The organism is Salmonella sp. 32082101201600294FB01SM01 (genome assembly GCF_017572865.1).
GTDB classification, from domain to species: Bacteria; Pseudomonadota; Gammaproteobacteria; order Enterobacterales; family Enterobacteriaceae; genus Salmonella; species Salmonella enterica.
In genome coordinates this window covers 1-57,671 of record NZ_JAGESB010000007.1, presented here as the reverse complement: position 1 = coordinate 57,671, position 57,671 = coordinate 1, and the positions used below count along the sequence as shown (strand labels likewise).

Here is a 57,671-nt window from a genome sequence, read left to right as displayed (position 1 = left end):
TTTCTGGAACCTGTTACCGGCTCCTTTGCCGTGTACGCCCACCGGTATATGAGTCCTTTTTTTGGCTATCTTACCGCCTGGTCATACTGGTTTATGTGGATGGCGGTCGGGATCTCGGAAATTACCGCCATTGGGGTCTACGTCCAGTTCTGGTTTCCGGAGATGGCGCAGTGGATACCGGCGCTGATTGCCGTCGGACTGGTCGCGTTGGCGAATCTGGCTGCGGTGCGCCTGTATGGTGAAATCGAGTTCTGGTTTGCGATGATCAAAGTCACCACGATTATTGTGATGATCATCATCGGCCTGGGGGTGATTTTCTTCGGTTTTGGTAACGGCGGCCAGGCGATTGGCTTTGGTAATCTGACCGAGCATGGCGGCTTTTTTGCCGGCGGCTGGAAAGGCTTTCTGACCGCATTATGTATCGTGGTGGCCTCTTATCAGGGGGTTGAGTTGATCGGTATTACCGCCGGTGAAGCGAAGAATCCGCAGGTGACGTTGCGTAGCGCGGTGGGTAAAGTGCTGTGGCGTATCCTGATTTTTTATGTTGGCGCGATTTTCGTGATCGTCACCATTTTCCCGTGGAATGAGATTGGCAGCAACGGCAGTCCCTTTGTGCTCACCTTCGCGAAAATCGGCATCACCGCCGCGGCAGGCATTATCAACTTTGTCGTGCTGACGGCGGCGCTCTCTGGCTGTAACAGCGGAATGTATAGCTGTGGGCGTATGCTTTACGCGCTGGCGAAAAACCGTCAACTGCCGGCGGCAGTCGCGAAAGTCTCTCGCCACGGCGTGCCGGTCGCGGGCGTGGCGCTCTCTATTTTGATTTTGCTGGTAGGTTCTTGCCTGAACTACATCATCCCCAATCCGCAGCGCGTCTTTGTTTACGTTTATAGCGCCAGCGTACTGCCGGGGATGGTGCCGTGGTTTGTCATTCTGATTAGCCAACTGCGCTTTCGTCGGGCGCATAAAGAAGCGATTGCGGATCATCCTTTTCGTTCCATTATGTTCCCGTGGGCGAACTATTTGACGATGGCGTTTCTGGTTTGCGTTTTAATCGGCATGTACTTTAATGAAGATACGCGCATGTCGCTGTTTGTCGGCGTCATCTTCCTGCTGGCCGTCACGCTGGTCTACAAAGTTTTCGGTCTGAATCGTCACGGAACCGCCCACAAGGTGGGGGAATAAGCGCCAAAATGCGCAAAGCATAACCAAACGCGCATTTTATTTAAAAAGGCACTGGACAGCGGGGTGTGAAGTCCGTATTATCCACCCCCGCAACGGCGCTAAGCGCCCGTAGCTCAGCTGGATAGAGCGCTGCCCTCCGGAGGCAGAGGTCTCAGGTTCGAATCCTGTCGGGCGTACCATTTATTTAGGTGCTTGAGCTGCGGTGGTTTAATACCGCGTAAAAAGTTTCAGTGGTGGCTATAGCTCAGTTGGTAGAGCCCTGGATTGTGATTCCAGTTGTCGTGGGTTCGAATCCCATTAGCCACCCCATTAATATAGAGTTGTGAAACGCGAAGGTGGCGGAATTGGTAGACGCGCTAGCTTCAGGTGTTAGTGTCCTTACGGACGTGGGGGTTCAAGTCCCCCCCCTCGCACCACGACTCAATGAATTGAACTAAAAATTCAAAAAAGCAGTATATCGGCGAGTAGCGCAGCTTGGTAGCGCAACTGGTTTGGGACCAGTGGGTCGGAGGTTCGAATCCTCTCTCGCCGACCAATTTTGAACCCCGCTTCGGCGGGGTTTTTTGTTTTCTGTTCATTTTCAACTACTTATCCCGCACGTGTTGCCATTATGGTTTATTGGCGATATCCCAGACTTTATTTGTCGCTATTCGGTGACGAATAATCTATTGATTTATAATCACTTTATAAAAAACATCCTGTTCTGTCTCCGCCAGGCGACACGCTAAAACCTCGCCAGCGGCGGGGGGATGACAATCGCGTGAATTCTCTACGTTTTTTTAACGCCTGCGCCTGTTTTTTAGCGGTGCAAAGATGGCACGTTATGTGCAATAATGTACGGGTAGATGCTCATTCCATCTCTTATGTTCGCCTTCTGGCCTCATAAACTCAGGAATGATGCAGAGCCGTTTACGGTGCTTATCGTCCACTGACAGATGTCGCTTACGCCTCATCAAACACCCTGGACACAACGTTGAGTGAAGCACCCCTTTATGTTGTCATACAGACCTGTTTTGACGCCTGCCCCTTAACCGGGCAGGCGTTTTTTTATGCATCCCGAATGATTTTGTGTAGGCGGTAGGCCCGGTAAGCGAAGCGCCACCGGGCAAGGGGGGATTACTGCGGGGGATTGTTCTGTAATGTCAGCATCAGGCCGTCGCGCCGCATGGCGGCGGCCTCTTCCGGTTGATGCAGTCGATCAAGCGCATCGGCAAGCCAGGCATAATCATACGCGTCCGGGCGTTGTTTCAGCGCGGCGCGGAAAGCCAGAGTCGCCTCCTGCCATTCACCGTGTTTCATTAGCGACTGACCGAGTGTGCTCCATAACAGCGGGCGATCGCCTACTGTCTTAATTTGCTGGCGCAGCACTTTCTCCAGTTGTTCCGGATTATTGGTTCTGAGGCGAGGAATGGGCAGCACCAGTCGATCGTCATACTGGCGTTTTAGACCGTCGATGATAATCTGCTGCGCCATATCATGATCGTCACATTCGATCAGATGCTCGGCCATCGCGACCTGCAGCGCCACCTGATGGCGGGTTTTACGGCTTTGGTTTTTCCACCAGGTGCGTAATCCTTCGCTGCCCTGCTCGGCGCGCGCCTGATCCATGAGTCCTATCCACGCCTGTTGTTCGAGCATGGCGCGATGCGCTTCATCGCCAACGTGCGCTTTCGCCATGGATGGGATGATATCCAGTAAAGAACTCCATGCGCTGGTGCGAATATAGGCCTGCTCCGCCAGACGCAGAACTTCCGGGTGACGCGGCGTGACCTCCAGCAGTTTGTCCACGCCGTGACGCGCCGCGTGATTTTCATTGCGCGCCAGCTGTAAGCGCACGCGTGTGATCTCGACCGGGATGGTGTCGTTCCCCGCCAGCTCTGCCGCACGTTCAAGGTGCTGATTAGCGCGTGCTTCATCGCCGCGCTGCTGCGCCGCTTCTGCCGCCAGCAGATAATTTACCACCGGTTGTTCAGCATGGTCGGCATTTTTTGACATCAGCTTTTCAACCTGCTGATAGTCGCCCTCCGCCAGCTTCAGCAGCGCCTGTTCGGTCTGCTTGCGGGCGCGACGGCGTTTACGGCCGGCAAACCAACCGCGGGTGTGCGCGCCGGTACGAAACAGACGGCGTAGCAACCACTCAATGGCGAATAGCACCACCATAGCGACGATGAGAATGATCGCCAGTCCGGTGACGCTGGTTTCAATGTTGTAGTTATCGGTCTGGATTAACACATAGCCCTGGTGACCGGCTATCATCGGGCCGACCACGATACCCGCGAGCAACAACACAAAGAGCAATAATACTTTTAGCATCATTATTCTCCTTGCGGCGCGGTTGCCGGAGCGTCTGTCTGCGTGGCAGGCGCTGCCGTAGAGACTGTCGGTTGCGCCAGTAGATTACGCACGCGGGTTTGCATCAGTTTTTCAAGAATCGCCTGGCTTTCCAGGGTTTCCGGCAGATCCATCGTGATATTTTGCTGGCTTAATTTATCGACCTCCTCCAGGAAGGCTTTTGTCGCGGCGTCGTCAGTATCGTAATAAGCGCGAACCCAGGTCGAAACGTTATCCAGCGCCTGACGGTATGTTTCTTCCTGATGGCGTGGCACGGCCTGCGCGGCGACTAACAGGCGGGAGCGAATATTTTCGCGTAAATAGACGTCCTGGTTGGGCGCCAACAGCGGTACGGCGGTATCATCGCGGCGACGAATGGTAATAAAGCTGTCCATAAAGTTCTGCCAGCTTTTTTGCAGGTTAACGCGCCATTCGCTTAGCGAGCTGGACAGCTCGCTGCTGTCTGAATCCATCGGCGAACCATCGGTATCGTTATCCGCCAGACGCAGGTTATCGATTTGGTTAGAGAGCTGATTGAGTTTGAGAATAATGCCGTCGTAGTCGATCTGCGCAACGGATGACAGGCTGGCGATATCGTCAGTAATCGCGCGTCGTGCGGTAATGAGGCTGGGGTCATTCATGTCCGCCAGACTGGCGTCAGCGCTTTTGAGCAACGCAGCGGCGGTAGTGACGTCCTGATCGCTCCACAGCTTGCGTCCGGCGAGTTTCACCAGGAAATCAGCCTGCGCCAGCAGCCAGGTTTTAGCATCGCTGCCGGAAATAGTGGCGACTTTTTGTTGTACTTCATCAAGCTGTTTCGCCAGCGCCGCCTGTTGGCGATTCGCGTCATCTAACTGCGCCGCTTGTTTTTTGATAATCCCTTCCAGCTCCGCTTTTTGGCTCTCCTGCGCCTTTTGCAAGGCGGTCAGTTGCGTCGCCAGCGCATCGCTGGTTTCCGTTTGCGCGGTTGCTTGCTGTTTCCCCCAGCCATAAAGCCCAATACCTGCCGCCAGGGCAATCGCGATCGCCACCGCGCTTAATACCAGCGCGGCGCCGTTCTTACTTTTTTTCTCGGTATTAACTGGCTGTGGCGTGGTTTCCACGCTCTCCCTGGTCTCATCAACCACGGCGGAGGATTTTTCTTGTTCCGTCATTATGGCATCCCATTATGAGAGTTATTGTAATGCGCGCAACAGCGCATCGTTGTCGGCGTTATCAGCGACCTTAATATCTTGCCAGCCCAGTTCCCGGGCGAGGTGCGCCAGACGCTCACTGACGACCAATAGCCGACAGCGTAGTAACCAGTGCTCACGATACCACTGGGGAGTCAGCGACCAGAGCCGTTGCAACATCTCGCCGCTGGTAACAACAAGCGTTGTTACGCCGCGAGTATGCCAGCGCATCGCTTCTTCCGCGCCATCGTAATGTTTCGCACATCGTTGATAACATTCACAAAAACTGACTTCGGCTCCGCGAGCTGTCAGGGTTTCGCCCAGCAGTTCGCGGCCGCCATTGCCACGCAAAATCAGCGCGCGTTTGCCCGCAATATTTTGTAATTCAGGTAATTGTAGCAAGGCTTCGCTGATTTCCCGATCCAATGGATAACGAATATCGAACCCGCTAACGGTATGAAGGGCGAGCGCCGTGGTGCGGCCAATCGCGAAATAGCGCGGCGACGCAGGCCAGTTTCGGCCATCCCGCTGGAGCTGGGCGTGAGCAAAGGCGACGGCGTGCTGTGAAAGGGCAAAAACCAGATCGTTTTCCGTCAGCGTCGTCAGGCGGTCGGCCAGGGTGGGTAGCTCCCGACCGGCGACAAATTCAATCAGTGGAAAACTCCAGGCCACCTGCCCCAGTGCGCGCAGACGGCTCACTAACGCTTCCCCTGCGGGAGAGGGGCGGGTGATCAGAATACTCATGCGGGCGTCTCGCCGTTATAAACTTCCGTCAGAATCGCGCGTGCGCCGTTTTCCAGCAGTTCCTCTGCAAGCGAGATGCCCATTTGCTCCGCCTGCTCGGGAGAACCACGACGTTCGCCGCGCACCATCACCGAACCGTCCGGCGCGCCAACCAGCGCGCGTAGCCAAATTTCACCGTTGATGATTTCTGCATAGCTGCCAATCGGCACCTGACAACCGCCTTCCAGGCGGGTGTTCATAGCGCGTTCCGCCGTTACGCGCAGCGCGGTTTGCGAGTGATTCAACGGTGCGAGCAGCGCCTGCGTTCGCGCGTCGTCAAGACGACACTCAATCCCGACGGCGCCCTGGCCTACGGCAGGAAGTGAAACGTCGGGCGGCAAGGCTGTGCGAATGCGCGACTCCAGACCTAAGCGTTTCAGACCGGCCACGGCCAGGATAATGGCGTCATAGTCGCCGTTGTCCAGCTTGCCGAGACGTGTGCCGACGTTGCCGCGCAACGAACGGATAATGAGGTCCGGACGGCGTTCCGCCAGTTGACACTGACGACGCAAACTGGACGTCCCGACGATACTACCCGCGGGCAGATCGTCCAGACTGTGATATTTATTCGAGACAAACGCGTCGCGCGGATCTTCGCGCTCGCAAATGGTCACCAGACCGAGACCGTCCGGGAAGGCCACCGGAACGTCTTTCATAGAGTGCACGGCGATATCAGCGCGCTTTTCCAGCAGCGCGATTTCAAGCTCTTTAACAAACAGTCCCTTACCGCCCACTTTCGCCAGGGGAGTATCGAGAATCACGTCGCCGCGTGTGACCATCGGCACCAGTTCTACCGTCAGTCCCGGATGGGTTGCCATCAATGCGTCTTTGACATAATGTGCCTGCCAAAGCGCAAGGGGACTTTGGCGTGTGGCAATTCTTAAAACATTGTCTAACATGCTTGTTACCGTCATTATCAATCATTGACCATCCTAACATCCTTATAGAGAGTATGTTAGTTTTCCGGTCACCGTGAGTGAGAGGATAAGGCGCAGTGTCGTCAATGACAGTGAATAATGACGAGAAACCGCCAGCCCGTATTTAAGAATTTACACGCAGCGAACGGTGCTACACTTGTATGTAGCGCATCTTTCTTTACGGTCAATGAGCAAGGTGTTAAATTGATCACGTTTTAGACCATTTTTTCGTCGGTATTAGATAAAAATATGCAGGCGAGAAAGGGTAACGGTTATTTTTGACATACGGTTTATCCCGAATGGCGACGGTCAAGTACTGACCTGCACCATGACGGGTAGCAACATCAGGCGATACGTCTTGTACCTCTATATTGAGACTCTGAAACAGAGACTGGATGCCATAAATCAACTGCGTGTGGATCGCGCGCTTGCTGCCATGGGACCCGCTTTTCAGCAGGTTTACAGTCTTCTGCCGACATTATTGCACTATCACCATCCACTGATGCCGGGTTACCTTGATGGTAACGTTCCCAGCGGTATTTGCTTCTACACGCCTGATGAAACCCAACGCCACTATCTGAACGAACTTGAGCTGTACCGCGGTATGACGCCGCAGGACCCGCCGAAGGGCGAGCTGCCGATTACCGGCGTTTACACCATGGGCAGCACCTCCTCGGTCGGGCAGAGCTGCTCGTCCGACCTGGATATCTGGGTGTGCCATCAGTCCTGGCTCGACGGTGAAGAGCGTCAGTTGCTGCAACGTAAGTGTAGCCTGCTGGAAAGCTGGGCCGCCTCGCTTGGCGTTGAGGTGAGCTTCTTCCTGATCGACGAGAACCGTTTCCGCCATAACGAAAGCGGCAGTCTGGGCGGGGAAGACTGTGGTTCTACGCAGCATATCCTGTTGCTTGATGAGTTTTATCGTACCGCTGTGCGCCTGGCCGGGAAGCGTATCCTGTGGAGTATGGTACCGTGCGACGAAGAAGAGCATTACGACGACTATGTCATGACGCTCTACGCGCAGGGCGTATTAACGCCAAATGAATGGCTGGATCTGGGGGGCCTAAGCTCGCTCTCCGCCGAAGAGTACTTTGGCGCCAGCCTGTGGCAGCTATACAAGAGCATTGACTCGCCGTACAAAGCGGTGCTGAAAACGCTGCTGCTGGAAGCCTACTCATGGGAATATCCCAACCCACGTCTGCTGGCGAAAGATATTAAACAACGTCTGCATGACGGTGAAATCGTATCGTTTGGACTCGATCCCTACTGCATGATGCTGGAACGGGTCACTGAATACCTGACGGCGATTGAAGATCCGACGCGGCTGGATTTAGTACGCCGCTGCTTTTACCTGAAAGTGTGCGAGAAATTAAGTCGCGAGCGTGCCTGCGTAGGCTGGCGTCGGGAAGTATTAAGCCAGTTAGTCAGCGAGTGGGGATGGGACGACGCGCGTCTGACCATGCTCGATAATCGCGCAAACTGGAAAATCGATCAGGTGCGCGAAGCTCACAACGAATTGCTCGACGCCATGATGCAAAGCTATCGTAATCTGATTCGCTTTGCGCGGCGCAACAACCTCAGCGTGAGTGCCAGCCCGCAGGATATCGGCGTACTGACGCGTAAGCTGTACGCGGCGTTTGAAGCGTTGCCGGGTAAAGTCACGCTGGTGAACCCGCAGATATCGCCGGATCTGTCCGAGCCGAATTTAACCTTTATCCATGTGCCGCCGGGACGCGCCAACCGTTCAGGCTGGTATCTCTACAACCGTGCGCCGAACATGGATTCCATCATCAGTCATCAGCCGCTGGAATATAACCGTTATCTTAATAAGCTGGTCGCGTGGGCGTGGTTCAACGGCCTGCTGACGTCGCGAACGCATCTGTTTATTAAGGGCAACGGTATTGTCGACCTGCCTAAGTTACAGGAGATGGTCGCCGATGTTTCGCACCATTTCCCGCTGCGCTTGCCTGCTCCGACGCCGAAAGCGCTCTACAGCCCCTGTGAAATTCGCCATCTGGCGATTATCGTTAACCTCGAATATGACCCGACGGCGGCGTTTCGCAATAAAGTGGTCCATTTTGACTTCCGTAAGCTGGACGTTTTCAGCTTTGGCGAAGAGCAAAACTGTCTGATAGGCAGTATCGACTTGTTATATCGCAACTCGTGGAACGAAGTGCGTACTCTGCACTTTAACGGCGAGCAGGCGATGATCGAAGCGCTGAAAACGATTCTGGGGAAAATGCACCAGGATGCCGCGCCGCCGGATAGCGTCGAAGTGTTCTGCTACAGTCAACATCTTCGCGGTCTGATTCGCACCCGCGTGCAGCAACTGGTTTCCGAATGTATCGAGCTACGTCTTTCCAGCACCCGTCAGGAGACCGGTCGCTTCAAGGCGCTGCGTGTCTCCGGGCAAACCTGGGGCCTGTTCTTTGAGCGTCTGAACGTGTCGGTACAGAAGCTGGAAAACGCCATCGAGTTTTACGGCGCGATTTCGCATAACAAGCTGCACGGGCTGTCGGTACAGGTGGAAACCAACCAGGTGAAATTGCCGTCAGTGGTGGATGGCTTCGCCAGCGAAGGGATTATCCAGTTCTTCTTTGAAGAAACGGGTGATGAGAAAGGCTTTAATATTTATATTCTGGATGAAAGTAACCGGGCGGAAGTGTATCACCACTGCGAAGGTAGCAAGGAAGAACTGGTGCGCGACGTCAGCCGCTTCTATTCGTCATCGCACGATCGCTTCACGTATGGCTCCAGTTTTATCAACTTTAACCTGCCGCAGTTCTACCAGATAGTGAAAACTGATGGCCGCGAGCAGGTGATCCCATTCCGTACGCAGCCTATCAACACCGTGCCGCCAGCAAACCAGGATCATGACGCGCCGCTATTGCAGCAGTATTTTTCGTAAGTGCTGCGCCGGGCAACGCTGCCCGGCCGGCGTTCACCGCTTCACATTAACTTCACCCAACTTCGTTACCGTGACCTCCGCATTTGGTTTACAGGAGGAGGTTTGAGGTGGCAGATGCGTTCATTTTGTTAGGGATAGTCATGGCGATGGTCAGCCTCGGCTTCATTCTTATAAATAAGTTATTCTGTTTTATATCTGCTGGGTGCCTGCTCTCGTTATGCGCCAGCATGGCCAGTTTTCAACTCTGGGATGCGTCTTACTGGGGGCGATGGGGAAAAGTATGTCCCGGCCTGGATGTGATCATCTCCTGCGACAATTACCATTTTCTCTATGACTTGGGATGGGAATTGTACGGTATCGCCTTTTTGTTCTTTACCGCGTTAATGCTCACATGTGCGGCCATTATTCTTATCAATATGATTATGGCTTTAGAGCGATACTGTGCCGGATGGCGGCGCTAACGCGCCTTATCCAGCCTACATTCGAAGAATGCTCATTGAGCGGAACAAGGTTTAGACAATATTTTTTCTTATACAATTTATGTAGTAATATTCAGACCGTTCAAACGCTATCGCGTCCTTCATTGTTTTCGTAAATATGTTTTGAAAAACCATATTAGAAACAAAAGCTCTTTAATGGTTTCTTATGGATGTTTTTATAAAAGGATATTATATGTCAATAAACAACCCTATTCTTATTTACGTGAATAAGAAACGACAAATAAAATTAGCTCTGTTTTATTCAGTGTTAGCTATAGCTCTTATGATGAGCCTCTTTCTAAATTATAGTATTATGCTAAAGATGATGTGTGTTTTTTTCATAATCCTCATGATAGCAGGCGCAAGTGCTTACTGGTACTCCGCCTTTTCAGGAAAGCCACAGTTAACGTTGAACCAGGAGGGAGTAACATTACACACAACCAGGCTACCAATAGTTTACTGGCATGAAATCGACTATGTTGGTGAGCGTGTTAGCGATAATACGCCTGTGCTGGCCGTTTTTGTCAAAGATGTTGAGCTTTATTGTCAGCGAATTACTAATGAGAAAATGCGTAATAATTTTCTGTCATTATTGAATAAGCATGAAAGTAATCGCGTGATGAATATCTCTCTAAACGATCTCGATTATGATTCAGATGAGTTACAGGATATTTTTAAAATGGCTGTTGCCAGAAACCTGGAACAATAGGGTAGAGATATATGTTTTTTGTTATTACTCACCATATTGATGTGCTGCCTCTGGCAACCCTACCCACACATGAAACATGCCCTTATTGTAATAATCAGGATGTATGGTTGATTATTCGCCAAAAAAGGACCCGTACATGTGGTCTGTCTCAAGCGAGAAAAAGAGATAAGTTTGGTTTAGCGATATGCAAGCATTGCAGCAATGAAATCAAGGAAAAACGTTGGTCACCAGCGTTACGTCAACTTTTTACCGAGCAGAAGCCACTGTTTAACCTAACCTTTTGGCAACGCTATGGTTTTTGGGTTGGTTGAGTGTATGGCCCGCGCTGTTTCTGGCAACCTGGCTGTATTTCACATTCCGGGGTTGGTAATACGACCGCATATCTCGTTAAATATACGCAGGAAAGCGCTATTCTTCTGGCTCTCCTGCGGAATTGAAAACTTAACGAAAACTCACCTTTTCACCTGCCTGCTGTGTCGCCGCCTGCTCCAGCAGATCCCAGAAGGTTTCGCCGCTGCGATCGCAAATCCACTCGTCGCCTTTCAGATCAAAATGATAGCCGCCCTGTTTGGTCGCCAGCCATACCTGATGCAGCGGTTCCTGACGGTTAATAATGATTTTACTGCCGTTCTCAAAGCTGAGGGTCAGCACGCCGCCGTTGATTTCGCAGTCGATATCGCTGTCGCCGTCCCAGCTATCGAGGCGTTCTTCAATGGTGAGCCACAGGGCGTCAGCCAGGCGATGAAATTCACTGTCGTTCATTGTTTTATCCCGCTATTGAGTGATAGCGCCAGTATAAGGGGAAGCGTCAGCTTCTGGAACCGATACGAATTACCGTTGTGAGCGGTAAAGAATAAAACCCAGCGGTAGATAAATGACGATAAATAGCGCACTGGTGATAAGTATAACGGACGCGTTAACCGGGAAATGGTTCAGAGCCGACAGCATTGTCACCATCAGCGCGACGCAGCCGCCGCAGAGGAGAAAATGCAGCAGGATTAAGGGGGCGCGCGGCTTTGCTTTGATATCCAAAAGAGCGCTCAGCAGACCGAGTACCGCGCTTATCGTCAGGACTCCGGCAGCTTCAACACCGTTTATCGTGCCGTGCATAATGCTTTCAATAATGACGTAAATGCATGAACCGATCCCCACGCCCCGAAGGGCGTTTTTCAAATGTTTATCCAAGCGCGCAAAACGGCTTAGCGGCGTGATTTTTGGCATTCCTGTGCCTGCGTTATGATGATGATGTCTTTATTGTTGGTGTACCTGACGTTCCTATTCAGAGTATGCGTCTTATCCGGGCAGGGGGATGCTGTTCGGTAAAGCTGGCTGCCAATCCACGTATAAACGTAGCGGTTGTCATACGCAAAACGCTCGGTGACTTTTAGCGGCCCATTGATGCTAAAGATCTGAATACCCTGACCTTGTTGGCTATCACGCATAAAATAGCCGTGCTCTTTTCCGGCGTTAATTTTCCGGTTCAGGAAGGGGGTTGCGCTATCCAGTTCCAGCGTTTCCAACTGGTCTTCGCCAAAAGGTGAGAGCCTCGCAATGTATAGCCGGTTCTTATATTGCGCGATGCGATCGTTAACCAGATGAAACTGACTCGGGTCAACGTTGGGAATGGTTTGCCAACGACCCCACTCGCCGTCAGGTGACAGAACCTTGCGCCAGCGAACCGCTGTTTTGCCGATGTCAAAGGTACCATCGGTTTTAACATAGGCTGTTTTTACGGAAGGATCGCGCGGGATACCCGTGGCGATAAAAGAGCCATCCTCCATGAGAGCGCCATCTAACTGGGCTATGCGGTAATCCACCCAATAGCCGTATCCTGAGTACGTTGTTTGCCATTTCACGCGTAGAGCTTTGGGATTGGGCGTGGGATAGCGCCACAGTTGAGCGCCATCAAACGCGTAAACATAGCGATCGTCGCGCGCGTACCATTTTTTGTAATGTGGGCTGTCGCCCAGATGCGCTTCTGTCTCGCCCGGAACGTGATAGTCCATCAGAATAAGCGGGCCAGCCGACTCGAATACCTGCAATCCGTCTTCTTCCTTAAAGTCGGATCGCGTTTTAGTGAGTAAATAACCGTGATGCCGCCCGGCATTAAAACGCTTGTCTATCACCAGATTTGGGTTATCCAGCGTGACGACATCCAGTTGGTTTTCGCCGAATTCCGTTTTCCTGATGACATAAAGCCGATCCTGATACTGCGCCACCGCATTACTGAGCGGATGAAACTGTTCCGGGTCAAGGCCGGGGATTTCGGCAAATTTGCATCCCGGTCCTTTACGCCACAGCACGCGTTTTTCCTGCAGGTTGAACGCATCACAGTGTTTTTCAATTTGCATGTCCCAATCCAGGTTGTTCTGGTTGAGAACGTAACGGTGCAAGCCGTTTTTATCGCGCCAGGTCAATAGAGAACCGGGCATCCAGCGCACCACGGAAAAGGTATCCGGATCGGCATCCAATAGTTCGCCATTGAGCATTATTTTTGTACGCGTGCGGGCCAGCGTATCCCAGGGACCAAAGGGGACAGCGACACACGGATTAAATGTGGCGGAAAATTTACCGCGCTGATCCCAGGGCTTTTGCGCCAGAACGGTGAAACTGCCCGGGTCGCTCAGGCGATGCCCTTCGACATAAAGAAAGCGATCGTCGCGCAGCGTCAAGCCCATCAGGTCTGGTTTCCACTGGCTGCTGAATTCAACTTTGCGCAATGACTGTAAATTAACGCGGTTTTCGCCGCCGTTGTCATCCGTTCGTTTGCCTTCGTAATAGAGACTATTTTTATCAACACCGATTTTGCCAAAGGCGCGAAATGAGGCGACATCTACCGATGGCGTCCCCGGCGGATTACGCATGATTTTTCCACCGTACAGAATAACGCGTCCGTCGCTGTAGTAGGAAAAGTGCGGGAAGATAGCCTGTGCACCGGTATGAACGTGATCGGTCGTCAGGTCGGTGAGCGGTGGTTCCCTGTCCCACTCATCCTGAGTTGCTGGGTTAATCAATGAATTGGGTAACCGACGCAGGCGTTTGAAATTCACCTCCGGCAACGAAAGATTGTTCTCCTCTTCTGGCTGGAGATAAACCACGCCGCTGCCTTGCCGTTGATAAACATTGTGCGGAGATTCACTTAGCCGGCATCCCCAGGCGGGAGGCAGCAGAAGTGAAAGCGAAAAAAGGCAAAACAAATTACGATATTGCATAAGGTCATCCGGACGTGGTACGTAAACCTAAAGTGATTAGCAAAGCATGTTTCCTGATGTAAATGCGCAATAATCATGGCAACGCGCCGCTTTTCAGATTTTATAAAGAGCCCCTAAACGCTTGCTTTTACGCCTTCTCCTGCGATGATAGAAAATAGAAAGCATGAACTTACAGGCAATCCATAATGAAAAACGTGTTTAAGACACTCGCTGTACTTCTGACTCTGTTCAGCCTGACGGGCTGCGGTTTGAAAGGGCCGCTTTATTTCCCGCCAGCCGATAAAAATGCGCCGCCGCCGACGAAAAAAGTCGATTCGCAAACGCAGTCCACGATGCCCGATAAGAACGATCGCGCAACGGGAGATGGCCCGTCCCAGGTCAATTACTGAGGATAGTTTTCTGTCCCCGCGTGAACGGAGTGAATGATGCAATTCTCTAAAATGCATGGCCTTGGCAACGATTTTATGGTCGTCGACGCGGTAACGCAGAATGTCTTTTTTTCGCCGGAACTGATTCGTCGGCTATCCGACAGACACCTGGGCGTAGGGTTCGATCAGCTGCTGGTGGTTGAGCCGCCCTATGATCCTGAGTTGGACTTTCATTACCGCATCTTCAACGCCGACGGCAGTGAAGTCTCGCAGTGCGGCAATGGCGCGCGCTGTTTCGCGCGATTTGTTCGCCTGAAAGGGCTAACCAATAAACGCGACATTCGGGTCAGTACCGCGAATGGCCGGATGGTACTGAGCGTCACGGAAGATGAACTGGTGCGGGTGAATATGGGGGAGCCAAACTTTGAACCCGCGCAGGTGCCTTTTCGCGCCAACAAAGCGGAAAAGACGTATATTATGCGAGCGGCGGAACAGACCATACTGTGCGGCGTGGTTTCAATGGGCAATCCGCACTGTGTCATTCAGGTTGATAACGTCGACACGGCGGCCGTTGAAACACTGGGGCCGGTTCTGGAAAGCCATGAGCGTTTTCCGGAACGTGCCAACATTGGTTTTATGCAGGTTGTAAGACGTGAGCATATCCGGCTGCGAGTCTATGAACGCGGCGCAGGGGAGACCCGTGCGTGCGGCAGCGGCGCGTGCGCTGCCGTTGCCGTGGGGATTCAACAGGGACTGTTGGCTGAAGAGGTACGCGTGGAATTACCGGGCGGTCGGCTGGATATCGCCTGGAAAGGTCCGGGTCATCCGTTATACATGACTGGTCCGGCGGCACATATCTACGACGGATTTATCCATTTATGAAGCAACCAGAGGAAGAACTACAGGAAACGCTCACGGAACTGGACGATCGAGCGGTCGTCGATTACCTGCGCCACCACCCTGAGTTTTTTATCCGTAACGCCCATGCCGTGGAAGCGATGCGTGTTCCACATCCCGTGCGGGGAACGGTTTCGCTCGTTGAGTGGCATATGGCCCGCGCGCGTAATCACATCAATGTGCTTGAAGAAAATATGACGCTGCTGATGGAACAGGCTCATGCCAATGAAAGCCTGTTTTATCGCTTGCTGCATCTGCAAAGCCGTCTGGTCGCCGCGGATAGTCTGGATGAGATGCTGGTGCGGTTTCACCGCTGGGCGCGCGATTTGGGGCTTGCCGGCGCGACGCTGCGTTTGTTCCCGGATCGGTGGCGTCTTGGCGCGCCATCGCGCTATACGCATCTGGCTTTAAACCGTCAGGCCTTTGAGCCGCTGCGTATTCAACGACTGGGACAGTCGCAGCATTATCTTGGCCCGCTAAACGGCCCGGAACTGCTGGTGGTCTTGCCGGAGGCGAAGGCTGTAGGCTCGGTAGCCATGTCGATGATGGGCAGCGATGGCGACCTCGGGGTGATTCTCTTCAGCAGCCGTGACCCGCACCACTATCAGCCGGGGCAGGGGACGCAGCTTTTACAGGAGATCGCGCTGATGCTGCCGGAGCTGCTGGAACGCTGGATTAAACGCGTATGACGGATGTCGCGCTTTCTCAGGATGTCTCGCGCTTCCTGCGCTATTTAGGCGTGGAGCGCCAGCTTCGCCCCATTACCCTGCAGAACTACCAGCGTCAGCTTGATGCCATTATCGCTTTAGCCGGAGAAACCGGGCTGAAAAGCTGGCAACAATGTGACGCTGCGATTGTGCGCAGTTTTGCGGTGCGCAGTCGGCGTAAAGGGCTTGGCCCTGCCAGTCTGGCGCTACGTCTCTCGGCATTGCGAAGCTTTTTTGACTGGTTAGTCAGTCAGGGCGAATTGAAAGCTAACCCGGCGAAGGGTGTCTCCGCACCGAAAGCGCCGCGTCATCTGCCGAAAAATATTGATGTCGACGACGTTAACCGCCTGCTGGACATCGATCTTAACGATCCGCTCGCCGTACGTGACCGGGCGATGCTGGAGGTCATGTACGGCGCGGGGCTGCGTTTATCCGAACTGGTTGGCCTGGATATAAAGCACCTCGATCTTGATACCGGCGAAGTGTGGGTAATGGGTAAAGGCAGCAAAGAGCGACGCCTGCCGATTGGCCGTAACGCGGTGACGTGGATTGAGCACTGGCTGGATCTGCGCGGCCTGTTCGCCAGCGATGAAGAGGCGTTATTCCTGTCGAAGCTCGGCAAGCGTATCTCCGCGCGCAATGTCCAAAAACGGTTCGCCGAATGGGGCATAAAGCAGGGGCTAAACAGCCACGTGCATCCACATAAGCTGCGCCATTCGTTCGCGACCCATATGCTGGAATCGAGCGGCGATCTGCGCGGCGTGCAAGAGCTGCTGGGTCATGCCAACCTTTCCACCACCCAAATTTATACTCATCTTGATTTTCAACACCTTGCTTCAGTGTACGACGCGGCGCATCCGCGCGCTAAACGGGGGAAATAATGCGTTTTTACCGGCCTTTGGGGCGTATTGCCGCGCTCACCTTTGACCTGGATGATACCCTTTATGATAACCGTCCGGTGATTTTGCGTACTGAGCAGGAAGCGCTCGCTTTTATGCAGAATTATCACCGGTCGCTACGTTCGTTTCAAAACGTCGATTTACAGCGGATACGGCAGGCGGTGCGTGAAGCGGAGCCGGAAATCTATCATGACGTTACCCGCTGGCGCCATCGCGCGATAGAGCAGGCCATGCGGGATGCGGGATTATCGGCGCAGGAGGCCATTGCCGGCGCGAATGCGGCGATGATGCATTTTGCCAAATGGCGCAGCCAGATTGAGGTTCCGCAGGCTACCCATGAGACGTTACAGCAGCTTGCGAAAAAATGGCCGCTGGTGGCGATCACTAACGGCAACGCCCAGCCGGAATTGTTTGGCCTCGGCGATTACTTTAAGTTTGTACTGCGCGCCGGCCCGGATGGACGTTCCAAGCCGTTTAGCGACATGTATTTCCTGGCGGCGGAAAAACTGCATGTGCCGATCGGCGAGATCCTGCATGTCGGCGACGATCTGACTACCGATGTGGCTGGCGCTATTCGCTGTGGGATGCAGGCCTGCTGGATTAAACCTGAAAATGCCGACCTGATGCGGACGCAGGACAGCCGTTTACTGCCGCATATCGAAATTTCGCGGTTGGCATCTCTCACCTCGCTGATATAATCACCAGTAGTTCTGTATAAATTCCCAGTTATTCTGGCGGATGGCGTTATGCTTATCCGCCCTACGATAAGTAGCCCCGGTAAGCGAAGCGCCACCGGGCGTTTTTAGTTTTCATGTTTTTACGCGGCGGTGCCAATGGACGTTTCTTACCTGCTCGACAGCCTTAATGATAAACAGCGCGAAGCGGTGGCCGCGCCACGTAGCAACATGCTGGTGTTGGCGGGCGCGGGAAGCGGGAAAACCCGCGTGCTGGTGCACCGTATCGCCTGGTTACTGAGCGTAGAAAACAACTCGCCATACTCCATCATGGCGGTGACCTTTACCAACAAAGCGGCGGCGGAAATGCGCCATCGTATTGGCCAGTTGATGGGGACCAGCCAGGGCGGAATGTGGGTAGGGACGTTCCACGGTCTGGCGCACCGCCTGCTGCGCGCGCATCATATGGACGCTAATTTGCCGCAGGATTTCCAGATTCTCGACAGCGAAGATCAGATGCGTTTGCTTAAACGCCTGATTAAGGCGATGAATCTTGATGAGAAGCAGTGGCCGCCGCGTCAGGCGATGTGGTACATCAATAGCCAGAAAGACGAAGGGCTACGCCCGCACCATATTCAAAGCTATGGCAACCCGGTGGAGCAGACCTGGCAGAAGGTGTATCAGGCCTATCAGGAAGCGTGCGATCGCGCTGGTCTGGTGGATTTCGCCGAGCTACTGCTGCGCGCTCATGAACTATGGCTGAACAAGCCGCACATCCTGCAACACTATCGCGAGCGGTTTACTAACATCCTGGTGGACGAATTCCAGGATACCAACAACATTCAGTACGCCTGGGTTCGTCTGCTGGCGGGCGATACTGGTAAGGTGATGATTGTCGGCGACGATGACCAGTCGATCTACGGCTGGCGCGGGGCCCAGGTAGAGAACATCCAGCGCTTCCTCAATGATTTCCCCGGCGCGCAGACCATTCGTCTGGAGCAGAATTACCGCTCGACCAGCAACATCCTTAGCGCGGCGAACGCTCTGATTGAAAACAACAACGGGCGTTTGGGTAAAAAGCTGTGGACTGACGGCGTTGATGGCGAACCGATATCGCTGTACTGCGCTTTCAACGAACTGGATGAAGCGCGCTTTGTGGTTAACCGTATCAAAACCTGGCAGGACAACGGTGGCGCGCTTGCGCAATGCGCCATCCTTTATCGCAGCAACGCCCAGTCGCGCGTGCTGGAAGAAGCGTTATTACAGGCCAGTATGCCGTACCGCATTTATGGCGGGATGCGCTTCTTCGAACGCCAGGAGATCAAAGATGCGCTCTCTTATCTGCGTTTGATTGCCAATCGCAACGATGATGCCGCCTTTGAACGCGTGGTGAATACCCCAACGCGCGGCATCGGCGATCGCACGCTGGACGTGGTGCGCCAGACCTCGCGCGATCGCCAGCTAACATTGTGGCAAGCGTGCCGTGAATTGTTACAGGAAAAAGCCCTGGCCGGGCGTGCGGCCAGCGCGCTACAACGCTTTATGGAACTGATCGACGCCCTGGCGCAGGAAACCGCCGACATGCCGCTGCATGTGCAGACTGACCGGGTGATCAAAGATTCCGGCCTGCGCACCATGTATGAGCAAGAAAAAGGCGAGAAAGGCCAGACGCGCATCGAAAACTTAGAGGAACTGGTGACGGCGACGCGGCAGTTCAGCTACAACGACGAAGATGAAGATTTGATGCCGTTGCAGGCCTTCCTCTCTCACGCGGCGCTGGAAGCGGGCGAGGGGCAGGCGGATACCTGGCAGGATGCGGTACAGCTGATGACGCTGCACTCGGCCAAAGGGCTGGAGTTTCCACAGGTGTTTATTGTCGGTATGGAAGAGGGCATGTTCCCCAGCCAGATGTCGCTGGATGAGGGCGGGCGTTTGGAAGAGGAGCGTCGTCTGGCCTACGTCGGCGTTACCCGTGCCATGCAGAAACTAACGCTAACCTATGCCGAAACTCGCCGTCTGTACGGTAAAGAGGTCTACCATCGCCCGTCGCGTTTTATCGGCGAACTGCCGGAGGAGTGCGTGGAAGAGGTCCGTCTGCGCGCCACCGTCAGTCGTCCGGTGAGCCATCAACGAATGGGAACGCCGCTGGCGGAAAACGACACAGGCTACAAACTCGGCCAACGCGTGCGCCATGCGAAGTTCGGCGAGGGAACTATTGTCAACCTGGAGGGCAGCGGCGAGCATAGCCGGTTGCAGGTGGCTTTTCAGGGGCAAGGGATCAAATGGCTGGTTGCCGCGTATGCGAAGCTGGAAACGGTTTGACCGGCTCTCATATTGCCGGATGGCACCTCTTATCCGGCCTACGCGCTGGCTAACATTTTGATTTGTAGGCCGGATAAGGCGAAGCCGCCATCCGGCGATATATTGATGTTAATATTCTGAAATCATAGATAAATACTCTCACTCTGCTAACCTTTCTGCATAAGGGGAAATTATTGCTTTTTCGCGTTTCGTTGCGTGTTGACGGCAAATTTTTGCTGGCGTAACATGCGCCCACGATTACGCTAAGAGGACATTCGCCTTGGACACACCCAGTAGATACTGGCTCATTATCCTGTTATCCAGGATCAACTCCTAAGGCTATCCCTTTTTGCTGATAGCCTTAGCGGTTGTCAGCGACCTTTCATTTTTTCCCGTCGCGTTGAGTCAGGCTGTTTAATGGTCTGAAACCCAATTTGTTTCTGTGTGCCCATCTGAACTGTCCGATATTTTTACGCATTGGGAGTCCCGGTCATGCTGAGCGCATTTCAACTGGAAAAAAACCGACTGACCCGGCTGGAAGTCGAGGAGTCACAAAGCCTGATTGATGCCGTATGGGTTGATTTGGTCGAACCGGACGACGACGAGCGATTGCGCGTACAATCTGAGCTGGGCCAGAGTCTGGCGACGCGTCCTGAACTGGAAGATATCGAAGCATCCGCGCGCTTCTTTGAAGACGAAGACGGATTGCATATCCACTCCTTCTTCTTCTTCGAAGATGCGGAAGATCATGCCGGTAACTCTACGGTGGCATTCACTATTCGCGATGGCCGTCTGTTTACGCTGCGTGAACGCGAACTGCCCGCCTTCCGTCTGTATCGTATGCGCGCCCGCAGCCAGGCGATGGTCGACGGTAATGCATACGAATTACTGCTCGATCTGTTCGAAACCAAAATTGAACAGTTAGCGGATGAAATCGAAAACATCTACAGCGATCTGGAAAAACTGAGCCGCGTCATTATGGAAGGGCATCAGGGCGATGAATACGACGAAGCGCTCTCCACGCTGGCGGAACTGGAAGATATCGGCTGGAAGGTACGCCTGTGTCTGATGGATACCCAGCGCGCGCTGAACTTCCTGGTGCGCAAGGCGCGCTTACCGGGCGGGCAGCTGGAGCAGGCGCGTGAGATCCTGCGCGATATCGAATCTCTGCTGCCGCACAATGAATCGCTGTTCCAGAAGGTGAACTTTCTGATGCAGGCGGCGATGGGTTTTATCAACATCGAGCAGAACCGCATTATCAAAATCTTCTCGGTGGTTTCCGTGGTGTTCCTGCCGCCGACGCTGGTCGCTTCCAGCTATGGGATGAACTTCGAGTTTATGCCGGAACTGAAGTGGAGCTTTGGTTATCCAGGCGCGATTATCTTTATGATTCTGGCGGGGCTTGCGCCGTATTTGTACTTTAAGCGCAAGAACTGGCTGTAAAATCAACGGGCTGGCGATTTAATCGCCAGTCCGTTGGAAGTTCTTCATCATGAGGAAAGTTCTTGTTTTGAAGAAGCGATGAAAGATAGCAGTAGTGTTGTGAGTATTACCCAGGCAATATTGAGTTGTATACCAATATTATCGCAATCAGCCCCATTGAGTGCGACACTGACTGTACAGAAGACATTTACACCTATAGACAATGCGATGAAATAAAGTGCCCTGCAACCTGAATCTCTGATTCTCTTCACGCCAATATTAATATGGATATAGGTATTGACAATAATAAATATTAAATCAAGATATTGGTTTTTAGGCATTATAGTAAATAATATTATCCATGATGATAATGTATAAATAACAAACTTTGCTCGCTTCAATGTATCCTTGGGGGAAGGGTGAAAAATATCTTTAATAATCCTAATCATATTATTTTTTCCATATTGATAACCAACTTCAGGTCTCACATGTAAATATATCACACTGAATTTTCTAATGACAGTAATGGTAAATAATGGCATGATAATTACGTTGCACAGCAATAGATAATAATTAAATATATTATCTGGCAATTAACAATTTCAATGAATGGATTTCATAAAATGCAAGAGAAAAATTTCTGGCAAGTTTATTTTGGTAAAGACCCTTTTTCTAAAGCCGAATTCATTAAAGCCTGGATTGGATGGTGGGTGATTGCTATTGTCCTGCTCGTTGTACTGTCGATTTGTACTTCATTAAATTTGAGGGGGATTGGAATAGCGTTGGGATTCGGCTTTTGCCAGATCCATGCCCGTTATTTAACGTTTGTTGGTTGGAATAAGTTTATTGGTGTGTTGGGCGTGTTTCCAGTAACAAATATTATATTATTTATTGTATTGCTATTTACTAAAAAGAAATAATATAAAATGGCAGCCAGATAATAGCTGCCATTTTATTATTTAATGCTTACGCCGTTGCGTATAAATCGCATCCATCACGAAAATCGCCAGCGCGACCCAGATAAACGCAAATGTCACCATCTTATCCGCGCCCGGCACTTCGCCATAAAACGTCACCGCCAGTAAAAACATCAGCGTTGGGCCGATATACTGGAAAAAGCCCAATGTAGAAAGACGCAGACGCGTAGCCGCTCCGGTGAAGCACAGCAGCGGAATCGTAGTGACCACACCCGCCGCCATTAACAGCAAGTTCAACGATAGTGCGTTTTGCCCCATATGGCTGGTAGGGCTATCGGCGATGCCAAACAGATAAATCGCGGCGACCGGCAACAGCCATAGCGTTTCGACCAGCATACCCGTCTGCGCTTCAACGGCGATCTTCTTGCGCACCAGGCCGTAAAACGCAAAACTAAACGCCAGCCCCAGCGCGATAATCGGCAGCGAGCCAAAGGTCCAGAGTTGCACCAGCACGCCGCACACCGCCAGAATCACCGCCAGCCACTGCATTCGACGGAAGCGTTCGCCAAGAAAAATCATCCCCAGCAAGATGTTAACCAGCGGATTAATGAAATAACCCAGACTGGCCTCCAGCATATGGTGATTATTTACCGCCCAAATGAACAATAGCCAGTTACCGCCGACCAGTACGGCGGACAGGGCCAGCAGGAAAATCTTCTTTGGCGTTTTCAGTAAGCGCTTAACCTGTCGCCACTGCCGGCTGACGCTAAGCAGCGCCACCATAAAGAAAAATGACCAAATCACTCGGTGCGTCAGGATCTCATCTGCGGGAACGTAATAGATCAGCTTGAAATACGCGGGGGCGATCCCCCAAATAAAATAGGCGGCAAGAGCGAGTAATACGCCCTGCCGTGTTTGTTTTGCGTCCATCCGGAAAACTCGTATCTGAAGTGTAACAACAGTTTACCTGCTTTTATCCCACCATATAAGTAGCGGTGGCGCTGGCGATGTACAGCTGATCTTCATTGTGTAATTCCACGCGGGCGACGGCCACTTTATTCCCTGCGCGCAGCAGGCTACTGGTGGCCGTAAAGCGGTTGCCTCTGCCCGGACGCAGGTAATCGACGCGCAGGTCAATCGTTCCCATCCGCGACAGGCGCTGGCGTAGTTCATCTTCGCTGATGGTTTCGTGGCGAGTTAGCGTGCTGCCGACGCATACCAGTCCGGCGGCGACATCCAGCGCAGAGGCGATCACGCCGCCGTGTAAAATGCTTTGCGCCCAGTTGCCGACCATCATCGGCTGGTTGTTAAAGGCCAGTTGGGCGAACGCTTTTTCATAGCATTCCAGCTCCAGCCCTAACGCCCGATTAAACGGCATGTGGTAGACAAACATTTCACCCACTAATTTCAGAGCTTGTTCAGCGGTAAGTACAGCGGACATAGATTCCTGATACCCCATTGGTTAATGAAATGTTGATATTATGCTTCTTAATTGTTGTTTTCTACTTTAAGAAGGGATAACTAACGGCTATGTGTGTAAATATGTAAAAATGGTTGGCAGAGAATGATTCAAGCTGAAAATACTTCGTCAGGAGAACGTCAAGAATGCGGGCGATTTTGAGAGGGTTGTTGCCAGCCACGCTACTGCCATTAGCGGCATATGCACAAGAAGCTACGATAAAAGAGGTTCATGATGCGCCTGCAGTACGGGGAAGTATCATCGCTAACATGCTACAGGAGCATGATAACCCTTTTACGCTTTACCCTTATGACACGAACTACTTGATCTACACGAACACCAGCGATCTGAACAAAGAGGCCATAAGTACCTACAACTGGTCTGAAAACGCACGTAAAGATGAAGTGAAATTTCAGTTGAGCCTGGCGTTTCCGCTGTGGCGCGGAATACTGGGGCCGAACTCGGTACTGGGCGCTTCCTATACGCAGAAATCCTGGTGGCAGCTTTCCAACAGTAAAGAATCTTCGCCGTTTCGCGAAACTAACTACGAACCGCAGCTTTTTCTTGGTTTTGCTACCGATTATCGCTTTGCCGGCTGGACGTTGCGCGACGTAGAGATGGGCTACAACCATGACTCTAACGGACGTTCGGACCCCACCTCGCGTAGCTGGAACCGTCTGTATACCCGTCTGATGGCCGAAAACGGTAACTGGCTGGTAGAGGTCAAACCGTGGTACGTAATCGGCAGTACCGACGATAATCCGGACATCACCAAATATATGGGTTATTACCAGCTTAAAATCGGTTATCACCTGGGCGAGGCGGTATTAAGCGCCAAAGGCCAGTACAACTGGAATACAGGCTACGGCGGCGCGGAAGTTGGATTAAGCTATCCGGTCACTAAACATGTCCGGCTTTATACTCAGGTATACAGCGGCTATGGCGAATCGCTGATCGACTATAATTTTAATCAGACACGTGTCGGCGTCGGCGTGATGCTTAACGATATCTTCTGATTGGATCGTGTTTTAAACATTGCAGTTTCTCTCGCAGGCGCTGAAAATAGCGCCTGTTTTGATTTATGGTGAACGGGGTTAATGTGGCGCAGGCGGAAGTGTTGAATCTGGAATCAGGGGCCAAACAGGTTTTGCAGGAAACCTTTGGCTACCAACAGTTTCGCCCGGGCCAGGAAGCGATTATTGATACTGCGCTCTCCGGTCGCGACTGTCTGGTCGTCATGCCCACCGGCGGCGGCAAATCTCTGTGCTATCAAATCCCCGCGTTGTTGCTGGACGGATTGACCGTCGTCGTTTCGCCCCTGATCTCGTTGATGAAAGACCAGGTCGATCAACTACTGGCGAACGGTGTGGCGGCGGCCTGTCTGAACTCTACTCAAAGCCGCGAGCAGCAGCTTGAGGTGATGGCGGGGTGCCGTACCGGACAGATTCGTCTGCTGTATATTGCGCCGGAACGCCTGATGCTGGACAACTTTCTTGATCATCTGGCGCACTGGAATCCGGTATTGCTGGCGGTGGATGAAGCGCACTGTATCTCGCAATGGGGACATGATTTCCGTCCGGAATATGCGGCTCTCGGTCAGCTTCGCCAGCGTTTTCCCGCTTTGCCGTTTATGGCATTGACCGCCACCGCCGACGACACCACGCGCCAGGATATTATTCGTCTGCTTGGGCTTAACGATCCGTTAATCCAGATCAGTAGCTTTGACCGACCGAATATCCGCTACATGCTGATGGAGAAGTTTAAGCCGCTCGACCAGCTAATGCGCTATGTTCAGGAGCAACGCGGCAAATCGGGTATCATCTACTGCAACAGTCGGGCGAAAGTGGAAGATACCGCCGCGCGCTTGCAAAGTCGTGGCATTAGCGCGGCGGCCTATCATGCGGGGCTGGAAAACGCTATTCGCGCCGATGTGCAGGAAAAATTTCAGCGCGACGATCTGCAAATCGTGGTGGCGACCGTCGCTTTTGGAATGGGCATAAACAAACCTAACGTACGTTTCGTCGTGCATTTCGATATCCCGCGCAATATTGAATCCTACTATCAGGAAACGGGCCGCGCCGGGCGCGACGGACTGCCTGCGGAAGCCATGCTATTTTACGATCCGGCTGACATGGCCTGGCTACGTCGTTGTCTGGAAGAGAAACCAGCCGGACAGCTTCAGGATATTGAACGGCATAAACTGAATGCGATGGGCGCTTTTGCCGAAGCGCAAACCTGCCGTCGCCTGGTATTGCTTAATTACTTTGGCGAAGGCCGACAAGAACCGTGCGGCAACTGCGATATCTGTCTCGATCCGCCCAAACAATATGATGGCTTAAACGATGCCCAGATTGCGCTTTCTACCATTGGTCGGGTTAACCAGCGTTTTGGCATGGGCTACGTTGTCGAGGTGATCCGCGGCGCGAATAACCAACGCATCCGCGATTTCGGTCATGACAAACTCAAGGTTTATGGCATGGGACGCGAAAAGAGCCATGAGCACTGGGTGAGCGTGATTCGCCAGCTCATTCATCTGGGGCTGGTAATGCAAAATATTGCGCAGCACTCCGCATTACAGTTGACGGATGCCGCGCGTCCGGTGCTCCGTGGAGACGTTCCGCTAAAGCTTGCGGTGCCGCGCATCGTCGCCCTCAAACCCCGCGTGATGCAGAAATCGTTCGGCGGTAATTACGATCGCAAATTGTTCGCTAAGTTGCGCAAGCTGCGTAAAGCTATCGCTGATGAAGAGAATATCCCGCCGTATGTGGTCTTTAACGACGCCACGCTGATAGAAATGGCGGAACAGATGCCAGTTTCCGCCAGCGAGATGTTAAGCGTTAACGGGGTTGGGATGCGCAAACTGGAGCGCTTCGGGAAAGAATTCATGGCGCTCATCCGCGCGCATGTCGATGGTGATGACGAAGAGTAGTCAGCCCGGCAAAAAAGTGCCAGGATGGTGACTCACTGAACTATTTCCCCGCGAGCCATTTTTATGTTGATGCTATTTTTCACCGTGGCAATGGTGCACATCGTTGCGCTAATGAGCCCCGGCCCCGACTTTTTCTTCGTGTCTCAAACTGCCGTCAGCCGTTCGCGTAAAGAAGCGATGATGGGCGTACTGGGTATTACCTGCGGCGTGATGGTATGGGCGGGCGTGGCGCTGCTTGGCCTGCATCTCATCATCGAAAAAATGGCCTGGCTGCATACGATCATTATGGTAGGCGGCGGCCTGTACCTGTGCTGGATGGGCTATCAGATGCTGCACGGCGCGCTGAAAAAACAGGATGCGGCGGCGTCTTCTCCGCATATTGAACTGGCGCAGAGCGGGCGCAGCTTTCTCAAAGGGCTGTTGACCAATCTGTCGAATCCGAAAGCGATTATCTATTTTGGTTCCGTTTTTTCACTGTTTGTCGGCGATAACGTCGGCGCTGCGGCGCGCTGGGGTATTTTCGCGTTAATTACCCTGGAAACGCTGGCCTGGTTTACCGTAGTCGCCAGCCTGTTCGCGCTGCCGAAAATGCGCCGCGGCTATCAGCGTCTGGCGAAATGGATTGATGGCTTTGCCGGCGCTCTGTTTGCGGGCTTTGGTATTCACCTGATTATTTCGCGCTAATTTACTTCCGGGCCGGATAAACATCATCCGGCACGACTATCACGCGTGTCTTGCCGACGCCAGGAGCGCGCCTACCAGCATAAACAACGAGCCAAACGCTTTATTCAGCGCCTTCATCTGCTTTGGTCCTTTAATCCAGGCGGCAATGCGCTGCGCCAGCGTGGCGTAACCGGTCATCACAATCATATCCACCACAATCGTGGTGACGCCGAGAATGAGGTACTGCGCCAGTTGCGGTTGCTGCGGCATGATGAATTGCGGAAACAGGGCGGCAAGAAAGACAATGCTTTTGGGATTGGTTAGATTGACAAATATCGCCCGTTTGAACAGTCGACCCCGCGATTGCGTCTGGGCGAGGGTATGCAGATCGATAGCGCCTGCGGCGCGCCATTGCTGGATACCCAGCCAGATAAGATAAGCCGCGCCAGCCCATTTCAGAATTTCAAAAGCGATGAGCGAGCGCGAAAAGAGCGTACCCAGTCCGACGCCCACCAGTACGATATGTATCCCCAGCCCGGTCTGGAGTCCGGCGATAGAAGCCGCTGCGCCACGATATCCATGGTTGATAGACGTCGTCATGGTATTGATGGCGCCTGAACCCGGAGAAAGACTCAGCAGGGTTGAGGTCAGTAGATAGGCGAACCACCATTCAAAGGTCATGCGAAACTCCCTGGTTGTCTGTTTTTGTGCCACAATACGCTACTGCCGCTGTGTTGTGTCAGGCACGACGCAAAAAACGATTTTACCTGGTAAACGAGGCCGAAAACCCGATGTTTCAGCAGCAAAATGACTGGGAAACAAGAGAAAATGCGTTTGCCGCTTTTGCTATGGGGCCGCTGACCGATTTCTGGCGTCAGCGGGAAGAGGCGGAGTTTATCGGCGTGGGTAACATTCCGGTGCGCTTTGTCCGTTTTCGAAATGATTCCAACGATCGGACGATCGTCATTTGTCCTGGCCGCATTGAGAGTTATGTAAAATACGCTGAACTGGCGTATGACCTTTTTCATCTCGGTTTTGATATCTTCATCATCGACCACCGTGGTCAAGGGCGCTCCGGGCGGATGTTATCGGACCCGCATCGGGGTCATGTCGATCATTTTAACGATTATGTTGAGGACTTAGCGGCGTTCTGGCAGCAGGAAATTGAGCCGGGGCCGTGGCGTAAGCGTTATATCCTGGCGCACTCAATGGGGGGCGCGATAGCCACTCTGTTCCTGCAACGCCATCGTGTGCGGTGCGACGCTATTGCGCTCACCGCGCCGATGTTTGGTATTGTGATACGCTTGCCTTCCTTTATGGTGCGCCATATTCTCGACTGGGCCGAAGGGCACCAGCGTATCCGTGAAGATTACGCTATTGGTACCGGTCAGTGGCGGGCGTTGCCGTTTGGGATGAATGCGCTGACCCACAGCCGCCAGCGTTATCAGCGCAACTTACGATTTTATGCCGACGAGCCGCAGCTGCGCGTTGGCGGCCCCACCTGGCATTGGGTACGCGAAGGCATTCTGGCGGGTGAGCAGGTTCTGGCTGGGGCGAGCGATGACACGACGCCTACGCTACTGATTCAGGCGGAAGAAGAGCGGGTAGTGGATAACCGCACCCACGATCGTTTTTGTGAAATTCGCGCCGCGGCGGGATACCCTTGTGAAGGGGGAAAACCGCTGGTTATCAAAGGCGCGTACCATGAGATCCTTTTTGAAAAGGACGCCATGCGCTCAGTTGCGCTTAACGCCATTGTTGAATTTTTCAACAAGCCTAATTTATCCAGCGGAAATCGCTTTGCTTAGAGGTTAAATTTTATTATGTATCAGGTTGTTGCGTCTGATTTAGATGGCACGCTGCTCTCCCCCGACCATACGTTGTCCCCTTATGCCAAAGAGACTCTGAAGCTGTTGACCGCACGCGGCATCCATTTTGTCTTTGCCACTGGTCGTCATCATGTCGATGTAGGGCAAATCCGCGATAATCTTGAAATCAAGTCTTACATGATCACCTCCAACGGCGCGCGAGTGCACGATACCGACGGGAATTTGGTTTTTACGCATAATCTGGACAGCGACATTGCCAGCGACCTGTTCGGGGTGGTGAATGCGAACCCGGACATCGTGACTAACGTTTATCGCGACGACGAATGGTTTATGAATCGTCATCGCCCCGATGAAATGCGTTTTTTCAAAGAGGCGGTATTTAACTATTCGCTGTTTGAGCCTGCGCTGCTGGAGCCGGAGGGCGTCAGCAAAGTGTTTTTCACCAGCGACACTCATGAAAAGTTGTTGCCGCTGGAGCAGGCGATTAACGCGCGCTGGGGCGATCGGGTAAACGTGAGCTTCTCTACGCTAACCTGTCTGGAAGTGATGGCGGGCGGAGTGTCGAAAGGTCATGCGCTGGAAGCGGTCGCTCAGGCGATGGGGTACAGCCTGAAAGAGTGTATCGCCTTTGGCGACGGAATGAACGACGCTGAAATGCTCACGATGGCGGGCAAAGGCTGCATCATGGGCAATGCGCACCAGCGTCTGAAAGACCTGTATCCCGAACTTGAGGTGATCGGCATCAACGCGGATAACGCCGTGCCGCATTACCTGCGCGATCTTTTCTTACGTTGATGTGATTGTTTGTTAGTTGACCAGTTGTCAACTTCACTCTCCGCTACAATGGGTGTTCCCTGTTTTAAGAGACATCCATTGTGGCGCTACTCATCATTACCACTATCCTGTGGGCTTTCTCCTTTAGTCTATTTGGCGAGTATCTTGCCGGGCATGTCGATAGCTATTTCGCGGTGCTGATACGCGTTGGGCTGGCGGCGCTCGTTTTTCTGCCGTTTTTGCGTTCTCGCGGGCACAACCTAAAAACCATCAGCCTGTATATGCTGGTGGGGGCGATGCAGCTTGGCATCATGTATATGTTGAGCTTCCATGCTTACCTCTACCTGACCGTATCCGAACTGTTGCTGTTTACCGTTCTGACGCCGCTCTATATCACGCTGATTTACGATGTGATGAGTCAGCGTCGTTTGCGCTGGGGCTATGCATTTAGCGCGTTGCTGGCGGTGATTGGCGCCGGGATTATTCGCTACGATCGCGTGACCGACCATTTTTGGGTCGGTTTGCTCCTGGTGCAGCTTTCTAATATCAGTTTCGCTATCGGAATGGTGGGGTATAAACGTCTGATGGAGACCCGTCCCATGCCGCAGCACAACGCCTTTGCGTGGTTCTATCTGGGGGCGTTTTTGGTGGCGGCGGTGGCGTGGTCGCTGTTGGGGAACGCGCAAAAGCTGCCGGAAACCACGCTGCAATGGAGCATTCTGGTGTTTCTCGGCGTGGTGGCGTCCGGCATTGGCTACTTTATGTGGAACTATGGCGCTACCCAGGTAGACGCCGGGACGCTGGGTATCATGAATAATATGCATGTTCCCGCAGGACTGCTGGTTAATCTTGCCATCTGGCATCAGCAGCCCCACTGGCCAAGCTTTATTACAGGCGCGGCTGTGATCCTGGCTTCGCTGTGGGTGCATCGAAAATGGGTCGCTCCGCGCTCCGCACAAACGGCAGATGATCGCAGGCGTGATCCCGCGTCGAGCGAATAAACGCCTCGGTCACCGCCTGACGCTGGTCGCCGTCGCGCACGGCGGCATACAGGCGGCTCCACAGACCATCGCCCAGGGTTTTGGTCACCACCAGACCCTGGCGCTCAACGCTTTCCACCACCCAGTGCGGCAGGGCGGCAATACCCATTCTGGCCGCCACCATCTGAATCAGCAGTAGCGTATTATCCACGCTTTTCAGCAGCGGACTGATACCCGCCGGTTGCAGGAAATGTCGCCAGACATCCAGTCGGCTGCGCTGTACCGGGTAAATCAACAGCGTTTCGCTGGCTAAATCTTCCGGCGTAATCTGCGTTTTGCTGGCCAGCGGATGGTCGGGCGCCAGCACCAGTCGGACTTCAAAATCAAACATCGGCGAATAATGCAGCCCGCTGCGCGGCAAAATATCCGACGTCATCACCAAATCCAGCTCGCCTTGTTGCAAGGCCGGTTGCGGATCAAAAGTGACGCCGGATGTGAAATCCATTTCTACCTGCGGCCAGCTTGCACGGAAGTTTTCCAGCGCCGGGGTCAGCCACTGAATACAGCTATGACATTCAATAGCGATGCGCAGACGAGTTTGCTGCGGTTCGTTGCACGCCTGCAGCGCACGGCTGATTTGCGGCAGCACCTGGTTTGCCAGTTGCAGCAGAACTTCCCCCTGCGGCGTAAAGCGCAGCGGCTGGCTTTTACGCACGAACAGGCGGAAGCCAAGGCGTTGTTCCAGATCGCTGAACTGATGAGACAGAGCGGATTGGGTCTGGTGCAGCACCGCCGCCGCGGCAGCCAGCGATCCACTATTCCGCAATGCCTGGAGTGTTTTCAGATGTTTAATTTCGATCATGAAAGTCCTTCACTTCGCCATGAACAAATTGCGCTTGAGGAATATACAGTACCTTTACATTATGGATGTGTAAACATCCAGACGTCTAAAACTCGTCATATTTCGACTTGCAGATGCGTTGGCTTCCTTGCTTACCCCAGTCACTTACTTCAGTAAGCTCCTGGGGATGCGCTGTGTCGCCGCCTTCCTGCAAGCCGAACTATTTAGAGTTTTACTTTCAGATTCAATAAAATAAGAGAGGAAGTAAAATGACAATATTGACTCACACCCTCGGTTTTCCTCGCGTTGGCCTGCGTCGCGAGTTGAAAAAAGCGCAAGAGAGCTACTGGGCGGGGAACTCAACGCGTGAAGCGTTACTGGCGGTGGGGCGCGAACTGCGCGCGCGTCACTGGGAGCAGCAGAAACAAGCGGGTATTGACCTGTTACCGGTAGGCGACTTTGCCTGGTACGACCATGTTCTGACCACCAGCCTGCTGTTAGGCAATGTGCCGGCTCGTCATCAGAACAACGACGGTTCCGTGGACATCGACACTCTGTTCCGCATTGGCCGCGGTCGCGCGCCAACCGGCGAACCGGCGGCGGCAGCGGAAATGACCAAATGGTTTAATACTAACTATCACTACATAGTACCGGAGTTCAGCAAAGGCCAGCAGTTCAGACTCACCTGGACACAGTTGCTGGAGGAAGTGGACGAAGCGCTGGCGCTGGGGCATAAGATCAAACCCGTACTGCTGGGGCCTGTCACGTATCTGTGGCTGGGTAAAGTGAAAGGCGAGCCGTTTGACCGCCTGACGTTGCTGAAAGACATTTTGCCAGTGTATCAGCACGTGCTGGCTGAACTGGCGAAGCGTGGTATTGAGTGGGTCCAAATTGATGAGCCAGCGCTGGTGCTGGAACTGCCGCAGGCGTGGCTGGATGCCTTCAAACCGGCTTACGACGCGCTCGCCGGCCAGGTGAAGCTGTTGCTGACGACCTATTTTGAAGGCGTGACGCCAAACCTGGACACTATTATCGCGCTACCGGTACAGGGGCTACATGTTGACCTCATTCATGGCAAAGATGATGTAGCGGAACTGCATCAACGTCTGCCGGTCGACTGGCTGCTTTCTGCAGGCTTGATTAACGGGCGTAATGTCTGGCGCGCCGATTTGACCGAAAAATATGCGCAGATTAATGCCATTGTGGGCAAACGCGCGCTGTGGGTAGCATCCTCCTGCTCTTTACTGCACAGCCCGATCGATCTCAGCGTTGAAACGCGTCTGGATACGGAAGTAAAAAGCTGGTTTGCCTTTGCGCTGCAAAAATGCGGTGAACTGGCGTTGCTGCGCGATGCGCTGAACAGCGGCGAAACGGCGGCGCTTGAGGAATGGAGCGCACCGATTCAGGCTCGTCGTCACTCCCGCCGCGTACATAATGCCGCGGTAGAAAAACGCCTGGCGGCGATCACTGCGCAGGACAGCCAGCGTGAGAATCCGTATGAGGTGCGCGCTGAAGCGCAACGCGCCCGCTTTAAACTTCCCGCCTGGCCGACGACGACTATCGGTTCGTTTCCGCAAACCACGGAAATTCGCGGTCTGCGTCTGGACTTCAAAAAGGGCAACCTCGACGCGAACCACTACCGCACCGGCATCGCCGAACATATCAAACAGGCTATCATTGAGCAGGAGCGTTTAGGGCTGGATGTGCTGGTACACGGCGAAGCCGAGCGAAACGACATGGTGGAATACTTCGGCGAGCATCTGGACGGCTTCGTCTTTACCCAGAATGGTTGGGTGCAAAGCTATGGCTCCCGCTGTGTGAAACCGCCGGTAGTGATTGGCGATATCAGCCGTCCGGCACCGATTACCGTGGAGTGGGCGAAATATGCCCAGTCGCTGACCGACAAGCCGGTAAAAGGGATGTTGACTGGCCCGGTGACTATTCTTTGCTGGTCATTCCCCCGCGAAGACGTGACCCGCGAAACGATTGCGAAACAGATTGCGCTGGCGCTGCGTGATGAAGTCGCGGATCTGGAGGCGGCGGGGATTGGGATTATTCAGATCGACGAACCGGCGCTGCGCGAAGGTCTACCGCTGCGTCGCAGCGACTGGGACGCCTATCTGGAATGGGGTGTGGAAGCCTTCCGCATCAACGCGGCGGTGGCGAAGGATGAAACCCAGATCCACACCCACATGTGTTACTGCGAGTTCAACGACATTATGGATTCGATCGCCGCGCTGGATGCGGATGTGATCACCATTGAGACCTCCCGCTCGGATATGGAGTTGCTGGAGTCGTTCGAAGCGTTCGACTACCCGAACGAAATCGGGCCGGGCGTGTACGATATTCACTCGCCGAACGTGCCGAGCGTCGAGTGGATTGAAGCCCTGCTGAAGAAGGCGGCACAGCGTATTCCGGCACAACGCCTGTGGGTGAATCCGGACTGCGGTCTGAAAACTCGCGGTTGGCCGGAAACCCGCGCGGCGTTAGCGAACATGGTCAAAGCGGCGCACAATCTGCGTCAGGCGAAATAACCCATCCTGGCCGCTGCGTTTATCCGACAGCAATGCGGCGCTACCTTTTGACGGGTAGCGCCCGTGTCTGACCTGATTAACAGCGCCTCTTTCTTCTCATTTCCCTTTTTCTTATTTTCCGCGCTGTCTTTTTCAGGATCTGGCTATTTGGCGATCTTGATAATAAAAAGGTTCTCCGTATGAATGACAACCAGGCGGATAGCGTCCCCGGAAGCAGCGCGGCGGATTTTATTGCCTCGCAGATCGTTTTTCCTGTCATGATCGCCCAGCGCTCTCATAGCACAAAACGAGGTTTTCCATTCTGTTATGTTCCCTGGCGACGATAAACGTCGCATTGTCTCATGGCGCTGGTGAACCTTATTTTTTAACGGAGATGTCTGACATGGCGGTAGCAGGTTGTCACGTAATGGCCAAACCCGGCGGCGCGATCTGCAATATTGATTGCACATATTGCTTCTATCTTGAAAAAGAGGCGCTGTACCCGGAACGCAATAAAAACTGGCGAATGTCGGACGAGACGCTGGAACAGTTTATACGCCAGCATATTGTCGCGCAGAGTGGTGACCGCATTGACTTTGCCTGGCAGGGCGGCGAACCGACCATGATGGGGCTACCGTTTTTCCGCCGGGTTGTCGCATTATGTGAAAAGTACGGCGATGGGCGAAAAATCACTCATGCGTTGCAGACGAACGGCATCCTGGTGAATGACGAGTGGGCGCGCTTTTTCGCTGAACAGCATTTTCTCATCGGTCTCTCTATCGACGGCCCGGCGTCGTTACACAACCACTATCGGCTTAATCGCGCTGGAAAAGGAACTCATGAACAGGTCGTCGCAGCAATGGCGCGGCTTAAAGCGCACCATGTCGACTTTAATACCTTAACCGTCGTGGGAAAACATAACGTCGGTCATGCAGCAGACGTCTACGAATTTCTTCTGGCGGCGGGATCGCGTTTTATTCAGTTTATCCCGCTGGTAGAGCGAATGAGCACCGATAACTCATCGGTACTTAATCTGGTGATGCCCGGCGAAAGCGCGGCGACGCTGGCGCCATGGACGGTACCGTCGTGGCAATATGGCGAATTTCTCAACCAGATCTTTGATATCTGGGTTCGTCGCGACGTAGACCGCGTCTATGTGCAGATGTTTGACGTGGCGTTAGCCGCCTGGACGGCGCAGCAGCCGGTACTGTGTGTACATTCCGAGACTTGTGGACATGCCTTCGCGTTGGAGTCGAACGGCGCTCTCTACAACTGCGACCACTTTGTCTACCCGGAGCATCTGCTGGGGAATATCCACCAGCACAGCATCAAAGCCTTAAATAATAGCGAGCGGGCTATTGCGTTTGGCGAAGCCAAGCGGGAGACCCTGACCGCCGATTGTCGTCGCTGTGACTACCGCTTTGCGTGTCATGGCGGCTGTCCGAAGCATCGCTTTGCCGTCTCGCCGTCTGGTCATCCTGCGCATAATTACTTGTGTGCGGGCTATAAGCATTTTTTCCAGCACGTTACGCCGTATATGAATGTCTGGCGGGAGCTGCTGGCGCAAGGCTATCCGATGGCATCGATCATGCGCTGGCTGGCGCAGGACGCGCGTAAAGACACAGGAGCCGTCAGTCGTAACCATCTCTGTCCCTGCGGCAGCGGCAAAAAATATAAAAAATGCTGTGGTAAAGCATAGCTAACGTGGCGATGACGCTTTGTTGAGCCTATACCGACTCCGGTCTCGTAGGCCCAACAAACATCGTAATGCGCTGTGGTTAGCCTTTTTTCCCGCCGTACTGAGCGAACCATTCCAGCATTCTTTGCCAGCCGTCTTTCGCCGAGGCTTCGTGGTATCCCGGACGATAATCGGCATTAAACGCGTGCCCTGCATCGGGATAGACCACGATTTCCGCCTTCGCATTAGCGGCGCGTAGCGCCTGACGCATGGTTTCCACGCTCTCCTGTGGAATACTGGTATCCTGCCCGCCGTATAAACCCAGCACCGGCGCGTTAAGATCGGTGGCGATATCAACGGGATGCTTCGGCGAATTGAGTGACGTGTCGCCCACCAGCTTGCCGTACCACGCTACCGCTGCTTTTAACTGTGGGTTGTGCGCGGCGTATAGCCAGGTAATCCGGCCTCCCCAACAAAAACCGGTGATCATCAGCCGATGCGCATCCCCGCCGTTGCGCGAAGCCCAACTGGCGACGTGATCCAGGTCGGCAAGGACTTGCGAATCGGGTACTTTAGCCACCAGCCCGCTCAATAATGTGGGTATATCGGCGAAATCATTGGGGTCGCCTTCGCGGAAATAGAGTTCCGGCGCGATAGCGAGATAGCCTTCCAGCGCCAGTCGTCGGCAAATATCGCGAATGTGTTCATGTACGCCAAAAATTTCCTGTACCACAATGACCACAGGCAATGCGCCGTCGCTCGCTTTTGGTCTGGCGTAATAGGCGGGCATATCGTCGCCCTGAGAGGGGATCGACGTTATCCCCGCGCTAATGGCCCCATCAGGCGTATGAATCATCGTAGGGGCAAGTGGGGAGGCTGCAGGTGCAAAGCCGGATGGATGTGTCGTTGTCATGGTATTCTCCGTACCCTTAAAAAATAGCGCAATCTTAACTATAGACAGTGTGTAACAAACCACATTGCCTTAAAGCGGCTATCTTTTGTGCAATGCCTGGCGATATTGATTATTTATTGTGATGTGCATCACTTTTTAATGGTAAACGAGTGCAATTGTTTTACACCATAGTGATGGCTGTCACGAAAATATCTTTATGCCTTAGGTAAAGTGTCTTTTTGCTTCTTCTGACAAACCCGATTCACAGAGGAGTTTTATATGTCCAAGTCTGATGTTTTTCATCTCGGCCTCACCAAAAACGATTTACAAGGGGCCCAGCTCGCCATCGTCCCTGGCGATCCTGAGCGTGTGGAAAAGATCGCCGCGCTGATGGATAAGCCGGTTAAGCTGGCATCTCACCGCGAATTCACCTCCTGGCGCGCTGAGCTGGATGGCAAAGCAGTTATCGTTTGCTCTACCGGTATCGGCGGCCCGTCTACTTCTATTGCCGTGGAAGAACTGGCGCAACTGGGTATTCGTACCTTCTTGCGTATCGGCACCACGGGGGCTATTCAGCCGCACATCAACGTCGGCGACGTTCTGGTAACGACCGCATCCGTACGTCTGGATGGGGCGAGCCTGCATTTTGCGCCGATGGAATTCCCGGCGGTTGCCGACTTTGCCTGCACCACCGCGCTGGTTGAAGCCGCGAAATCGATTGGCGCCACGACTCACGTTGGCGTAACCGCCTCTTCCGACACTTTCTATCCGGGTCAGGAACGTTACGACACCTATTCTGGCCGCGTTGTTCGTCGCTTCAAAGGTTCTATGGAAGAGTGGCAGGCGATGGGCGTGATGAACTACGAAATGGAATCCGCTACGCTGTTAACCATGTGCGCAAGCCAGGGTTTACGCGCAGGTATGGTGGCGGGCGTTATCGTTAACCGTACCCAACAAGAGATTCCGAATGCGGAAACGATGAAACAAACTGAAAGCCACGCGGTGAAAATCGTCGTGGAAGCGGCCCGTCGTCTGCTGTAATTCTCCTCTCTTTTGCAAAGGCCGACGCGTTCGGCCTTTTCTTTTTGCGTGGCGCCTCGCAGGAAATTCCTTTTAAACTGGACGTTTATACAGCACAATTCTATTTTGTGCAGGACAGTGTGGTTCCAGGAGAGGTGTTGTGGATATTACTCTTATGATAAGCGCCGTCGTGGCGCTGGCGGCTGGGGCGGTGATTGGCTGGCTGGCGACGAAAGCGCACGCCGATCAAATCCGCGCCGATCTTATCGAAGAACGGCGTGAGCTGGATATCGAACTTAGCGCGGCCCGGCAGCAATTAGCGCAAGAAGCGCACTGGCGTAGTGAATGCGAGTTACTTAATAACGAACTGCGTAGCCTGCACAGTATCAATACCTCTCTGGAAGCCGATCTGCGTGAAGTCACGACCCGTCTGGAAGCGACTCAACAACACGCGGAAGACAAAATCCGTCAGATGATCAACAGCGAACAGCGTTTAAGCGAGCAGTTTGAAAATCTGGCGAACCGTATCTTTGAACACAGTAATCGTCGCGTAGACGAACAAAACCGACAAAGCCTGAATAGCCTGCTAACGCCGCTGCGTGAGCAACTGGACGGTTTTCGCCGCCAGGTTCAGGAGAGTTTTGGCAAAGAAGCGCAGGAGCGGCATACGCTGGCGCACGAAATTCGTAATTTGCAGCAGCTTAACGCGCAAATGGCGCAGGAAGCGATCAACCTGACGCGCGCCCTGAAAGGGGACAATAAGGCGCAAGGAAACTGGGGCGAAGTTGTGCTGGCGCGGGTGCTGGAGGCATCCGGACTGCGTGAAGGCTACGAATACGAAACCCAGGTCAGTATTGAGAACGATGCGCGCTCGCGGATGCAGCCGGATGTCATCGTCCGCTTGCCGCAGGGCAAAGATGTGGTCATCGACGCTAAAATGACGTTGGTCGCCTACGAGCGTTACTTTAACGCTGAAGATGACTACACGCGCGAGGCCGCTTTACAAGAGCACATCGCCTCGGTGCGCAATCATATTCGCTTACTGGGGCGTAAAGACTACCAGCAGCTTCCCGGCCTCCGCTCGCTGGACTATGTTCTGATGTTTATCCCCGTAGAACCCGCTTTCCTGCTGGCGTTAGATAAACAGCCCGAACTGATAACCGAGGCGCTAAAAAATAACATTATGCTGGTAAGCCCCACGACGCTGCTGGTGGCGTTACGGACAATCGCCAACCTGTGGCGCTATGAACACCAGAGCCGCAATGCGCAGCACATCGCAGACAGAGCCAGTAAGCTCTACGATAAAATGCGGTTGTTCGTTGATGATATGTCAGCGATCGGTCAGAGTCTGGATAAAGCGCAGGATAACTACCGCCAGGCGATGAAAAAACTTGCGTCGGGGCGTGGCAACGTTTTGGCGCAGGCAGAGGCCTTCCGGGGGCTAGGCGTGGAAATCAAACGCGAGATTAATCCGGATTTAGCGGAACAGGCCGTTACGCAAGATGAAGAATATCGTTTCTGAAGGGCGGCAGGATGAACATTATCCCAATGATGAACGGGTGAAGCAGCAGTTAAGTTAACCCATACGGAGTAGTTTAGTCCTGGCGCAGAGTAGGGCAAATTGGCCCAATCTGTTACACTTCTTGAACATTTTTATCGATAAGCAGGCACTGAGATGGTGGAAGATTCACAAGAAACGACGCACTTTGGCTTTCAGACCGTCGCTAAAGAGCAGAAAGCTGACATGGTGGCCCACGTTTTTCATTCTGTGGCGTCAAAATACGATGTGATGAATGATTTAATGTCATTTGGCATTCATCGTTTGTGGAAGCGCTTCACCATTGATTGCAGTGGCGTGCGTCGTGGACAAACCGTTCTCGATTTAGCGGGCGGTACGGGCGATCTTACCGCGAAATTTTCACGTATGGTCGGGGAAACTGGCAAAGTTATCCTGGCGGATATTAATGATTCTATGCTCAAAATGGGGCGTGAGAAGCTGCGTAATATCGGCGTGATCGGCAACGTAGAGTATGTGCAGGCGAATGCCGAAGCTCTGCCTTTCCCTGATAATACGTTTGATTGCATTACCATTTCGTTTGGTTTGCGCAATGTAACGGAAAAAGAAAAAGCGCTGCGGTCAATGTTCCGTGTGTTGAAACCCGGAGGACGTTTACTGGTGCTTGAATTTTCCAAGCCTATCATTGAGCCGCTGAGTAAAGCGTATGACGCCTATTCTTTCCATATTTTACCGCGTATTGGCTCGATGGTCGCGAACGATGCGGATAGCTATCGGTATCTCGCGGAATCCATCCGTATGCATCCCGATCAGGATACCTTAAAAGCCATGATGCAGGACGCCGGATTTGAGAGCGTGGATTATTACAATCTGACGGCGGGCGTTGTGGCATTGCACCGTGGTTATAAATTCTAGGAGGGTGGAATGCCTTTTAAACCCTTAGTGACCGCAGGAATTGAAGGTCTCCTCAATGCGTTTCTGTATCGTTCGCCAGCGCTGAAATCAGCCAGAACGCGCTTACAGGGAAAAGTACTGTGTGTGAAGCTAAAGGGATTTTCGACGCCATTAGTCCTGGTATTCAGCGAACGCCAGGTTGATGTGCTGGGGGCATGGGAAGGCGAAGCGGACTGTACGGTAATCACTCAAGCTAGCGTTTTGCCAAAACTACGCGATCGTCAGCAGTTGGCCGCGCTTATTCGCAGCGGCGAACTGGAAGTGCAGGGCGATATTCAGGTCGTGCAAAATTTTGTGGCGCTCGCCGATCTCGCCGAATTCGATCCTGCGGAGCTGTTGGCGCCATACACGGGTGATATTGCGGCGGAAAGTATCGGTAAGGTCGTGCGTGGCGGGGCTAAATTCCTGCGCCACGGGTTTCAACGCCAGCAGCGTTATGCCGCTGAAGCGATCACTGAAGAGTGGCGTATGGCGCCTGGCCCGCTGGAAGTCGCATGGTTTGCCGAAGAAACCGCGGCTGTTGAGCGCGCCGTAGATGCTCTGACCACACGGCTGGAAAAACTGGAGGCCAAATGACGCCAGGTGAAGTACGGCGCCTATATTTCATCATCCGCACGTTTTTAAGCTACGGCCTTGATGAACTCATCCCCCGAATGCGTCTTACACTGCCACTCCGATTATGGCGCTATTCGCTGTTCTGGATGCCAAACCGGCATAAAGATAAATTGCTGGGTGAACGATTAAGACTGGCGTTGCAAGAGCTGGGACCGGTCTGGATCAAATTTGGTCAGATGCTCTCCACACGCCGTGACCTGTTCCCGCCGCAAATCGCCGATCAGCTCGCTTTGCTCCAGGATAAAGTCGCGCCATTCGATGGTCGGCTGGCGAAAGCCCAGATTGAAGAGGCGATGGGGGGGCTACCTGTCGAAGCCTGGTTTGACGACTTTGATATCCAGCCTTTAGCGTCGGCGTCAATCGCCCAGGTACATACCGCGCGATTGAAATCAAACGGTAAAGAAGTGGTTATTAAGGTCATTCGCCCGGATATTTTGCCGGTAATTCAGGCAGACCTGAAACTGATTTATCGCCTTGCTCGCTGGGTACCACGCCTGTTGCCGGATGGGCGTCGTCTGCGCCCGACGGAAGTGGTGCGTGAGTATGAGAAAACGCTGATCGATGAGCTGAATCTGCTGCGGGAATCGGCCAACGCGATTCAGTTACGCCGCAATTTTGAAAATAGTCCCATGCTGTATATCCCGGAGGTGTACTCCGATTACTGTAGCCAGAACATGATGGTGATGGAGCGGATATACGGCATTCCGGTTTCGGATGTGGCGGCGCTGGAAAAGAACGGCACCAACATGAAACTGCTGGCGGAACGCGGGGTTAAAGTTTTCTTCACCCAGGTTTTCCGCGACAGCTTTTTCCATGCGGACATGCATCCGGGAAATATTTTTGTCAGCCATGAACACCCTGAAAATCCGCAATATATCGGCATTGACTGCGGTATCGTCGGGTCGCTAAACAAAGAAGATAAGCGCTATCTGGCAGAAAACTTTATCGCGTTTTTTAACCGCGATTACCGAAAGGTGGCGGAGCTGCATGTCGATTCAGGTTGGGTTCCGCCAGATACCAACGTTGAAGATTTTGAGTTTGCCATCCGCACCGTCTGTGAACCTATCTTTGAAAAGCCGCTCGCGGAAATCTCGTTTGGTCATGTGTTGTTAAACCTTTTCAATACAGCGCGTCGATTTAACATGGAAGTCCAGCCGCAACTGGTGTTGTTGCAGAAAACATTATTGTATGTTGAAGGGGTTGGGCGGCAACTTTATCCTCAGCTTGATTTGTGGAAAACGGCGAAGCCGTTTCTTGAGTCCTGGATCAAAGATCAGGTGGGTATTCCGGCTCTCACGCGGGCTCTTAAAGAAAAAGCGCCGTTCTGGGTCGAAAAAATGCCAGAAATACCTGAACTGGTGTACGACAGTTTGCGCCAGGGCAAATATTTACAGCACAGTGTTGATAAGATTGCGCGCGAGTTACAGGTAAACCATGTGCGCCAAAGTCAGTCTCGTTATTTATTGGGAATTGGCGCAACGCTGTTACTGAGCGGGTCATTCTTACTCGTCAACCGCCCTGAATGGGGATTGATGCCTGGCTGGCTCATGGTCGGCGGCGTAGTTGTCTGGCTGGTTGGCTGGCGTAAAACTCGTTGAGATTTTTTTATCGCTCAACGCCGGTTGTGTCACGCAGGTACATATTATCACTCGAGGCAGTACTCAGGCCGCAAGTCAATGTCGTCCCGGTCGTATGTAAAAGTATGTGAATAGGGCGGGCGAAAGCGGTTAACAAAGAGGCAGCGCGAAGGATTATGTGTATAATGCGGCCCTAATAATTCATCATCTATCACAGAGGAACATGTATGGGTGGTATCAGTATTTGGCAGTTGTTGATTGTTGCCGTTATCGTCGTACTGCTGTTCGGCACCAAAAAACTCGGTTCCATCGGTTCCGATCTTGGCGCGTCTATCAAAGGCTTTAAAAAGGCCATGAGCGATGATGATGCCAAACAGGATAAAACCAGTCAGGACGCTGATTTTACCGCTAAATCTATCGCGGATAAGCAAGGCGAAGCGAAAAAGGAAGACGCTAAAAGCCAAGATAAAGAGCAGGTATAATCCGTGTTTGATATCGGTTTTAGCGAACTGCTGTTAGTGTTCGTTATCGGCCTCATTGTGTTGGGGCCGCAACGATTGCCAGTAGCGGTAAAAACGGTAGCGGGCTGGATTCGCGCGTTGCGATCCCTTGCGACAACGGTTCAGAATGAACTGACTCAGGAACTGAAACTTCAGGAGTTCCAGGACAGTCTGAAAAAAGTCGAAAAGGCGAGCCTGGAAAATCTGACTCCCGAACTGAAAGCCTCTATGGATGAACTGCGTCAGGCGGCGGAGTCGATGAAACGCACCTACAGCGCTAACGATCCCGAACAAGCGAGCGATGAAGCGCATACCATCCATAATCCGGTGGTAAAAGGGAACGAAACGCAGCATGAGGGCGTCACCCCTGCCGCCGCTGAAACACAGGCGAGCGCGCCGGAACAAAAGCCGGAGCCCGTTAAAGCTAACGTGCCTGAGTCGACGGAAACCGCTTCCGTAGCCACGATAGACGCCGAGAAGAAATCCGCTGCGCCTGTTGTCGAATCTTCCCCCTCGTCGAGTGATAAACCGTAAACATGGCTGTAGAAGATACTCAACCGCTTATCACGCATCTGATCGAGTTGCGTAAGCGCCTGCTAAACTGCATCGTCGCAGTACTTCTGATTTTTCTGGCGTTAATTTATTTCGCCAATGATATTTATCATTTAGTCGCCGCACCGCTGATTAAACAGATGCCGCAAGGGGCGACAATGATTGCGACGGATGTGGCGTCGCCGTTTTTTACGCCTATCAAACTCACCTTCATGGTGTCTTTGATCTTATCCGCGCCTGTGATTTTGTACCAGGTTTGGGCCTTTATCGCCCCGGCGCTGTATAAGCATGAGCGTCGTCTGGTCGTACCGCTGCTGGTATCCAGCTCGCTGCTTTTCTACATTGGTATGGCCTTCGCCTATTTTGTCGTATTCCCTTTGGCCTTTGGTTTCCTGACGCATACGGCGCCGGAAGGGGTACAGGTTTCGACAGATATCGCCAGCTATCTTAGCTTTGTTATGGCGCTTTTTATGGCCTTTGGCGTAGCCTTTGAAGTGCCGGTGGCGATTGTGTTGCTGTGCTGGATGGGCATCACCACGCCAGAAGATTTGCGTAAAAAACGGCCTTATATCCTGGTCGGGGCATTCATTGTGGGGATGCTGCTTACGCCGCCAGATGTTTTCTCGCAAACGTTGCTGGCGATACCGATGTACTGCCTGTTTGAAATTGGCGTTTTCTGCTCACGCTTTTATGTCGGTAAGCGACGGACGCGCGACGAAGATAACGAGGCCGAAACCGAAAAGGCCGAGCACACTGAAGACTAAACACAACCGCCCGCCAGGGCGGTTGTCATATGGGGGCAAGCATGTTTGATATTGGCGTTAATTTAACCAGTAGCCAGTTTGCAAAAGATCGTGATGATGTGGTCGCCCGTGCGTTTGCGGCGGGAGTAAAAGGTATGCTACTGACCGGAACGAACATCCATGAAAGTCAGCAGGCGTTAAAATTGGCGCGGCGCTACCCCCATTGTTGGTCGACGGCTGGCGTCCATCCCCATGACAGCAGTCAGTGGTCATCCGCGTCTGAAGACGCCATTATTGCGCTGGCGAACCAGCCGGAAGTCGTCGCTATCGGTGAGTGCGGGCTGGATTTCAATCGCAATTTTTCCACGCCGCAGGAGCAGGAGCGTGCCTTTCAGGCGCAGCTACAAATTGCCGCCGAATTGCAGATGCCAATCTTTATGCACTGCCGGGACGCGCATGAGCGATTTCTGGCATTGCTTGATCCCTGGCTGGATAGTCTTCCTGGTGCAATACTGCACTGCTTTACCGGTTCACGCCAGCAAATGCAGGCCTGTGTGGACAGAGGGCTCTATATCGGTATTACCGGGTGGGTTTGCGACGAACGACGCGGACTTGAGCTACGTGAACTCTTACCGTTTATTCCAGCGGAAAAGCTACTGATAGAAACCGACGCGCCGTATCTGTTGCCTCGCGATCTTACGCCGAAACCAACGTCACGACGCAACGAGCCCGCGTATCTGCCTCACATCCTGGAGCGCATTGCGCTATGGCGTGGTGAAGATCCGCAATGGTTAGCGGCGATGACAGATGCCAACGCCAGAACCTTATTTGAGGTCGTATTCTGAACGATCGCTAAATCTTGCGAAAACCGGTGTTTTTTACGCTCTGCTTCACTTCTTTATTGAGTAAATTAAGCAGTAACATCGAACGCGTTTCGCCATCCGGTTCGGTAAAAATCGCTTTCAGCCCTTCAAATGCGCCTTCCGTGATGATGACGCTATCGCCGGGATAGGGGGTTTCAGGATCGACAACGCCTTCGGGCTTGTAGATAGAAAGCTGATGAATAACGCTGGAAGGCACGATCGCAGGATGCGCGCCAAAGCGCACAAAATGGCTGACGCCGCGCGTGGCGTTGATTGTAGTGGTATGTATCACTTCCGGATCAAATTCAACGAACAGATAATTAGGAAAGAGCGGTTCGCTGACGGAGGTACGTTTTCCGCGTACCATTTTTTCCAGGGTGATCATCGGTGTCAGGCAACTTACCGCTTGTCTTTCGAGGTGTTCCTGAGCACGCTGAAGTTGCCCGCGTTTGCAGTACAGTAAATACCAGGATTGCATAATGACTCTTATCCGCTTGTTCGGGGCGCAAGCATAGCAAAAGCCATGCGCGAAGTTAATTATACACTTCATCCTTTAAGCCGTATCTGGATTAGCGTTGGTTGCCAGAGTTCACGCTAATTTAACAAAAATACAGCATCCCGATGATGAACGCCGTATAATGATGCGCTTACCAAGAGGCTACAATGGACGCCATGAAATATCACGATTTACGCGACTTCCTGACGCTACTTGAGCAGCAGGGGGAACTAAAACGCATCACGCTACCTGTGGATCCTCATCTGGAAATCACGGAAATCGCTGACCGCACGCTGCGTGCCGGTGGACCGGCGTTGCTGTTTGAAAATCCTAAAGGCTACGCCATGCCGGTGCTGTGCAACCTTTTTGGCACGCCAAAACGCGTGGCGATGGGCATGGGGCAGGATGATGTTTCCGCATTACGGGAAGTGGGTAAATTATTAGCGTTTCTGAAAGAACCTGAGCCGCCGAAAGGCTTTCGCGATCTGTTTGACAAGCTGCCGCAGTTTAAGCAAGTGCTGAATATGCCGACGAAACGGTTACGCGGCGCGCCTTGCCAGCAGAAAATCGCGTCTGGCGATGATGTCGATTTAACGCGTCTTCCTGTCATGACCTGTTGGCCGGACGACGCCGCGCCGCTGATTACCTGGGGACTGACGGTAACGCGTGGTCCGCACAAAGAGCGGCAAAACCTGGGCATTTATCGTCAGCAGTTGATAGGTAAAAATAAGCTGATTATGCGCTGGCTGTCTCATCGCGGCGGCGCGCTGGATTTTCAGGAGTGGTTAGCCGCGCGTCCGGGTGAACGTTTCCCGGTCTCCGTCGCATTGGGCGCCGATCCGGCGACGATTCTTGGCGCCGTGACTCCTGTTCCCGATACTCTGTCGGAGTATGCCTTTGCGGGCTTGCTGCGCGGCACGAAAACTGAAGTGGTTAAATGCCTTTCTAACGATCTGGAAGTGCCTGCCAGCGCCGAGATTATCCTTGAAGGTTACATTGAGCCGGGAGAGATGGCGCCGGAAGGACCGTATGGCGATCATACGGGCTATTATAATGAAGTGGATAACTTTCCGGTCTTTACCGTCACGCATATTACGCAGCGTGAGGATGCCATCTATCACTCCACCTATACCGGGCGTCCGCCCGATGAGCCTGCGGTATTAGGGGTGGCGCTCAATGAAGTCTTCGTGCCTATTCTGCAAAAACAGTTTCCGGAAATCGTCGACTTTTATCTGCCGCCGGAAGGGTGTTCTTACCGCCTGGCGGTAGTGACGATGAAAAAGCAGTACGCTGGTCATGCGAAACGCGTCATGATGGGCGTCTGGTCGTTTTTGCGCCAGTTTATGTATACGAAATTTGTTATCGTTTGCGATGATGACGTTAACGCACGCGACTGGAATGATGTGATCTGGGCGATTACCACCCGTATGGACCCTGCGCGGGATACGGTGCTGGTTGAAAATACGCCGATTGACTACCTGGATTTTGCCTCGCCGGTCTCCGGGCTGGGTTCAAAAATGGGGCTGGATGCCACAAACAAATGGCCGGGCGAAACCCAACGCGAGTGGGGTCGTCCTATTGTTAAAGATCCTGAAGTTACCGCGCGTATTGATGCGATTTGGGATGAGCTGGCTATCTTTAAATAACTGAAAGCGGACATCGACATTTCAGGCTGCGGCGACTCGGCTTGAAAAATGTCGGTATTGACCCGACACCCGACAGAGGGAGCGCATGACAACCTTAAGCTGTAAAGTGACCTCGGTAGAAGCTATCACCGATACCGTATATCGGGTTCGTTTAGTGCCGGACGCGGCGTTTTCATTCCGCGCTGGTCAGTATTTGATGGTCGTAATGGACGAGCGTGACAAACGCCCGTTTTCGATGGCCTCAACGCCGGACGAGAAAGGGTTTATTGAATTACACATTGGCGCTTCTGAGCTCAATTTGTATGCGATGGCGGTCATGGATCGGATTCTGAAAGACCGGGAAATCGTCGTCGATATTCCGCATGGCGACGCCTGGCTACGTGACGATGAAGAGCGTCCGTTGATTCTGATCGCGGGCGGTACGGGCTTTTCTTATGCGCGCTCCATCCTGTTGACGGCGTTAGCGCGCAACCCGGCCCGCGATGTTACCATTTACTGGGGCGGTCGCGAAGAAAAGCACCTCTATGATCTCTCTGAGCTGGAAGCACTCTCTGTTAACCATCCGAATTTGCGTATTGAACCTGTTGTCGAGCAGCCGGAAGAAGGCTGGCGTGGACGTACAGGAACGGTACTTACGGCGGTATTGCAGGATTATGGTACGCTGGCGGGGCACGATATTTATATTGCCGGACGTTTTGAGATGGCGAAGATCGCCCGCGATCTGTTCTGTCATGAGCGTAACGCGCGGGAAGATCGTCTGTTTGGCGATGCGTTCGCATTTATTTAACTATTTTATGGGACGCAGTAGCGTCCCTTTTTACGTTAGCCTACCTAAAAGTCCTCTTAAATATTAATTAATCGTCAACTATAAAACCTTATGATATTGAATATCTACAGGCTTTGTATTGCGTGTAATAAATTAAGTAATATTATGTCCTGAGGCTATCAATAAAAATAGTTAATTATATATGCTTCATTTATTTTTATAAAAGAAACATAAAATGGAAAGTTAGTTATTTATTTATAAGATGGAGAGTGTTATGAAATTTAAATATGCTTTAACTTCTCTCGCATTATCTGTTGCAATTTTGTCATCAGTACCTTCTACTGCTTTCGCCATCGGCGGCGCCAGCGGCGCTAAAGTGGACTATCAGGTCCAGGGGAAAATTGGCGAAGTTGTTATGAACCCCTATGATATCGCGCCGCTAACCGCCGTTATTCGTAATGGCGGTTACCAGTTACGTGACGTGCATGTACGGATTGTACCCAAAGAAAATGGCCAGGAGATCGCGTATAAAGTTAATAATAAATACCTTTTAACGTATGGCGGTATTCCCGTCTTTGGTCTTTACCCGGATTATGTCAATACCGTTGAAGTTGAATATACAAGAATCCAGGGTAGTAAAACCGAAAATATAAAAGAAAGCTATAAAATGTATGCACCGCCTGCCTATATTGAATCAGCGGGTACAAAGGAAGAACAATCAGCACTCTTTACTATCGATGTTAAAAAGGTTTCCCCAGAATTTAAAGATCGCTTGTATCTTTTGAATAATACGAAAGATAAGTCTGGGAATGGAACGCGTACTGTCTGGAACAACCCTACTGGGGGTGCATTAGAATGGAACTTCACTACAGCTAACGCTATTATCGACACCTCCGGTGATATTCGTTGGTTTATGAATCCAAGTTCAATTTATGATTTAAAGTCAATTTATCGTGCTGGCGTTATGATGGGCTTTAAACAAAACCAGGATGGCGCACTATCGTGGGGCTACGGTCAGCGTTATGTGAAATACGATATCATGGGGCGTGAAATCTTTAACCGCCGCCTGCCGGATAATTATAACGATTTTTCACACTCAATGGATAACGCGGCCAACGGTCACTACTTCCTGCGTGTAGCCAGCTCTAACTATAAACGTCCTGATGGGAAAAATGTTCGTACCGTGCGTGATGTGATTGCCGAAGTTGATCAGAACGGCGTGGTAGTGGATGAATGGCGTCTGTTTGATATCCTCGATCCTTATCGTGATGTGATAATGAAAACCCTCGATCAGGGCGCTGTGTGCCTGAATATCGACGCCAGCCAGTCCGGCCATACGTTGAGCGAAGAAGATCTGGCGGCGCTGGACTCCTCCGATAAATTCGGGGATATCGTGGGTAGTGGGGCTGGCCGCAACTGGGCGCATGTCAACAGTGTCGACTATGACAGTGAAGATGATTCCATCATCATCAGCTCCCGCCACCAGAGTGCGATTATCAAAATCGGCCGCGATAAGAAAGTGAAGTGGATACTGGGTACGCCTGCTGGCTGGAAAGCGCCATTTAATGCCGCAATTCTGACGCCAGTGGATAGCAAAGGCCAAAAAATTGCTTGCCAGGACAGTGGCTGCGAGGGTGACTTCGACTGGACATGGACGCAACATACGGCCTTTAAAATTGATAGTAAGAGTAAAGGCGATATCTTATACCTTTCCGCTTTCGACAATGGCGATGGCCGCGGCTTAGAACAGCCTGCTATGCAGAGTATGAAATACAGCCGCTCCGTGATTTACAAAATCGACCAGAAAAACAAGACAGTCCAACAGATCTGGCAATACGGTAAAGAGCGCGGGAACGAGTGGTTTAGCCCGGTAACCTCTATCACCGAGTACCAGACTGACAAGAATTCTGTGTTCGTGTATTCCGCAACAGCAGGTGGTGCGTTTGATTTGTCGGTAGGCGCATTTACCAGCTTGCCTAATCCGTATCTGGAAGAGTTCAAATGGGGAGAAAAAGAGCCTGTGGTCGAAATGCAAATACATGGTGCGCGTGGATATCAGGCTATGCCATTTAGCCTGACCAAAGCGCTTACTGAGTAGAGCGGGCCATACGGTGAAAAAACCCGCCCCTGACGGGCGGGAAAAACGGCAACTAAACTGTTTCCCGTCATAATTCGCGCAGCCTCTTTGTTGGCTGCCTTTGCTCACCCCGGGCACATAGTTATCTATGTTCCCGGGGATTCGCTCAGTTGCCGCTGCGCTGCAATGCGAGTTATTTAGGGGATATTATCTTTGATTAAACCCGCTCAAACACCGTGGCGATGCCCTGACCCAGACCAATACACATCGTCGCCAGACCAAACTGCGCGTCTTTGCGCTCCATCAGGTTGATAAGCGTGGTGCTGATACGTGCTCCGGAGCAGCCGAGCGGATGACCAAGCGCGATCGCGCCGCCGTTGAGGTTGATCTTCTCGTCTATCTGCTCCATCAATCCCAGATCCTTAATGCATGGCAGGATCTGTGCGGCAAACGCTTCGTTCATCTCAAACACATCGATATCGCTGGCCGACAGTCCCGCTTTTTTCAACGCCAGTTTTGACGCCGGAACCGGCCCGTAACCCATAATTGACGGATCACAACCCACCACTGCCATTGAACGAATACGGGCGCGAGGTTTTAGACCCAGCTCACGGGCACGACTTTCGCTCATTACCAGCATGGCAGCTGCGCCATCGGAAAGCGCGGATGAGGTGCCCGCCGTGACCGTGCCACTAACCGGATCAAATGCCGGACGCAGTGTTGATAGCGCTTCGACCGTGGTTTCCGGGCGGATCACTTCATCGTAGTTAAACTGCTTCAACACGCCGTCTGCATCATGACCGCCAGTCGGGATAATCTCCGTTTTGAATGCGCCAGACTGGGTGGCGGCCCAGGCGCGAGCGTGAGAACGCGCGGCGAACTGGTCCTGCATTTCCCGGCTAATGCCGTGCAGGCGGGAGAGCATTTCCGCCGTTAGCCCCATCATCCCTGCCGCTTTGGCGACGTTGCGGCTCAGACCGGGGTGAAAATCCACGCCGTGGCTCATCGGCACGTGCCCCATATGCTCCACGCCGCCAACCAGACAAACCTGCGCATCGCCGGTCATGATCATTCGCGCTGCATCGTGTAACGCCTGCATCGAGGAACCACACAGACGGTTGACGGTGACCGCCGGTACCGAATGGGGAATTTCTGCCAGCAGCGCGGCGTTACGGGCAATGTTGAAGCCTTGCTCCAGCGTTTGTTGTACGCAGCCCCAGTAAATATCATCGAGGGTCGCCGCTGTAAGCGACGGATTACGCGCCAGCAGGCTACGCATTAAGTGGGCGGAGAGATCTTCTGCCCGCACGTTGCGAAACGCGCCGCCCTTCGAACGGCCCATCGGGGTGCGAATAGCATCGACAATGACAACCTGTTCCATTGTGACTCCTTAAGCCGTTTTCAGAGAACCAACCGGACGGGCTGGTTCAACCGGGGGATAATACGGTTCGTTATGGCGCGCTTTATTACGCAGCCCTTCCGGCACTTCATACAGCGGGCCGAGGTGTTGATACTGCTGCGCCATATCAAGATATTTCGCGCTGCCCTGTGTATCCAGCCAGCGGAATGCGCCGCCGTGGAACGGAGGGAAGCCCAGGCCGTAGACCAGCGCCATATCGGCTTCCGCCGGGCTTGCGATAATGCCTTCTTCCAGACAGCGAACCACTTCGTTAATCATCGGGATCATCATACGGGCGATTATCTCGTCGTCGCTGAAGTCGCGTTTCGGCTGGCTGACGCTTGCCAGCAGGTCATCCACCGCGGCATCTTCTTCTTTCTTCGGCTTACCCTTGTTGTCTTCTTTATAGCGCCAGAAGCCCAGACCGTTTTTTTGCCCAAAACGGCTGGCGTCAAACAATGCGTCGATCGCGTCGCGATACTCTTTCTGCATCCGTTGCGGGAAGCCTGCCGCCATTACCGCCTGCGCGTGATGCGCGGTATCAATGCCGACAACATCCAGCAGATAGGCCGGGCCCATCGGCCAGCCGAACTGTTTTTCCATCACTTTATCGACTTTGCGGAAATCCGCGCCGTCGCGCAGCAGTTGACTGAAACCGGCGAAATAGGGGAACAGCACGCGGTTAACAAAGAAGCCGGGGCAGTCGTTGACTACAATCGGCGTCTTGCCCATTTTGCTTGCCCAGGCGACGACTTTGGCAATGGTTTCGTCTGAACTCTTCTCACCGCGGATGATTTCAACCAGCGGCATCCGGTGTACCGGGTTGAAGAAGTGCATTCCGCAAAAGTTTTCCGGACGTTCCAGGGCACTTGCCAGTTCGCGAATTGGGATGGTAGAGGTATTTGAGGCCAGCACGGTTTCCGGGCGCACTTTCTGCTCGGTTTCCGCCAGTACCGCTTTTTTGACTTTCGGATTTTCGACCACCGCTTCGACAACAACATCTACGCGATCGAAACCGGCATAATCGAGAGTCGGGTGGATGGTCGAAATGACGCCCGCCAGCTTCAGACCGTCGATCTTGCCGCGCTCCAGCTGTTTGTTCAGCAGCTTGGCCGCTTCGGTCATGCCGAGGTTCAACGATTTATCATTGATATCTTTCATGATGACCGGTACGCCTTTCCAGGCCGACTGGTAAGCGATACCGCCGCCCATAATGCCCGCGCCCAGTACGGCTGCCTGTTTCGGCGTCTCAATATCTTTGGTCAGCTTTTTGGCTTTACCTTTTACATATTGATCGTTGAGGAAGATACCGACCAGCGCACGAGCCTCATTGGTATGCGCCAGCGGAACAAAGCTTTTATTTTCCAGATTCAGCGCTTCTTCACGACCAAAACGCGCGGCGGCTTCAATGGTTTTCACTGCGGTCATCGGCGCCGGATAATGTTTACCCGCCGTTTGTGCGACCATGCCTTTAGCGATGGTAAAGCTCATCGCGGCTTCAATCTTACTGAGTTTCAACGGTTCCAGTTTCGGCTGGCGTTTAGCTCTCCAGTCGAGATCGCCGGTAATGGCCTGGCGTAATACGGCTATTGCGCCGTCGATCAGCTTCTCTTGTTTCACCACGCCATCGACCAGACCGATTTTCAGCGCCTGTTCGGAGCCGATATCTTTCCCGGCGGCAATGATCTCCAGCGCGCTGTCCGCGCCCAGCATACGCGGCATTCGCACCGAGCCGCCAAAGCCCGGCATGATGCCCAGTTTAGTTTCCGGCAGGCCAATACGGAGGTCTGGCGTCGCCAGACGGTAATCGGTGGCCAGCACGCATTCGCACCCGCCGCCCAGCGCATAGCCGTTTACGGCGGCAAGGGTCGGTACGGGTAAATCTTCCAGACGGTTAAAGACGCTGTTAGCGAAATGCAGCCATTGGCTTAACTGCTCTTCGGGGACGAGGAACAGTGAAAGAAATTCGGTGATGTCCGCGCCGACAATAAAGGCCGCTTTATTCGAGCGCAGCAGCAGCCCTTTTAAATCGTGTTGCTTTTCCAGCACCTCAAGCGCCTGGCCGAGGCTGGCGACGGTTGCGGTGTCGAGTTTATTGACCGAGCCTGGAGCATCGAACACCAGTTCGGCGATGCCATCTTCCAGCCAGTCGAGGTACAGGGTGTCGCCTTTATAAAGCATGTCAGTCTCCTGAATCCACAAGGTGATCTGGTCGTACCAGATGAAGCGAAGTGTGTATTTTGTGTTAATAAAATGCAAATAAATGATTAAAGAAATGCCGATGTGATCACGCTCGGCAGAGATCACGCTCTCGTGGGGCGATGTGCTAAGATGCGGGAACTTGAGGTCAAAAAAACAGAAGGGTAAAAAATGGAATCACTGGCCGCGCTCTATAAAAATCATATCGTTACCTTACAAGAACGGACGCGCGATGTTCTGGCGCGCTTTAAGCTGGATGCGTTACTTATTCATTCCGGCGAGCTTTTCAACGTCTTTCTCGACGATCACCCTTATCCGTTTAAGGTCAATCCACAGTTTAAAGCGTGGGTGCCGGTAACTCAGGTTCCAAATTGCTGGCTGCTGGTCGATGGCGTCAACAAACCCAAATTGTGGTTTTATCTGCCGGTCGATTACTGGCATAACGTTGAACCGCTGCCAACGTCCTTCTGGACGGAAGAAGTCGAGGTCGTCGCCTTACCGAAAGCGGATGGCATCGGCAGCCAACTGCCTGCCGCGCGTGGCAATATCGGCTATATCGGCCCGGTTCCTGAGCGCGCGCTACAATTGGGTATCGCTGCCAGCAACATCAACCCGAAAGGTGTTATCGACTATCTGCATTACTACCGCGCCTATAAAACGGATTATGAACTGGCCTGTATGCGCGAAGCGCAGAAAATGGCGGTGAGCGGTCATCGTGCGGCGGAAGAGGCCTTCCGTTCCGGCATGAGCGAGTTTGACATCAACCTGGCGTACCTGACCGCCACGGGACATCGCGATACCGATGTTCCGTACAGCAACATTGTGGCGCTGAACGAACATGCCGCCGTGCTGCATTACACGAAACTGGATCATCAGGCACCGTCTGAAATGCGCAGTTTCCTGCTGGATGCGGGCGCGGAATACAACGGCTACGCGGCGGATCTGACGCGGACCTGGTCGGCGAAAAGCGATAACGACTACGCCCACCTGGTGAAAGACGTTAACGACGAACAGTTGGCGCTGATCGCTACCATGAAGGCGGGCGTCAGCTATGTGGATTATCATATTCAGTTCCATCAGCGCATCGCTAAGCTGCTGCGTAAACATCAAATCATTACCGACATGAGTGAAGAGGCGATGGTGGAAAATGATCTCACCGGGCCGTTTATGCCGCACGGTATTGGTCATCCGTTGGGTCTGCAGGTACACGATGTGGCCGGGTTTATGCAGGATGATTCCGGTACGCATCTCGCCGCGCCGTCCAAATACCCGTATCTGCGCTGCACGCGTGTGTTACAGCCGCGAATGGTGTTGACCATCGAACCGGGGATTTACTTCATCGAATCGCTGTTAGCGCCGTGGCGCGAAGGGCCGTTCAGCAAGCACTTCAACTGGCAGAAAATTGAAGCGCTCAAGCCTTTCGGCGGTATTCGCATTGAAGATAACGTGGTCATCCACGAAAACAGCGTGGAAAACATGACGCGGGATTTAAAACTGGCGTAATGGACAGTTGGTTAATCCCTGCAGCGCCGGTCACCGTTGTTGAAGAGATCAAAAAAAGCCGCTTTATTACGCTATTGGCGCATACCGATGGCGTAGACGCGGCGAAAGCGTTTGTTGAGTCAGTCAGAGCTGAGCACCCTGATGCGCGCCACCATTGTGTGGCGTGGGTGGCGGGTGCGCCGGACGACTCACAGCAACTGGGCTTTTCAGACGACGGCGAACCGGCGGGAACGGCAGGCAAGCCGATGCTTGCGCAATTGATGGGCAGCGGCGTCGGAGAAATTACTGCCGTCGTCGTGCGCTACTATGGTGGTATTCTGCTGGGTACGGGTGGGCTGGTAAAAGCCTATGGCGGCGGTGTGAATCAGGCATTACGTCAGCTTGCCACACAACGCAAGACGCCATTAACCGAATATACTTTGCAGTGTGAGTACGGTCAGTTGGCCGGAATCGAAGCATTATTAGGACAGTTTGCCGGGAAGATCGTTTCCAGCGATTATCAGGCGTCTGTTCGGCTCAGGGTGGCGCTTCCTTTTGCTCATGTGAATGCATTTTCCACAAAACTGGCGGATTTTAGCCGTGGTTCATTGCAATTGTTAGCGATTGAAGAATAATCCCCACCTCATTTTTAAGAATAAAGGAAGCGGCAGAGATGCATTTTCGCGCCATTACCCGAATCGTTGGACTACTGGTTATCTTATTTTCGGGGACAATGATTCTCCCGGGACTGGTAGCGCTAATATATCGTGATGGCGCAGGAAGAGCGTTCACGCAGACCTTTTTTGTCGCGCTGGCGATCGGTTCCATACTGTGGTGGCCGAACCGTAGGGAAAAGGGCGAGCTGAAATCCCGCGAAGGATTTCTTATCGTGGTGCTGTTCTGGACCGTGCTGGGCAGCGTGGGTGCGCTGCCGTTTATTTTCTCGGAAAGCCCAAACCTCACCATTACCGATGCTTTTTTTGAATCGTTCTCCGGGTTAACCACCACGGGCGCCACTACGCTGGTGGGGCTGGATTCATTACCGCACGCCATTCTCTTTTATCGTCAGATGCTGCAATGGTTTGGCGGTATGGGGATCATTGTGCTGGCGGTGGCGATTCTCCCTATCCTCGGCGTCGGGGGGATGCAGCTCTATCGGGCAGAAATGCCGGGGCCGTTGAAAGATAACAAAATGCGCCCGCGTATTGCCGAGACGGCGAAAACGCTGTGGCTTATCTATGTCTTGCTAACGGTAGCCTGCGCGCTGGCGCTATGGTTTGCAGGGATGCCCGCGTTTGACGCTATCGGACACAGCTTCTCCACTATTGCTATCGGCGGCTTCTCAACGCATGACGCCAGCGTAGGCTATTTTGATAGTCCCACTATTAATACCATCATCGCTATTTTCCTGCTGATCTCCGGTTGTAACTATGGCCTGCATTTCTCTTTATTAAGCGGGCGTAGCCTGAAAGTATACTGGCGCGATCCGGAATTCCGCATGTTCATCGGCGTACAGTTGACGCTGGTGGTGATCTGCACGCTGGTACTGTGGTTCCATAATATCTACGACTCGGCGCTGACAACGCTAAATCAGGCATTCTTCCAGGTCGTGTCTATGGCGACAACGGCAGGGTTTACCACGGACAGCATTGCGCGCTGGCCGCTGTTTTTGCCCGTCTTGCTGCTATGTTCCGCGTTTATTGGCGGTTGCGCCGGGTCAACGGGCGGGGGGTTAAAGGTCATCCGTATTCTGTTGTTGTTTAAACAGGGGAACCGCGAACTCAAACGTCTGGTGCATCCGAATGCCGTTTACAGTATTAAGCTGGGGAACCGGGCGCTGCCAGAACGTATTCTGGAAGCCGTCTGGGGATTCTTTTCTGCCTACGCGCTGGTATTTATCGTCAGTATGCTGGCTATTATCGCTACAGGCGTAGATGATTTCTCGGCTTTCGCCTCGGTAGTGGCTACGCTTAATAACCTGGGACCGGGGCTGGGGGTGGTTGCTGATAACTTCGCCAGTATGAATCCGGTTGCGAAATGGATACTCATCGCCAACATGCTATTTGGTCGTCTGGAAGTATTCACTTTGCTGGTACTTTTTACCCCGACTTTCTGGCGTGAATAATGGAGTAACACGTGAAAACATTGATTCTTTTCTCTACCCGGGACGGACAAACGCGCGAAATTGCCTCTTATCTGGCTTCTGAACTCAAAGAGATGGGGATCTGGGCCGATGTCGTTAATCTGCATCGCGCAGAAGAGCCGGACTGGGATAGCTATGATCGCGTAGTGATTGGCGCGTCTATTCGTTATGGTCATTACCACAGCGCCTTTCAGGAGTTCGTTAAGAAATACGCCACGCGGTTGAACGGAATGCCGAGTGCCTTTTATTCCGTTAACCTGGTGGCGCGTAAAGCTGAAAAACGGACGCCGCAGACTAACAGCTACGCGCGTAAGTTTTTAATGAGCTCTCCGTGGCGACCTGACTACTGTGCCGTCATTGCAGGCGCGCTTCGCTATCCCCGCTATCGCTGGTATGACCGTCTGATGATCAAGCTTATTATGAAGATGTCGGGCGGCGAAACGGATACCAGTAAAGAGGTGGTGTACACCGACTGGGAGCAGGTTACGCACTTTGCCCGTGAAATAGCCCATTTAAACAACAAATCGTCGGCAAAATAAACGCAAAGAATAAAAAGTGCGCACTCAGAAAATTATTTTAAATTTCCTCTTGTCAGGCAGAAATAACTCCCTATAATGCGCCACCACTGACACGGAACAACGGCACACAGGCCGCCGGGTCAGCGGGGTTCAGACCAGAACCTCACGG

General features: G+C 52.8%; 52 protein-coding genes, 4 tRNA genes and 2 pseudogenes (1 of these 58 running past the window's edge). 42 read left to right on the top strand and 16 right to left on the bottom strand.

Annotated features, from left to right (window positions below):
- The 5 genes from J4645_RS21010 to J4645_RS20990 all read left to right on the top strand — a co-directional run.
- On the top strand, positions 1-1,185 hold the 3' portion of the coding sequence (locus J4645_RS21010) for an amino acid permease (protein ID WP_000818378.1). It extends 201 nt beyond the left edge of the window; the window shows 1,185 of its 1,386 coding nt (coding positions 202-1,386); its start codon lies off the left edge, out of view; it ends in the stop codon at positions 1,183-1,185.
- A gap of 102 nt (positions 1,186-1,287) precedes the next feature.
- Positions 1,288-1,364, top strand: a tRNA-Arg gene (locus J4645_RS21005).
- Positions 1,365-1,418: 54 nt separating this feature from the next.
- Positions 1,419-1,494 (top strand) — tRNA-His (locus tag J4645_RS21000).
- A 20-nt stretch (positions 1,495-1,514) separates the two neighbouring features.
- Positions 1,515-1,601, top strand: a tRNA-Leu gene (locus J4645_RS20995).
- A gap of 42 nt (positions 1,602-1,643) precedes the next feature.
- A tRNA-Pro gene (locus J4645_RS20990) sits at positions 1,644-1,720 on the top strand.
- A 581-nt stretch (positions 1,721-2,301) separates the two neighbouring features.
- Here J4645_RS20990 and hemY read toward each other — a convergent pair.
- From hemY to hemC, 4 genes are read right to left on the bottom strand one after another with little or no spacing between them, the layout of a single operon-like run.
- Positions 2,302-3,498, bottom strand: coding sequence for a protoheme IX biogenesis protein HemY (hemY, locus tag J4645_RS20985; RefSeq protein ID WP_001546072.1), 1,197 nt, complete (start codon positions 3,496-3,498; stop codon positions 2,302-2,304).
- A gap of 2 nt (positions 3,499-3,500) precedes the next feature.
- The gene (gene hemX, locus J4645_RS20980; RefSeq protein WP_000138961.1) at positions 3,501-4,670 is read right to left on the bottom strand and encodes a uroporphyrinogen-III C-methyltransferase; all 1,170 of its coding nucleotides are present in this window, start codon (positions 4,668-4,670) and stop codon (positions 3,501-3,503) included.
- A gap of 21 nt (positions 4,671-4,691) precedes the next feature.
- Positions 4,692-5,432 (bottom strand): uroporphyrinogen-III synthase, encoded by a 741-nt coding sequence (gene hemD, locus J4645_RS20975; RefSeq protein WP_000025502.1) that lies wholly within the window; start codon positions 5,430-5,432, stop codon positions 4,692-4,694.
- Entirely contained in the window at positions 5,429-6,370 is a 942-nt protein-coding gene (gene hemC / locus J4645_RS20970; protein ID WP_001521319.1) for a hydroxymethylbilane synthase, read from the bottom strand. The genes hemD and hemC overlap by 4 nt, the downstream gene beginning before the upstream one ends.
- 376 nt (positions 6,371-6,746) lie before the next feature.
- On the opposite strand from hemC, the gene cyaA reads away from it, so the two are divergent.
- The 4 genes and pseudogenes from cyaA to J4645_RS20950 all read left to right on the top strand — a co-directional run bounded on the left by cyaA (position 6,747) and on the right by J4645_RS20950 (position 10,851).
- Positions 6,747-9,293: a class I adenylate cyclase gene (gene cyaA / locus J4645_RS20965; RefSeq protein ID WP_000281719.1), complete on the top strand. Its 2,547-nt coding sequence runs from the start codon at positions 6,747-6,749 to the stop codon at positions 9,291-9,293.
- 107 nt (positions 9,294-9,400) lie between these two features.
- Positions 9,401-9,754, top strand: coding sequence for a membrane protein (locus J4645_RS20960; RefSeq protein ID WP_000752579.1), 354 nt, complete (start codon positions 9,401-9,403; stop codon positions 9,752-9,754).
- A 184-nt stretch (positions 9,755-9,938) separates the two neighbouring features.
- Positions 9,939-10,481, top strand: a complete 543-nt coding sequence (locus tag J4645_RS20955) for an STM3941 family protein (RefSeq protein WP_015406210.1) — start codon at positions 9,939-9,941, stop codon at positions 10,479-10,481.
- 11 nt (positions 10,482-10,492) lie between these two features.
- Positions 10,493-10,851 (top strand): annotated as a pseudogene (locus tag J4645_RS20950) (hypothetical protein).
- Between the two features lie 71 nt (positions 10,852-10,922).
- Here J4645_RS20950 and cyaY read toward each other — a convergent pair.
- The 3 genes from cyaY to J4645_RS20935 form a co-directional block, all read right to left on the bottom strand.
- Positions 10,923-11,243: an iron donor protein CyaY gene (gene cyaY / locus J4645_RS20945; RefSeq protein ID WP_000999927.1), complete on the bottom strand. Its 321-nt coding sequence runs from the start codon at positions 11,241-11,243 to the stop codon at positions 10,923-10,925.
- Between the two features lie 69 nt (positions 11,244-11,312).
- Positions 11,313-11,702, bottom strand: a complete 390-nt coding sequence (locus tag J4645_RS20940; RefSeq protein WP_023214613.1) for a DUF3021 family protein — start codon at positions 11,700-11,702, stop codon at positions 11,313-11,315.
- Positions 11,681-13,693, bottom strand: a complete 2,013-nt coding sequence (locus J4645_RS20935) for a hypothetical protein (protein ID WP_001543655.1) — start codon at positions 13,691-13,693, stop codon at positions 11,681-11,683. The genes J4645_RS20940 and J4645_RS20935 overlap by 22 nt, the downstream gene beginning before the upstream one ends.
- A gap of 185 nt (positions 13,694-13,878) precedes the next feature.
- Between J4645_RS20935 and J4645_RS20930 the strand changes: the two genes are divergently transcribed.
- The 8 genes from J4645_RS20930 (at position 13,879) to corA (ending at position 20,982) form a co-directional block, all read left to right on the top strand.
- A complete protein-coding gene (locus J4645_RS20930) occupies positions 13,879-14,082 on the top strand; it encodes a lipoprotein (protein ID WP_000799903.1) in 204 nt (67 codons plus the stop codon).
- A 36-nt stretch (positions 14,083-14,118) separates the two neighbouring features.
- Positions 14,119-14,943: a diaminopimelate epimerase gene (gene dapF / locus J4645_RS20925; RefSeq protein WP_001160671.1), complete on the top strand. Its 825-nt coding sequence runs from the start codon at positions 14,119-14,121 to the stop codon at positions 14,941-14,943.
- The gene (locus J4645_RS20920; RefSeq protein ID WP_000812763.1) at positions 14,940-15,647 is read left to right on the top strand and encodes a DUF484 domain-containing protein; all 708 of its coding nucleotides are present in this window, start codon (positions 14,940-14,942) and stop codon (positions 15,645-15,647) included. Before dapF ends, J4645_RS20920 begins: the two co-directional genes overlap by 4 nt.
- On the top strand, positions 15,644-16,546 hold the full coding sequence (gene xerC, locus J4645_RS20915) for a tyrosine recombinase XerC (protein ID WP_023214612.1): 903 nt from the start codon (positions 15,644-15,646) through the stop codon (positions 16,544-16,546). The genes J4645_RS20920 and xerC overlap by 4 nt, the downstream gene beginning before the upstream one ends.
- Entirely contained in the window at positions 16,546-17,262 is a 717-nt protein-coding gene (gene yigB / locus J4645_RS20910; RefSeq protein WP_023214611.1) for a 5-amino-6-(5-phospho-D-ribitylamino)uracil phosphatase YigB, read from the top strand. Before xerC ends, yigB begins: the two co-directional genes overlap by 1 nt.
- Positions 17,263-17,397: 135 nt before the next feature.
- The gene (uvrD, locus tag J4645_RS20905) at positions 17,398-19,560 is read left to right on the top strand and encodes a DNA helicase II (protein ID WP_000383436.1); all 2,163 of its coding nucleotides are present in this window, start codon (positions 17,398-17,400) and stop codon (positions 19,558-19,560) included.
- A 259-nt stretch (positions 19,561-19,819) separates the two neighbouring features.
- Positions 19,820-19,876, top strand: coding sequence for a YsgD/CorL family protein (gene ysgD, locus J4645_RS22325; protein ID WP_213083418.1), 57 nt, complete (start codon positions 19,820-19,822; stop codon positions 19,874-19,876).
- Positions 19,877-20,031: 155 nt separating this feature from the next.
- On the top strand, positions 20,032-20,982 hold the full coding sequence (gene corA, locus J4645_RS20900; protein WP_000947139.1) for a magnesium/cobalt transporter CorA: 951 nt from the start codon (positions 20,032-20,034) through the stop codon (positions 20,980-20,982).
- 47 nt (positions 20,983-21,029) lie between these two features.
- On the opposite strand, the gene J4645_RS20895 is transcribed toward corA, so the two are convergent.
- On the bottom strand, positions 21,030-21,410 hold the full coding sequence (locus J4645_RS20895) for a hypothetical protein (RefSeq protein ID WP_023214610.1): 381 nt from the start codon (positions 21,408-21,410) through the stop codon (positions 21,030-21,032).
- Between the two features lie 174 nt (positions 21,411-21,584).
- On the opposite strand from J4645_RS20895, the gene J4645_RS20890 reads away from it, so the two are divergent.
- The gene (locus J4645_RS20890) at positions 21,585-21,881 is read left to right on the top strand and encodes a hypothetical protein (protein WP_001156607.1); all 297 of its coding nucleotides are present in this window, start codon (positions 21,585-21,587) and stop codon (positions 21,879-21,881) included.
- A 39-nt stretch (positions 21,882-21,920) separates the two neighbouring features.
- Here the strand turns inward: J4645_RS20890 and rarD are convergent, their stop codons facing one another.
- Both rarD and yigI read right to left on the bottom strand, forming a co-directional pair.
- Positions 21,921-22,808: an EamA family transporter RarD gene (rarD, locus tag J4645_RS20885; RefSeq protein ID WP_000339081.1), complete on the bottom strand. Its 888-nt coding sequence runs from the start codon at positions 22,806-22,808 to the stop codon at positions 21,921-21,923.
- Between the two features lie 43 nt (positions 22,809-22,851).
- Positions 22,852-23,319, bottom strand: a complete 468-nt coding sequence (gene yigI, locus J4645_RS20880; RefSeq protein WP_023214609.1) for an acyl-CoA thioesterase YigI — start codon at positions 23,317-23,319, stop codon at positions 22,852-22,854.
- A gap of 164 nt (positions 23,320-23,483) precedes the next feature.
- Between yigI and pldA the strand changes: the two genes are divergently transcribed.
- The 3 genes from pldA (at position 23,484) to rhtC (ending at position 26,950) form a co-directional block, all read left to right on the top strand.
- Positions 23,484-24,353 carry a phospholipase A gene (gene pldA, locus J4645_RS20875; protein WP_001201692.1) on the top strand — a complete coding sequence of 290 codons (870 nt, stop codon included), beginning with the start codon at positions 23,484-23,486 and terminating at the stop codon, positions 24,351-24,353.
- Positions 24,354-24,436: 83 nt separating this feature from the next.
- Complete coding sequence (gene recQ / locus J4645_RS20870) at positions 24,437-26,266, top strand: ATP-dependent DNA helicase RecQ (protein WP_001533487.1); 1,830 nt, start codon at positions 24,437-24,439, stop codon at positions 26,264-26,266.
- A 63-nt stretch (positions 26,267-26,329) separates the two neighbouring features.
- The gene (gene rhtC, locus J4645_RS20865; protein WP_000928812.1) at positions 26,330-26,950 is read left to right on the top strand and encodes a threonine export protein RhtC; all 621 of its coding nucleotides are present in this window, start codon (positions 26,330-26,332) and stop codon (positions 26,948-26,950) included.
- A gap of 39 nt (positions 26,951-26,989) precedes the next feature.
- Here the strand turns inward: rhtC and rhtB are convergent, their stop codons facing one another.
- A complete protein-coding gene (rhtB, locus tag J4645_RS20860; protein ID WP_000142520.1) occupies positions 26,990-27,610 on the bottom strand; it encodes a homoserine/homoserine lactone efflux protein in 621 nt (206 codons plus the stop codon).
- A gap of 110 nt (positions 27,611-27,720) precedes the next feature.
- Between rhtB and pldB the strand changes: the two genes are divergently transcribed.
- The 3 genes from pldB to J4645_RS20845 all read left to right on the top strand — a co-directional run bounded on the left by pldB (position 27,721) and on the right by J4645_RS20845 (position 30,533).
- The gene (pldB, locus tag J4645_RS20855) at positions 27,721-28,737 is read left to right on the top strand and encodes a lysophospholipase L2 (RefSeq protein ID WP_000487685.1); all 1,017 of its coding nucleotides are present in this window, start codon (positions 27,721-27,723) and stop codon (positions 28,735-28,737) included.
- A gap of 15 nt (positions 28,738-28,752) precedes the next feature.
- The gene (gene yigL, locus J4645_RS20850) at positions 28,753-29,553 is read left to right on the top strand and encodes a sugar/pyridoxal phosphate phosphatase YigL (RefSeq protein ID WP_000285338.1); all 801 of its coding nucleotides are present in this window, start codon (positions 28,753-28,755) and stop codon (positions 29,551-29,553) included.
- Between the two features lie 80 nt (positions 29,554-29,633).
- Positions 29,634-30,533: a carboxylate/amino acid/amine transporter gene (locus J4645_RS20845; protein WP_001196254.1), complete on the top strand. Its 900-nt coding sequence runs from the start codon at positions 29,634-29,636 to the stop codon at positions 30,531-30,533.
- Here the strand turns inward: J4645_RS20845 and metR are convergent.
- On the bottom strand, positions 30,421-31,374 hold the full coding sequence (gene metR, locus J4645_RS20840; protein WP_000569786.1) for an HTH-type transcriptional regulator MetR: 954 nt from the start codon (positions 31,372-31,374) through the stop codon (positions 30,421-30,423). The genes J4645_RS20845 and metR overlap by 113 nt on opposite strands.
- Before the next feature lie 248 nt (positions 31,375-31,622).
- On the opposite strand from metR, the gene metE reads away from it, so the two are divergent.
- Both metE and J4645_RS20830 read left to right on the top strand, forming a co-directional pair.
- Positions 31,623-33,887, top strand: coding sequence for a 5-methyltetrahydropteroyltriglutamate--homocysteine S-methyltransferase (gene metE / locus J4645_RS20835; RefSeq protein WP_000154178.1), 2,265 nt, complete (start codon positions 31,623-31,625; stop codon positions 33,885-33,887).
- A 334-nt stretch (positions 33,888-34,221) separates the two neighbouring features.
- Positions 34,222-35,565 (top strand): anaerobic sulfatase maturase, encoded by a 1,344-nt coding sequence (locus tag J4645_RS20830; protein WP_072206341.1) that lies wholly within the window; start codon positions 34,222-34,224, stop codon positions 35,563-35,565.
- 79 nt (positions 35,566-35,644) lie between these two features.
- Here the strand turns inward: J4645_RS20830 and J4645_RS20825 are convergent, their stop codons facing one another.
- The gene (locus tag J4645_RS20825) at positions 35,645-36,457 is read right to left on the bottom strand and encodes a dienelactone hydrolase family protein (RefSeq protein WP_000213959.1); all 813 of its coding nucleotides are present in this window, start codon (positions 36,455-36,457) and stop codon (positions 35,645-35,647) included.
- Positions 36,458-36,715: 258 nt separating this feature from the next.
- On the opposite strand from J4645_RS20825, the gene udp reads away from it, so the two are divergent.
- From udp to tatD, 9 genes and pseudogenes are all read left to right on the top strand, one after another.
- Complete coding sequence (gene udp / locus J4645_RS20820) at positions 36,716-37,477, top strand: uridine phosphorylase (protein ID WP_000045169.1); 762 nt, start codon at positions 36,716-36,718, stop codon at positions 37,475-37,477.
- Positions 37,478-37,616: 139 nt separating this feature from the next.
- Positions 37,617-39,036, top strand: a pseudogene (rmuC, locus tag J4645_RS20815) (DNA recombination protein RmuC).
- A gap of 95 nt (positions 39,037-39,131) precedes the next feature.
- Positions 39,132-39,887 carry a bifunctional demethylmenaquinone methyltransferase/2-methoxy-6-polyprenyl-1,4-benzoquinol methylase UbiE gene (ubiE, locus tag J4645_RS20810; protein ID WP_000229009.1) on the top strand — a complete coding sequence of 252 codons (756 nt, stop codon included), beginning with the start codon at positions 39,132-39,134 and terminating at the stop codon, positions 39,885-39,887.
- 9 nt (positions 39,888-39,896) lie between these two features.
- A complete protein-coding gene (gene ubiJ, locus J4645_RS20805; RefSeq protein ID WP_023212417.1) occupies positions 39,897-40,502 on the top strand; it encodes a ubiquinone biosynthesis protein UbiJ in 606 nt (201 codons plus the stop codon).
- The gene (gene ubiB, locus J4645_RS20800; protein WP_000187559.1) at positions 40,499-42,139 is read left to right on the top strand and encodes a ubiquinone biosynthesis regulatory protein kinase UbiB; all 1,641 of its coding nucleotides are present in this window, start codon (positions 40,499-40,501) and stop codon (positions 42,137-42,139) included. Before ubiJ ends, ubiB begins: the two co-directional genes overlap by 4 nt.
- A gap of 206 nt (positions 42,140-42,345) precedes the next feature.
- Positions 42,346-42,600: a Sec-independent protein translocase subunit TatA gene (gene tatA / locus J4645_RS20795; protein WP_000508972.1), complete on the top strand. Its 255-nt coding sequence runs from the start codon at positions 42,346-42,348 to the stop codon at positions 42,598-42,600.
- A 3-nt stretch (positions 42,601-42,603) separates the two neighbouring features.
- A complete protein-coding gene (gene tatB, locus J4645_RS20790) occupies positions 42,604-43,152 on the top strand; it encodes a Sec-independent protein translocase protein TatB (protein ID WP_000459612.1) in 549 nt (182 codons plus the stop codon).
- Between the two features lie 2 nt (positions 43,153-43,154).
- Positions 43,155-43,934 (top strand): Sec-independent protein translocase subunit TatC, encoded by a 780-nt coding sequence (gene tatC / locus J4645_RS20785; RefSeq protein ID WP_000257554.1) that lies wholly within the window; start codon positions 43,155-43,157, stop codon positions 43,932-43,934.
- 41 nt (positions 43,935-43,975) lie between these two features.
- Entirely contained in the window at positions 43,976-44,758 is a 783-nt protein-coding gene (gene tatD, locus J4645_RS20780; protein ID WP_000459642.1) for a 3'-5' ssDNA/RNA exonuclease TatD, read from the top strand.
- A gap of 7 nt (positions 44,759-44,765) precedes the next feature.
- On the opposite strand, the gene rfaH is transcribed toward tatD, so the two are convergent.
- On the bottom strand, positions 44,766-45,254 hold the full coding sequence (rfaH, locus tag J4645_RS20775; RefSeq protein WP_001192410.1) for a transcription/translation regulatory transformer protein RfaH: 489 nt from the start codon (positions 45,252-45,254) through the stop codon (positions 44,766-44,768).
- A 185-nt stretch (positions 45,255-45,439) separates the two neighbouring features.
- Between rfaH and ubiD the strand changes: the two genes are divergently transcribed.
- From ubiD to J4645_RS20760, 3 genes are all read left to right on the top strand, one after another.
- On the top strand, positions 45,440-46,918 hold the full coding sequence (ubiD, locus tag J4645_RS20770; protein ID WP_000339760.1) for a 4-hydroxy-3-polyprenylbenzoate decarboxylase: 1,479 nt from the start codon (positions 45,440-45,442) through the stop codon (positions 46,916-46,918).
- An 85-nt stretch (positions 46,919-47,003) separates the two neighbouring features.
- A complete protein-coding gene (gene fre / locus J4645_RS20765; protein ID WP_000209828.1) occupies positions 47,004-47,705 on the top strand; it encodes an NAD(P)H-flavin reductase in 702 nt (233 codons plus the stop codon).
- Between the two features lie 253 nt (positions 47,706-47,958).
- A complete protein-coding gene (locus J4645_RS20760) occupies positions 47,959-49,782 on the top strand; it encodes an aryl-sulfate sulfotransferase (protein ID WP_000669888.1) in 1,824 nt (607 codons plus the stop codon).
- Positions 49,783-49,978: 196 nt separating this feature from the next.
- Here the strand turns inward: J4645_RS20760 and fadA are convergent, their stop codons facing one another.
- Entirely contained in the window at positions 49,979-51,142 is a 1,164-nt protein-coding gene (gene fadA, locus J4645_RS20755) for an acetyl-CoA C-acyltransferase FadA (protein ID WP_000438778.1), read from the bottom strand.
- Between the two features lie 9 nt (positions 51,143-51,151).
- Positions 51,152-53,341: a fatty acid oxidation complex subunit alpha FadB gene (gene fadB, locus J4645_RS20750; RefSeq protein ID WP_023207322.1), complete on the bottom strand. Its 2,190-nt coding sequence runs from the start codon at positions 53,339-53,341 to the stop codon at positions 51,152-51,154.
- A 189-nt stretch (positions 53,342-53,530) separates the two neighbouring features.
- On the opposite strand from fadB, the gene pepQ reads away from it, so the two are divergent.
- The 4 genes from pepQ to hemG are packed head-to-tail and all read left to right on the top strand — an operon-like array spanning position 53,531 to position 57,523.
- Complete coding sequence (pepQ, locus tag J4645_RS20745) at positions 53,531-54,862, top strand: Xaa-Pro dipeptidase (protein ID WP_023207323.1); 1,332 nt, start codon at positions 53,531-53,533, stop codon at positions 54,860-54,862.
- Positions 54,862-55,476 carry an IMPACT family protein gene (locus tag J4645_RS20740; protein ID WP_000378897.1) on the top strand — a complete coding sequence of 205 codons (615 nt, stop codon included), beginning with the start codon at positions 54,862-54,864 and terminating at the stop codon, positions 55,474-55,476. Before pepQ ends, J4645_RS20740 begins: the two co-directional genes overlap by 1 nt.
- A 38-nt stretch (positions 55,477-55,514) precedes the next feature.
- Positions 55,515-56,966 carry a Trk system potassium transporter TrkH gene (trkH, locus tag J4645_RS20735; RefSeq protein WP_000545688.1) on the top strand — a complete coding sequence of 484 codons (1,452 nt, stop codon included), beginning with the start codon at positions 55,515-55,517 and terminating at the stop codon, positions 56,964-56,966.
- A gap of 11 nt (positions 56,967-56,977) precedes the next feature.
- On the top strand, positions 56,978-57,523 hold the full coding sequence (gene hemG, locus J4645_RS20730) for a menaquinone-dependent protoporphyrinogen IX dehydrogenase (protein WP_001645833.1): 546 nt from the start codon (positions 56,978-56,980) through the stop codon (positions 57,521-57,523).
- Positions 57,524-57,671 lie beyond the last annotated feature (148 nt).

Bases quoted from the DNA above. Each gene is read 5' to 3' on its own strand.
- ubiB (WP_000187559.1), top strand. From the start codon at position 40,499: ATGACGCCAGGTGAAGTACGGCGCCTATATTTCATCATCCGCACGTTT.
- J4645_RS20895 (WP_023214610.1), bottom strand. From the start codon at position 21,410: ATGATTAGGATTATTAAAGATATTTTTCACCCTTCCCCCAAGGATACA.
- J4645_RS20760 (WP_000669888.1), top strand. From the start codon at position 47,959: ATGAAATTTAAATATGCTTTAACTTCTCTCGCATTATCTGTTGCAATT.
- tatD (WP_000459642.1), top strand. From the start codon at position 43,976: ATGTTTGATATTGGCGTTAATTTAACCAGTAGCCAGTTTGCAAAAGAT.
- metR (WP_000569786.1), bottom strand. From the start codon at position 31,374: ATGATCGAAATTAAACATCTGAAAACACTCCAGGCATTGCGGAATAGT.
- J4645_RS20935 (WP_001543655.1), bottom strand. From the start codon at position 13,693: ATGCAATATCGTAATTTGTTTTGCCTTTTTTCGCTTTCACTTCTGCTG.
- ubiD (WP_000339760.1), top strand. From the start codon at position 45,440: ATGGACGCCATGAAATATCACGATTTACGCGACTTCCTGACGCTACTT.
- fadB (WP_023207322.1), bottom strand. From the start codon at position 53,341: ATGCTTTATAAAGGCGACACCCTGTACCTCGACTGGCTGGAAGATGGC.
- ubiJ (WP_023212417.1), top strand. From the start codon at position 39,897: ATGCCTTTTAAACCCTTAGTGACCGCAGGAATTGAAGGTCTCCTCAAT.
- xerC (WP_023214612.1), top strand. From the start codon at position 15,644: ATGACGGATGTCGCGCTTTCTCAGGATGTCTCGCGCTTCCTGCGCTAT.
- J4645_RS20890 (WP_001156607.1), top strand. From the start codon at position 21,585: ATGCAAGAGAAAAATTTCTGGCAAGTTTATTTTGGTAAAGACCCTTTT.
- tatA (WP_000508972.1), top strand. From the start codon at position 42,346: ATGGGTGGTATCAGTATTTGGCAGTTGTTGATTGTTGCCGTTATCGTC.
- udp (WP_000045169.1), top strand. From the start codon at position 36,716: ATGTCCAAGTCTGATGTTTTTCATCTCGGCCTCACCAAAAACGATTTA.
- hemY (WP_001546072.1), bottom strand. From the start codon at position 3,498: ATGCTAAAAGTATTATTGCTCTTTGTGTTGTTGCTCGCGGGTATCGTG.
- tatC (WP_000257554.1), top strand. From the start codon at position 43,155: ATGGCTGTAGAAGATACTCAACCGCTTATCACGCATCTGATCGAGTTG.
- rhtC (WP_000928812.1), top strand. From the start codon at position 26,330: ATGTTGATGCTATTTTTCACCGTGGCAATGGTGCACATCGTTGCGCTA.
- fadA (WP_000438778.1), bottom strand. From the start codon at position 51,142: ATGGAACAGGTTGTCATTGTCGATGCTATTCGCACCCCGATGGGCCGT.
- metE (WP_000154178.1), top strand. From the start codon at position 31,623: ATGACAATATTGACTCACACCCTCGGTTTTCCTCGCGTTGGCCTGCGT.
- pldA (WP_001201692.1), top strand. From the start codon at position 23,484: ATGCGGGCGATTTTGAGAGGGTTGTTGCCAGCCACGCTACTGCCATTA.
- rfaH (WP_001192410.1), bottom strand. From the start codon at position 45,254: ATGCAATCCTGGTATTTACTGTACTGCAAACGCGGGCAACTTCAGCGT.
- hemD (WP_000025502.1), bottom strand. From the start codon at position 5,432: ATGAGTATTCTGATCACCCGCCCCTCTCCCGCAGGGGAAGCGTTAGTG.
- cyaY (WP_000999927.1), bottom strand. From the start codon at position 11,243: ATGAACGACAGTGAATTTCATCGCCTGGCTGACGCCCTGTGGCTCACC.
- yigI (WP_023214609.1), bottom strand. From the start codon at position 23,319: ATGTCCGCTGTACTTACCGCTGAACAAGCTCTGAAATTAGTGGGTGAA.
- hemX (WP_000138961.1), bottom strand. From the start codon at position 4,670: ATGACGGAACAAGAAAAATCCTCCGCCGTGGTTGATGAGACCAGGGAG.
- J4645_RS20955 (WP_015406210.1), top strand. From the start codon at position 9,939: ATGGATGTTTTTATAAAAGGATATTATATGTCAATAAACAACCCTATT.
- pldB (WP_000487685.1), top strand. From the start codon at position 27,721: ATGTTTCAGCAGCAAAATGACTGGGAAACAAGAGAAAATGCGTTTGCC.
- uvrD (WP_000383436.1), top strand. From the start codon at position 17,398: ATGGACGTTTCTTACCTGCTCGACAGCCTTAATGATAAACAGCGCGAA.
- J4645_RS20940 (WP_023214613.1), bottom strand. From the start codon at position 11,702: ATGCCAAAAATCACGCCGCTAAGCCGTTTTGCGCGCTTGGATAAACAT.
- yigB (WP_023214611.1), top strand. From the start codon at position 16,546: ATGCGTTTTTACCGGCCTTTGGGGCGTATTGCCGCGCTCACCTTTGAC.
- fre (WP_000209828.1), top strand. From the start codon at position 47,004: ATGACAACCTTAAGCTGTAAAGTGACCTCGGTAGAAGCTATCACCGAT.
- hemC (WP_001521319.1), bottom strand. From the start codon at position 6,370: ATGTTAGACAATGTTTTAAGAATTGCCACACGCCAAAGTCCCCTTGCG.
- J4645_RS20930 (WP_000799903.1), top strand. From the start codon at position 13,879: ATGAAAAACGTGTTTAAGACACTCGCTGTACTTCTGACTCTGTTCAGC.
- corA (WP_000947139.1), top strand. From the start codon at position 20,032: ATGCTGAGCGCATTTCAACTGGAAAAAAACCGACTGACCCGGCTGGAA.
- pepQ (WP_023207323.1), top strand. From the start codon at position 53,531: ATGGAATCACTGGCCGCGCTCTATAAAAATCATATCGTTACCTTACAA.
- J4645_RS20825 (WP_000213959.1), bottom strand. From the start codon at position 36,457: ATGACAACGACACATCCATCCGGCTTTGCACCTGCAGCCTCCCCACTT.
- J4645_RS20740 (WP_000378897.1), top strand. From the start codon at position 54,862: ATGGACAGTTGGTTAATCCCTGCAGCGCCGGTCACCGTTGTTGAAGAG.
- trkH (WP_000545688.1), top strand. From the start codon at position 55,515: ATGCATTTTCGCGCCATTACCCGAATCGTTGGACTACTGGTTATCTTA.
- rhtB (WP_000142520.1), bottom strand. From the start codon at position 27,610: ATGACCTTTGAATGGTGGTTCGCCTATCTACTGACCTCAACCCTGCTG.
- rarD (WP_000339081.1), bottom strand. From the start codon at position 22,808: ATGGACGCAAAACAAACACGGCAGGGCGTATTACTCGCTCTTGCCGCC.
- yigL (WP_000285338.1), top strand. From the start codon at position 28,753: ATGTATCAGGTTGTTGCGTCTGATTTAGATGGCACGCTGCTCTCCCCC.
- dapF (WP_001160671.1), top strand. From the start codon at position 14,119: ATGCAATTCTCTAAAATGCATGGCCTTGGCAACGATTTTATGGTCGTC.
- J4645_RS20920 (WP_000812763.1), top strand. From the start codon at position 14,940: ATGAAGCAACCAGAGGAAGAACTACAGGAAACGCTCACGGAACTGGAC.
- ubiE (WP_000229009.1), top strand. From the start codon at position 39,132: ATGGTGGAAGATTCACAAGAAACGACGCACTTTGGCTTTCAGACCGTC.